Annotated in this window: 45 protein-coding genes, 1 pseudogene and 2 riboswitches (1 of these 48 running past the window's edge); of the genes and pseudogenes, 34 read left to right on the top strand and 12 right to left on the bottom strand. The window is 37.6% G+C overall.

Features of this window, described 5'->3' with window-relative positions:
- Both N784_RS11475 and N784_RS16025 read right to left on the bottom strand, forming a co-directional pair.
- Positions 1-662 carry the 5' portion of a YcjF family protein gene (locus N784_RS11475; RefSeq protein ID WP_036835040.1) on the bottom strand. The gene continues 460 nt to the left of window position 1, outside the view, so only the first 662 of its 1,122 coding nucleotides appear in the window; its start codon is at positions 660-662; its stop codon lies off the left edge, out of view.
- Between the two features lie 204 nt (positions 663-866).
- Entirely contained in the window at positions 867-1,955 is a 1,089-nt protein-coding gene (locus N784_RS16025; RefSeq protein WP_052127284.1) for a helix-turn-helix domain-containing protein, read from the bottom strand.
- 221 nt (positions 1,956-2,176) lie between these two features.
- Here N784_RS16025 and N784_RS11465 point away from each other — a divergent pair, with 221 nt between their 5' ends.
- From N784_RS11465 to N784_RS11445, 5 genes are all read left to right on the top strand, one after another.
- A complete protein-coding gene (locus N784_RS11465) occupies positions 2,177-2,839 on the top strand; it encodes a hypothetical protein (RefSeq protein ID WP_232306016.1) in 663 nt (220 codons plus the stop codon).
- Between the two features lie 79 nt (positions 2,840-2,918).
- Positions 2,919-3,572 carry a hypothetical protein gene (locus N784_RS11460; RefSeq protein WP_036835036.1) on the top strand — a complete coding sequence of 218 codons (654 nt, stop codon included), beginning with the start codon at positions 2,919-2,921 and terminating at the stop codon, positions 3,570-3,572.
- Between the two features lie 38 nt (positions 3,573-3,610).
- Positions 3,611-4,786: a hypothetical protein gene (locus tag N784_RS11455; RefSeq protein WP_036835035.1), complete on the top strand. Its 1,176-nt coding sequence runs from the start codon at positions 3,611-3,613 to the stop codon at positions 4,784-4,786.
- A gap of 24 nt (positions 4,787-4,810) precedes the next feature.
- On the top strand, positions 4,811-5,890 hold the full coding sequence (locus tag N784_RS11450; RefSeq protein ID WP_232306015.1) for a YecA family protein: 1,080 nt from the start codon (positions 4,811-4,813) through the stop codon (positions 5,888-5,890).
- A 66-nt stretch (positions 5,891-5,956) separates the two neighbouring features.
- Entirely contained in the window at positions 5,957-7,243 is a 1,287-nt protein-coding gene (locus N784_RS11445) for a hypothetical protein (protein ID WP_036835033.1), read from the top strand.
- 68 nt (positions 7,244-7,311) lie between these two features.
- On the opposite strand, the gene N784_RS11440 is transcribed toward N784_RS11445, so the two are convergent.
- Complete coding sequence (locus N784_RS11440) at positions 7,312-7,803, bottom strand: hypothetical protein (protein ID WP_036835032.1); 492 nt, start codon at positions 7,801-7,803, stop codon at positions 7,312-7,314.
- 4 nt (positions 7,804-7,807) lie between these two features.
- Positions 7,808-8,194, bottom strand: coding sequence for a hypothetical protein (locus tag N784_RS11435; protein WP_036835031.1), 387 nt, complete (start codon positions 8,192-8,194; stop codon positions 7,808-7,810).
- Between the two features lie 787 nt (positions 8,195-8,981).
- Between N784_RS11435 and N784_RS11430 the strand changes: the two genes are divergently transcribed.
- The 3 genes from N784_RS11430 to N784_RS11420 all read left to right on the top strand — a co-directional run bounded on the left by N784_RS11430 (position 8,982) and on the right by N784_RS11420 (position 11,725).
- Complete coding sequence (locus tag N784_RS11430; protein WP_036835030.1) at positions 8,982-10,187, top strand: MFS transporter; 1,206 nt, start codon at positions 8,982-8,984, stop codon at positions 10,185-10,187.
- A gap of 259 nt (positions 10,188-10,446) precedes the next feature.
- Entirely contained in the window at positions 10,447-10,830 is a 384-nt protein-coding gene (locus N784_RS11425) for a MerR family transcriptional regulator (protein ID WP_036835029.1), read from the top strand.
- 1 nt (position 10,831) lies between these two features.
- On the top strand, positions 10,832-11,725 hold the full coding sequence (locus N784_RS11420; protein ID WP_052127283.1) for a class I adenylate-forming enzyme family protein: 894 nt from the start codon (positions 10,832-10,834) through the stop codon (positions 11,723-11,725).
- A 423-nt stretch (positions 11,726-12,148) separates the two neighbouring features.
- Here N784_RS11420 and N784_RS11415 read toward each other — a convergent pair whose 3' ends face one another.
- Positions 12,149-12,940: a helix-turn-helix domain-containing protein gene (locus tag N784_RS11415; protein WP_036835027.1), complete on the bottom strand. Its 792-nt coding sequence runs from the start codon at positions 12,938-12,940 to the stop codon at positions 12,149-12,151.
- A 175-nt stretch (positions 12,941-13,115) separates the two neighbouring features.
- Between N784_RS11415 and N784_RS11410 the strand changes: the two genes are divergently transcribed.
- The 14 genes from N784_RS11410 (at position 13,116) to N784_RS11345 (ending at position 30,563) form a co-directional block, all read left to right on the top strand.
- Entirely contained in the window at positions 13,116-14,465 is a 1,350-nt protein-coding gene (locus N784_RS11410) for an acetaldehyde dehydrogenase (acetylating) (protein ID WP_052127282.1), read from the top strand.
- Between the two features lie 126 nt (positions 14,466-14,591).
- Complete coding sequence (locus N784_RS11405; protein ID WP_036835026.1) at positions 14,592-16,010, top strand: aldehyde dehydrogenase family protein; 1,419 nt, start codon at positions 14,592-14,594, stop codon at positions 16,008-16,010.
- 198 nt (positions 16,011-16,208) lie between these two features.
- Positions 16,209-16,553, top strand: coding sequence for a hypothetical protein (locus tag N784_RS11400; RefSeq protein WP_036835025.1), 345 nt, complete (start codon positions 16,209-16,211; stop codon positions 16,551-16,553).
- Between the two features lie 370 nt (positions 16,554-16,923).
- Entirely contained in the window at positions 16,924-18,066 is a 1,143-nt protein-coding gene (locus N784_RS11395) for an ABC transporter ATP-binding protein (RefSeq protein WP_036835024.1), read from the top strand.
- Entirely contained in the window at positions 18,044-19,519 is a 1,476-nt protein-coding gene (locus tag N784_RS16020) for a CehA/McbA family metallohydrolase (protein WP_052127281.1), read from the top strand. The genes N784_RS11395 and N784_RS16020 overlap by 23 nt, the downstream gene beginning before the upstream one ends.
- Positions 19,520-19,538: 19 nt before the next feature.
- Positions 19,539-20,513, top strand: coding sequence for an ABC transporter permease (locus tag N784_RS11385; protein WP_408633520.1), 975 nt, complete (start codon positions 19,539-19,541; stop codon positions 20,511-20,513).
- A gap of 22 nt (positions 20,514-20,535) precedes the next feature.
- Positions 20,536-22,227 carry an extracellular solute-binding protein gene (locus N784_RS11380; RefSeq protein ID WP_036835022.1) on the top strand — a complete coding sequence of 564 codons (1,692 nt, stop codon included), beginning with the start codon at positions 20,536-20,538 and terminating at the stop codon, positions 22,225-22,227.
- A 109-nt stretch (positions 22,228-22,336) separates the two neighbouring features.
- On the top strand, positions 22,337-23,233 hold the full coding sequence (locus N784_RS11375) for a carbohydrate ABC transporter permease (protein ID WP_036835019.1): 897 nt from the start codon (positions 22,337-22,339) through the stop codon (positions 23,231-23,233).
- A 12-nt stretch (positions 23,234-23,245) separates the two neighbouring features.
- Positions 23,246-24,121 (top strand): metallophosphoesterase family protein, encoded by an 876-nt coding sequence (locus N784_RS11370; protein ID WP_036835017.1) that lies wholly within the window; start codon positions 23,246-23,248, stop codon positions 24,119-24,121.
- A gap of 8 nt (positions 24,122-24,129) precedes the next feature.
- Complete coding sequence (locus tag N784_RS11365) at positions 24,130-25,476, top strand: MATE family efflux transporter (protein ID WP_052127280.1); 1,347 nt, start codon at positions 24,130-24,132, stop codon at positions 25,474-25,476.
- Between the two features lie 29 nt (positions 25,477-25,505).
- Positions 25,506-26,291: a DeoR/GlpR family DNA-binding transcription regulator gene (locus N784_RS11360; RefSeq protein WP_036835016.1), complete on the top strand. Its 786-nt coding sequence runs from the start codon at positions 25,506-25,508 to the stop codon at positions 26,289-26,291.
- Between the two features lie 5 nt (positions 26,292-26,296).
- A complete protein-coding gene (locus tag N784_RS11355; RefSeq protein ID WP_036835014.1) occupies positions 26,297-27,310 on the top strand; it encodes a histidinol phosphate phosphatase domain-containing protein in 1,014 nt (337 codons plus the stop codon).
- A 235-nt stretch (positions 27,311-27,545) separates the two neighbouring features.
- Positions 27,546-27,631, top strand: a riboswitch (cyclic di-GMP riboswitch).
- Positions 27,632-27,686: 55 nt separating this feature from the next.
- Positions 27,687-28,859: an ATP-grasp domain-containing protein gene (locus N784_RS11350; protein ID WP_036835012.1), complete on the top strand. Its 1,173-nt coding sequence runs from the start codon at positions 27,687-27,689 to the stop codon at positions 28,857-28,859.
- Between the two features lie 21 nt (positions 28,860-28,880).
- Positions 28,881-30,563: a methyl-accepting chemotaxis protein gene (locus N784_RS11345; protein WP_036835010.1), complete on the top strand. Its 1,683-nt coding sequence runs from the start codon at positions 28,881-28,883 to the stop codon at positions 30,561-30,563.
- Between the two features lie 350 nt (positions 30,564-30,913).
- Here the strand turns inward: N784_RS11345 and cydC are convergent, their stop codons facing one another.
- From cydC to N784_RS11320, 5 genes are all read right to left on the bottom strand, one after another.
- The gene (gene cydC / locus N784_RS11340; RefSeq protein ID WP_036835009.1) at positions 30,914-32,650 is read right to left on the bottom strand and encodes a thiol reductant ABC exporter subunit CydC; all 1,737 of its coding nucleotides are present in this window, start codon (positions 32,648-32,650) and stop codon (positions 30,914-30,916) included.
- Positions 32,647-34,368, bottom strand: coding sequence for a thiol reductant ABC exporter subunit CydD (gene cydD / locus N784_RS11335; protein WP_036835008.1), 1,722 nt, complete (start codon positions 34,366-34,368; stop codon positions 32,647-32,649). Before cydD ends, cydC begins: the two co-directional genes overlap by 4 nt.
- A complete protein-coding gene (gene cydB, locus N784_RS11330) occupies positions 34,368-35,381 on the bottom strand; it encodes a cytochrome d ubiquinol oxidase subunit II (protein ID WP_036835007.1) in 1,014 nt (337 codons plus the stop codon). Before cydB ends, cydD begins: the two co-directional genes overlap by 1 nt.
- Positions 35,378-36,778: a cytochrome ubiquinol oxidase subunit I gene (locus N784_RS11325; RefSeq protein ID WP_036835006.1), complete on the bottom strand. Its 1,401-nt coding sequence runs from the start codon at positions 36,776-36,778 to the stop codon at positions 35,378-35,380. Before N784_RS11325 ends, cydB begins: the two co-directional genes overlap by 4 nt.
- 227 nt (positions 36,779-37,005) lie before the next feature.
- Positions 37,006-37,671 carry a hypothetical protein gene (locus N784_RS11320; RefSeq protein WP_036835004.1) on the bottom strand — a complete coding sequence of 222 codons (666 nt, stop codon included), beginning with the start codon at positions 37,669-37,671 and terminating at the stop codon, positions 37,006-37,008.
- 228 nt (positions 37,672-37,899) lie between these two features.
- On the opposite strand from N784_RS11320, the gene N784_RS11315 reads away from it, so the two are divergent.
- Genes N784_RS11315 through odhB form a run of 3 tightly spaced genes read left to right on the top strand, consistent with a single transcriptional unit; the run spans position 37,900 to position 43,522 of the window.
- Positions 37,900-39,354, top strand: coding sequence for a DASS family sodium-coupled anion symporter (locus N784_RS11315; RefSeq protein WP_036835003.1), 1,455 nt, complete (start codon positions 37,900-37,902; stop codon positions 39,352-39,354).
- Between the two features lie 26 nt (positions 39,355-39,380).
- Positions 39,381-42,212, top strand: a complete 2,832-nt coding sequence (locus tag N784_RS11310; protein ID WP_036835002.1) for a 2-oxoglutarate dehydrogenase E1 component — start codon at positions 39,381-39,383, stop codon at positions 42,210-42,212.
- A 44-nt stretch (positions 42,213-42,256) separates the two neighbouring features.
- The gene (gene odhB / locus N784_RS11305; protein WP_036835049.1) at positions 42,257-43,522 is read left to right on the top strand and encodes a 2-oxoglutarate dehydrogenase complex dihydrolipoyllysine-residue succinyltransferase; all 1,266 of its coding nucleotides are present in this window, start codon (positions 42,257-42,259) and stop codon (positions 43,520-43,522) included.
- Between the two features lie 82 nt (positions 43,523-43,604).
- On the opposite strand, the gene N784_RS11300 is transcribed toward odhB, so the two are convergent.
- Positions 43,605-44,309 carry a response regulator gene (locus tag N784_RS11300; RefSeq protein WP_036835001.1) on the bottom strand — a complete coding sequence of 235 codons (705 nt, stop codon included), beginning with the start codon at positions 44,307-44,309 and terminating at the stop codon, positions 43,605-43,607.
- Complete coding sequence (dcuS, locus tag N784_RS11295) at positions 44,306-45,928, bottom strand: DcuS/MalK family sensor histidine kinase (RefSeq protein ID WP_036834999.1); 1,623 nt, start codon at positions 45,926-45,928, stop codon at positions 44,306-44,308. Before dcuS ends, N784_RS11300 begins: the two co-directional genes overlap by 4 nt.
- A 412-nt stretch (positions 45,929-46,340) precedes the next feature.
- Here dcuS and N784_RS11290 point away from each other — a divergent pair, with 412 nt between their 5' ends.
- The 9 genes and pseudogenes from N784_RS11290 to N784_RS11250 all read left to right on the top strand — a co-directional run.
- The gene (locus N784_RS11290) at positions 46,341-46,823 is read left to right on the top strand and encodes a hypothetical protein (RefSeq protein WP_052127279.1); all 483 of its coding nucleotides are present in this window, start codon (positions 46,341-46,343) and stop codon (positions 46,821-46,823) included.
- 220 nt (positions 46,824-47,043) lie between these two features.
- Positions 47,044-48,501 carry a sodium:solute symporter family protein gene (locus N784_RS11285; RefSeq protein WP_052127278.1) on the top strand — a complete coding sequence of 486 codons (1,458 nt, stop codon included), beginning with the start codon at positions 47,044-47,046 and terminating at the stop codon, positions 48,499-48,501.
- 24 nt (positions 48,502-48,525) lie between these two features.
- On the top strand, positions 48,526-50,178 hold the full coding sequence (locus N784_RS11280; protein WP_036834998.1) for an amidohydrolase: 1,653 nt from the start codon (positions 48,526-48,528) through the stop codon (positions 50,176-50,178).
- 135 nt (positions 50,179-50,313) lie between these two features.
- On the top strand, positions 50,314-50,712 hold the full coding sequence (locus N784_RS11275) for a VOC family protein (protein ID WP_036834997.1): 399 nt from the start codon (positions 50,314-50,316) through the stop codon (positions 50,710-50,712).
- 268 nt (positions 50,713-50,980) lie between these two features.
- The gene (locus N784_RS11270; protein ID WP_036834996.1) at positions 50,981-51,937 is read left to right on the top strand and encodes an AAA family ATPase; all 957 of its coding nucleotides are present in this window, start codon (positions 50,981-50,983) and stop codon (positions 51,935-51,937) included.
- The gene (locus tag N784_RS11265) at positions 51,934-53,193 is read left to right on the top strand and encodes a DUF58 domain-containing protein (RefSeq protein ID WP_036834995.1); all 1,260 of its coding nucleotides are present in this window, start codon (positions 51,934-51,936) and stop codon (positions 53,191-53,193) included. The genes N784_RS11270 and N784_RS11265 overlap by 4 nt, the downstream gene beginning before the upstream one ends.
- On the top strand, positions 53,193-55,403 hold the full coding sequence (locus tag N784_RS11260; RefSeq protein WP_052127277.1) for a transglutaminase-like domain-containing protein: 2,211 nt from the start codon (positions 53,193-53,195) through the stop codon (positions 55,401-55,403). The genes N784_RS11265 and N784_RS11260 overlap by 1 nt, the downstream gene beginning before the upstream one ends.
- 31 nt (positions 55,404-55,434) lie before the next feature.
- Positions 55,435-55,536, top strand: a riboswitch (purine riboswitch).
- A gap of 182 nt (positions 55,537-55,718) precedes the next feature.
- On the top strand, positions 55,719-57,257 hold the full coding sequence (gene guaA, locus N784_RS11255; RefSeq protein WP_036834994.1) for a glutamine-hydrolyzing GMP synthase: 1,539 nt from the start codon (positions 55,719-55,721) through the stop codon (positions 57,255-57,257).
- Between the two features lie 167 nt (positions 57,258-57,424).
- Positions 57,425-57,671, top strand: a pseudogene (locus N784_RS11250) (IS66 family transposase); the annotation flags it as partial.

Genomic DNA, 57,671 nt, shown 5'->3' with positions numbered 1-57,671 from the left:
GTTTTCTGGGCATTTACAAAGGCCTTTTTTGTTGCTTCTGGAAGTACTTGAAAAGTCAACTGGACTAGGGTACTTAAACCATAAGGAGGAACTTCAAAGTTACCCATTATTTTTTTAGGTGAAGCTAATAGTTTTACTGTGTTTACAACAGGGAGATTTAAGTTATCAATATCCTTTGAAAATGTTTCATCATCGCTTATGCATTGTGTTAACACAAGGATGACAGGCATTTTTTTTGAAAAAAGCTCAATCCATTCAATTTCTTCCTTTTCAATTCGACCGGATTCGTACGATATGCAGTACCACATCAAATGGATATGTTCGCTAACATCATTACTTTTTTCTCTGCTTTCAATTTCTCCCAATAATTCATTTCGTACTTCTTCTCTTGCTATATCCTCAAGTTCAAGGCCTTTGGTATCGAAAAGGTTTACTGGAACGGAATCTTTAGAGATCCTTTTTAAATGTTGTGTAACTGGCTTGCCAGTACCTGTTTCAACCATATTCTCTCTAAAAATTGAGTTTATTAGTGTACTCTTACCTACACCTGTTTTTCCAGCAATCATAATATTGGGTTTTACCATCTTTTTAAAATCAGATTCTAATTCTTCTAATATATCCTCGAACGAAAAATCCTTCTTATTGTTAGTTGTATTTTCCATAGATATTCTCCTAAGTATCAAAATAGTAGTTAAAAAAATTATATACTTATTTAAGCACTTATTGAAGCGGTTTAAGTTATTTGAGAAATTTTGTTTATTGGTACTAAATGTCTTCCTGTTAATTTGTTGTATTTTGTATCTTCTTCACAAAATAGAACTAAAACTACATCATCTATAGGTTGGATGCCTTCTCTGTAAAACTATTTAGAACTTTGATAACAATGTTAAAACAGCGTTGTATTCAGGATTATATATAGAACTTTCATACAATAATTGACCACCTTCAAAGTTATCTAGCCATGTACTTGCACTTACATGTCCTTCTTTTAATTCCTCTATATTACTAGGTTGGTCTAAAAGTTCATATGCTTTACTATCTTTGTGAAGAGGTTTTCCTTCTTTAATCATCATCTTCACTGTAAATACCTGTTTAGTCATAAGGTCGCTTGATTGTATAACCGCAAACCGGTCATTATCGTATTCCACTAGACGGTAACAAAGTGAAGTTAATGATACTTTATATTTTTCAACGGCAAGTTTTTTTAAATTGGTTAGACTGACTTTTCCTTTTGTGAAATTAGCTAAATCAGCTTCTAATATCTCAGATGGAGTTATTAAATTAGTAGCAAATGAAGCAGCTTCAATTTCCTCTATGTCTTCTGCTTTGGTAGTTGAATTCCCCTTTTTCCTATAATAGTAAGTACTTTTAATATGCCAAGGCATTACATAGTGACCAATTAACGTAGCCAGTGTTCTTTTTACTCTAGCTTCATTTGAGGTGTTTTTATTTAAGATTACTGTATTATTTCTTTTTAATAATATGGCTTCGGCCTGATTTTCAATTTCTCCTTGCACAACTTTCAAATTGAGTTCTGTAAGAACTTTATATATATCTACAGGAAAATTAGCTTCCAAAACTTGTTCATATATATAATTGGCGTACTGCTTAGGATCATTGGCGTAGTAATCTAAAATATTGTAGGTACCAGCAGACAAAAATACATAGTCTAAAATATTCTTTTGCTGATCTGCCTCTAAACCTTTAAAAATTTTCAAGAGAACTAGAACACTAGGATCTGAAATTTGTGTTTCTTGATCAGAACCTGATACAAGGTAGTCAATAGACACTTTAAGGGCTCTTGAGAGTTTTACTAGAGCATCGTAAGATGGATTACGACTTCCTGACTCATATTGACTAATTGCAGGTGCTTGAAGTCCGGCTTTCTTAGCTAGTTCTGTTTGATTAAGGTTTAGCTCTTTTCTTTTTTTTATAATTCTCTCCTTTATGGACATAATTGTTTCTCCTTTTATTCACTCGTTATAAATAAAATAACATATGTTCTTTTTAGTTGACAACAAATATAACGAATGTTATATTTTTTATAACAAACGTTATGGGTGTTTGTAATAAAAAAATGCGGTTGCAGCCGCATTTTCAAAAAGTATTGCTGGTTTTACTATTGGTGAAATAAATATAACATAAAAAGCCAGCAAATCACAAATTTTATAGTGAGGTGCTTATATTGAATATTAGATTACAAGATGTAAATGTTGTTATCAATGGTACTTCTCGTTATAACGGAAATGCTTTTGATACTGTTCACGTTGAAACACTATTATGTATGGACGAGCCACTTCCGGCTGAGGAAACATGGTATGTTCCTAATGGTAGTTCTGTACCACCTGAAGTATTGAGTTTCTTTAAAATTGCAGGAGTAGATATGAACCCTAAGAAAGCATCTACAATTTTGCAAGGAACTGAGGATATTAAGAAACAATCTGAGGAGTCAAATTTGGAGGGTGTTATCGAAGATTCTGCTCGTTTTCTTCTAAGAGCAGTAATGGAAAAGACAACCTTAACTCCTATTTCAAATTCACCAAACACTTATCTACTGTCATATGATTATAAGATTTACCCAGTTGGTGATTCTTCCGATTACGAATTGAAAATACTGGTACCATTTGATGGATTGGCTGTAGCACCAAATGGCGGTAGGGTACAAATCACAGTTATGACACCGATTGCGGCAAAAGTTGACCCCAAATTAACAAAGGGTATTGATGAGAATAATAGAGAAATAAGTGAAAGTATTTCTGCTATACCGAATGTGAATCGCCAGATTGTATCTTTCGCTTATCAAAAGGATCCATTGTTTACTGTTCATTATCGTTATTAGATAAATAAAACCCATAACGTTTGGACTTCCTATTCTAAGGAAGTCTTTTTTTAAATATCTACAGTTGGGAGAATAGGAAATGATAGATAGATTTATTAGAGACTTTTTTTCGTTTGAAGATAAGAAATCCAAAAAGGGATATCAAGTAATAGGTGTATGGACGACATTTCAGTTTTTTGGACTTATATTTGCTTTAGGATTTACTTTATACTTTTTGTCAGTTCACATCATAATGTGGAATTTTTTACTGGCATTTATTCTAATATTTTTGTTAATCAAGACAAATAGAAAAGTAGATAAGATACTTATAAAAAATATAGAGATTAAGAGGAAAGAACACAAAGGGTATATAAAAAGATATTTAACGAGTAAACTGGGTCTAAATAACTCAATACAATATAAGGAAATTTCATTATTACTAAAGAGTAAAGGAGATAAAGAAACAGTTAAATATAATCTAACTCCTTATCTAGCTATGATTTTAACAGCTATTGTTACTAATGTTGGTTTAATGGCCAAAGGAGATCCTGGTAGTGTTATATTTCTTGTAGAGCTTCTAATCATTATTACAGTAGTTCTTGTCTCAGTTAATCCAGTTGTTAACGGGTTTGCAAATTTATTTTTAAATACGAGACCAAAAAAGATTATGCAGATATCAGAAATTGTTCAGGAGCTGTTCATTGAGGAGTCGATTAAAGAAAATACAATGAATTATGGTAGGAAAATTCATTAATTGTTATACAAATGGAATTTATGGTTGGAGGTTTATTAATGGAGCCAAGAATCTATGAGCGTGAGAAGTTATATAAAGAGGTATGGGAAATCCCGATGACAACTCTATCCAAACGTTATGGCGTGTCAGATGTTGCACTACGCAAACAATGTTTAAAAATGAATATTCCTCTACCAAAAGCTGGCCATTGGGTAAAAGTCAAATCAGGTCATAAAGTTAATATTCCTCCATTACCTAAATATGATGGTCCGAGCAAGATCGTGGTTCACGCTGACTCTAGTGATTCGATCAGTCGGAAAATGGATGATAACCTTTTATTTCTATCAGAAAATGAGCGTCAAAGAGTTAAAAAATACTGTTTCTCATTAACTGTCCCAGATAAACTAACCAAGCCCCATGATTTAATAAAAGAATCAAAACAATATTACCGGTATAAAGATGAAGATACAAGGCCTCGCACGGGTAAAATTATTGACATAAATGTTTCCAGTGAACAAAAAGAACGTGCATACCGCATCTACAATACCCTCTTCAGAGCATTGGAGTTTTTAGGATATACTATTGAAATAGGTCCTCCTGAGTATCATGGTTACTATAAGCATAACGAATTACATGTGCGGCTAAATTCGGATAGTGTCCCCATATTTATTAGAGAAAAACAAAGAGGATTTGATCATAAACCAACTAAGGAAGAGTTAAATAAGAGCATCTATTCTATTCCGACTTATGACTATAAAAGAACTGGGAAACTTCATCTTGGGATTGATTTTCACCATGCAAAACGAAAAAACTGGAATGATACTGAAACAAAAAAGATCGAGGAGCAGATAGGAGAAATTGTAATATGGATTATGGAAGCAATTCATGTAAAAAAAAGTATAAGAGAAGAGCATGAGATAGAAAGAAAGCGGCGGTTAGAAGAGAAAATTATTCAAGAAGAGATACAGATGAAAAAGGAAGAAGAATTAAAGAAGGTTGAGTTATTGAATCAATATGCTATTGATTGGGAAAAGGCCGACCGCATAAGAAGGTTTGCGTATGCTGTAGAGTTTGATATAGCAAAGGGTGATCAAAATGAAAACTTAATTGAATGGTTAAAATGGGCAAAGGCTAAAGCGGACTGGATTGATCCTTTAGTAGATAAAAGTGACGAAATACTTGGAGAAAAAGATAGTTTATTCAAAAATAATTTTTGCGAGGATGAAAAAAATTAATGTACAAAAAAAGGGGTGAGAGTGGTGAAGAGGATTGGCAGAAATGATCCTTGTCCATGCGGAAGTGGAAAGAAATTCAAAGGATGCTGCATTGAGAGAACAAATGGTAGCGTCCAGGAAGAGTTCTCAAATCCTATAAACTATCGTGAGACGTATAAAAAAATAAAGAAAGAATCAAGAATTAAACAGTGTTTGCACCCAGACAAGAATGCTTGTTCAGAGAAAATAATTAATGCTCATTCCATACAAAATAACAAGATGTTGAAGAATATCGCAAGTAATGGTGTTGTATATATGCCTTGTCCTAAAGCAGACAACCCATTTGCAGTAATGACAAAGTATGGTAGAAAGGAAGCATCAGTCTTTACAGGTTTTTGTGGTTATCATGATAACAAGCTATTTCAGCCAATAGAAGATAATGGATTTAATAAAAGTGCTGAACACATATTTCTTTATACGTATCGATGTTTTGCTATAGAATTTCATAAAAAACAGGAAGTCTCTAAAATGGGCCAACTCATATATGCCAAAAGGCCATCATTGCTAAAAGTTCCTAGTGAAGATAATCCTTTTGGTGGAATTAATATGGCTTTAAATGATTTTGAACCTGTTAAGAGGCAATTTGATCAAGCGTTATTAAGTGAAGACTATGACATTATAACAAGTGTTATTTGGGAGTTTGATCAACCACTAAATTTTGCAGCAACAGGTTTTGAAGCTATGAGTCATGACTTAGAAGGTAATGAAATTCAAGACCTTTCAAGATTAGATATCTTAATGAAACATGTATTTGTTGTAGTTTTTTCTGAAAGAGAAAAATCATATTGTATTATATCATGGCTAAAAGAAAACGATGAATTATTTTCTGATTTTTATAAACAAATGAACGTAACAACTGAACAACAGAAGAAAAACTACATTAATAATCTACTTCCCATGATTAGTGAAAATATTGCTATTAACCCTGATGCTTGGGATAAATGGGATGAATCTAAGAAAAGTGAATTTGGTTCATTGATTTGGGGAATGGAGAGTATAGCTGAGTTGTCTGGTGTTGTTTGGGATAGATTAGGACCACCTGTATACGATTTGTTTGATATTTAAGCGGATAAGACGAATACAATTAATATACTAATTACTTAGTGTAAGTTGATTTATTGGAGTGGTTAAATGGATTCTATAAAAGCAATTAGTTCACCATATTTTGTGAGCAAAGGAACAAAATTTCCAATCTACAAAGGCATCTTTAAACTAAAGGTGAAAAATAGTGAATTTGAATTGGATGGGACAGTTGAATTAACTCTTGTTCCAAAGCCTAGTATTAAATTTGAAGGAACATGTGAAGGATTCGATTTATCATTATTGGATAGTAAGGGGATGTTATTGTGCGTTAAAGGTATGTATGCTACTAGAGCATCTCTTGATCTAGTGCAAAATGATTATTATATTAGAGGTCAAGTTATTGGCGAATTGAAAAGCGATGGTAATCAGATGATAGATACCTATTATCTAAATATAATGAATTATGTAAAGTACTTAGGTGATCCAATATATAACGAAAAATTCCACTTTCGTGGTGGGCTAGGATTTAACCTAGGAAACTGGAAAATTAAGTTACATATGAGACATGATTATAAGGATGAAAGTATATTTCAAAAGTTAGAGGATACCAATGGCTTTAATTTCACTCACATTCTTGAAATAAAAAGGATAGATGATTCTCTATTTTATGAGGGAGATATAAATGAGATTAAGGAGTTAATATTATGGGTTTTAAATTTCACCTCAGGTAGGCATATAGGTGCCCCAATACAAATAGGTGAAAGGGAAAATGAATTAGTTCTTAAAAATTTTTCAACTCCTTTACTGAGCCCATATAAAAGAATACCAAATTGGTTCCCCAAACAAAGAGGGGGTTCAATCAAAGAGCTATTACTACTATTAAACAAAAGATTTGAAGATGAATTCTTAAAACAATCTATAAAAGAAATAATTCACTGGTATATAGAGGCTTTGAATACTTTGTTTATAGAAAATAAAACTGTAAATTCACAAATAGCACTAGAGAAGCTCTCATATATTTTGCTTACACAACAATCCCCACCAATTATTAGCAATAAACAATATAAAGAAAATAGCTTTCGAATAAATTTAGAGAAAACCTTAGAATTAACAAAAGTAGTAACTGAATTGACTGGTGATTACATTATTTTTAAAGATAATTTTGTAAACGGTCCTGACCTGTTAATTAAGTATAGAAATCATATTGCCCATCCAAAAAGAAATCAAAAGATAGACCACTTCTCCTCTAAGTCTAAGTATCTAATAATGAATTTGGGGATGTACTATACAGAAATGCTACTACTATATTTAATAGGCTATTCAGGCGTACATGCAAATAGATTAAAATTCTCTAGTTGGGAAGGGAATTATGAAGTAGTACCTTGGGAAACGTAATACTTAGAGCTAACAATCAGATCAGTTTAACACAAATTTGTATAATAAAAGGCCTCTTAGAGAGGCTTTTATAATGTAGCATTACTTTGTAAATCATCTAACTCTTTTCTTAAATTTTGAGTTTCTCCCTTTACATCTTCAATACATAAACCCAAAGAATTCTTAAAAGTAAACAACTCCTGTGAATCCATTATTTCTTCCTTTTGAATCTTAGAATCAAATGTTTCTTTTAAAGTACGTAGCCTGGATAGAATAATAGTAAAACCTGTAGGCATAATATTTATTAAGTATATAATTTTTTGCATAATTTCTTCATAGTTTCTAATTTCCTTTTCTTGATTAAACCCACGCTTATTATTACTATTTAATTTATAAGTTAGTTCTTGTATTCCTTGTAACCTAACAAAAACTGCTTGAAGGCTCTCTTTGGTATCAGTGGTGTAATAAATGTCACTATATAATTTAGCTTTATTAGCTTTCTTCCATGAAACTACTGCACCAATTATACTAATAATACTTGCTATACTACCAATAATCCCTAAAACTTCTCCAAAATGCAAAAGCCTAACCTCTTTCCTTTAAATTTTTGAATTTTGGCATATCACTGTACAATGTTAGGAACACTTCTTCCCAACGATTTTCTTCTTTAAAAGCTGCTGCTAAAAATTCGACAAAGTGATAATTACCTGACTGTTGTGGAATAAGATCATATATTTTTTGTTCAAAAACACCATGAGAAACTTTTTCATTATTCTCGATCTTCTCTCTATATTGATCCATAAGATCCATCACTTTGTCATATTGTTGTTTGGTTACTTTATATTCGTAAATGATTCTATTGACTGGTGAATCATGGAATATTAAATCTTGTCTGAACTCTAACTCCTCTAATGTAGTTTTTAATTCTCTGACCTCATTCTCTAATCTTGTGATCTGTTCTCTACTATCCATTTTAAATCCCTCCATTAATTTGAATATTTTATGCAATTTTACCATAGTTTGATAACATTTTATTAAAATAAATATTCGGTATAGTAAACACTGGCGTAAATCTACTATGTCTAATTAAAATAAACATCTCTCAATCAAAATAAACATTTCCGATTCAGACCCCGATTTCGTGAAAATAAACATTTCCGATTTCAGGGTCTTTTTCATGCTCATCCCTTGTCTTTTCTCGGTTATCTCGTGTTTCCATTACGCAACATTCTCGGAAAACTTTATTTTAAAACAGAAAAAAAGGTGAAAAAACAGGCGAAAAAGAGGGGATAAATGGAGTGTTTTTGAATCAAAAATCCTTCAAAATGGGGGTTCGGTCGGAAATCTTTATTTTAACTCGAACGGTGGAGTGGGGGTTTGAGTGAGGTGATTTGAGGGATGTTTATTTTAATGTCACAGAAATTTGACTAACTAAAATAAATATTTCCGATTAAGACCCCGATTTCGTAAAATAAACATTTCCGATTTCGGGGCCTTTTTATGTCCAATCCCTAGTCTTGTCACGGTTTATTAATGTTTCCCTTAATGAATCTTTCACATTAAAACACAACCAAATTTCGTCAAAATAATTTGAATTATTAGAAATAACATGTTAATGTATTTTTAAGGATTTAATGGAGGTTATTAACATTTCTATACGTAACGGAGATCGCTAATTATAAGTAAAAGGCTCAAAGGAATATAAATGTTTGACACAAGGCTGTTCAGATAAATATTTTAGATTGGAAAGTTTATAAATATGATCTTGAAAAGAAATAAAAATTTTTTATGCTTCATGATAGGTAGAATAACAATAAATATTGGTGATAGTTTATACTACATTGTATTATCTTTGGCGATTGTTTCGATTTATAATTTGGGAGTAGGATATCTGGCTTTTTTTGGGATGTTAAGTTTTATACCTTCAGTTTTTGTTTTTTTATTTTCCCCATACATAGATAAAATAAAAAGTAAAAAAAACGCACTGATATACTTGCAAATGGTACAGATTATTTCTGTTACTTGCGTTCTTCTTGTACTGACTTATGAATTACCTGTTGAATGGTTATTTGCCTTACACTTTTTATTTTTCTTTGTCAATACTTTAATATATCCTATACAAACTAGCTTTGTTCCCGAAATACTAGATTATAACAAAGATGATATTAATAGCTCGGTGAACTACATGTACTTGAGTAAGAATTTTGTAGATGTACTTTCAAACTTAATGTCGTCTATATTGTTAGTGTATGTTTCAATATATTTACTAATGAGAATGGACATTTTACTACTAATAATAGGCGTTTTATTTTTTATCCCTATCAAATCTAAAAAGCATACAATGGATAAATCAAGGGATACTGAAAGAGACGAAACAGGCTATTTAAAATCATTAAAGCTTGCTTTTGACGTATTCTCTAAAGAAAAAGTAGCGTCTAGCATTATTTATATGGAAGGTATATTAAATGGTCTTACCACAATGATTATGAGAATAGCCCCAGCATATTTAATTGTAATTGATGTAAGTGTTGAGTATTTGGGATTGGTTTTAGCTTTTCAAAAAGGATCAGAGTTTTTAGGAGTATTGGTTTCACCTAAATTTAAAGCGGCTCCTTTGAATTTTTTTATGGTTGATTACTTAATATCTGGATTGTCTATTGTAGGAATTGTCTTTATAGATAACATGTACATCAAGTTAATATTATTTTCTGTGGCATTTTTTGTCATAGGGATATCAGGTAATGTTTATGATAAGATGATTTATAACTCTTATGATTACAATGAGATCGGTAAAGTTGCAACATATATTTACTCATTAACATCTGTTTTGATTTTAATAAGCTTGGCACTTCCTATGATGTACGATAATGTGGAGGTTTTAATATTATTTACAGGAGCCATCACTACGTTGTTCGGAGTATTATTACTCATTTATAAAATGAAACAGGGCTTTGGAAGGAACTAAAGAATAAAAATTGCGAATATTTTTTTTAGGAAAGGACTCGTCATTATATAGGTCCTTTCTTTATTTGTGCTGGCTAATTAGTATGTAGAGATTAGCGATATTAGATAGTTTATTAAGGAATGCTTGCTAGAGTTATATATATAATCATCGAAAGTACAAGTTAATATTAAGTTTCCAATTAAAAAGGAATTGAACTTGACGTTAGCGTAAATGGTAAACTATAAATAATTAGAAAATTAAGACAAAAGAGGGTGGGGATGTGGAAACATACACCATTTCTGTGTTGACGAAAAAGTTTGATGTTAGCCCGCGAACCATTCGTTACTACGAACAGTTAGGAATGATTACACCACATCGAACAGAGACAGGTCAGCGGATTTATGGGAAGAAAGAGATGACGCGGCTGGTGCTTATTTTCCGTGGGAAGAAGTTTGGCTTCAAACTAGACGAGATTAAAGAGATGGTCCAACTCTTTGATCAAGATCCATCTGGGACCAAGCAGTTAGAGAGAACCATTCGTTATGGGGAAGAGAAAGTGAAGGAGGTGACTGAGAAGATTGAGGAATTAATAGAGATGCGTAGGGAGATGGAAGAGATGTTACAGCAGTTTCGGGAGAAGTTAAGGAATCAAAAGGAGGAATAAAATGAATGGATCTGAAGTGTTAGCAATGCAAGTGAGGAGACATCCTCAGCATGAAGCGATTGTATCAGGCAGTAACCGCATCACTTACGAAGAATGGGACAAGACCGTCAATCAGTTAGCTAATGGACTAGCTTCTTTAGGGGTTGATAAAGGAGACAAAGTTATTCTTCATATGCCAAATACAGAAGAATTTCTGAATGTTTATTATGCTGTTCAGCGCCTTGATGCTATTATCGTACCAATCAACGCGAAACTAGTATATGATGAAATTCAATATATTGTTGAGCATAGTGATGCCAAAGCGTTTCTAACGCATGATTTGCTTTTCTCGCAAGTGATGTCGTTAGCTGAATTTGATCTTATTTGCTTGAAAACAGGGGAAGCAGCAGCTGGGTGGCGTTCCATGGAGCACGTGATCCAGAATGCGGATTTAACACCGCGAGTCTCAACGTCAAAGGAAGACGATGAAGTCGCACTGCTTTACACTTCAGGCACTACTGGCAAGCAGAAAGGTGTCTTATTTACAAATCGTAACATTCAGACGGTCGCCACAATGATGGCAATCGAAATGAAGATGGACCTTCAAAGTCGCGTGCTCCACATGATGCCGCTAAGTCACTCTGCGCCTCTTCACTTATTTATGCTATCTGCGACCTACGTTGGTGCTACCCACGTTCTTGCACCAACTTTCACCCCAGACTTACTCCTTGACCTTGTCGCTAGAGAACACGTGACTCATTTCTTCGGCGCTCCTGTGGCTTACTTGTTGACTGCCAAACATCCGAATATACAAGATTACGACTTGAGCTCTATGACCTACTGGGTGTATGGAGGTGCTCCACTTGATTACAAATACCTGCACTATATCCACCATATAAAATATCTTTGTCGTTAGTAAAATATCCTTTTACTATCTCATCAAAACCACTCAGCCTCATCGCCCGTCTAAGGACAAAGGAATTGCCACCCCTTACCCAAATCACAACATAATAATTGGGTTTTTCTCCCGGTTCATCTGGGTTATGAAAATACTGTTTCAGATCTAATATATCAACTGCAAAACCCAATCTTTCAAGATCAGAAATGTCCGTTGTGTCGCTTTTGTTTCTCCGTTCTAAATCCGTCGCAAAATCTAAAGCGTTATTAATAAAAGCAACCTTCTTATTTCCGTTTTTTTGTGATTTCCTTGAGTTTTTGTCCTTCACTTCCAATTTTAAAAGATGATAAGTAAAATTTTTTATTATTCTCCCCCGTCCATAGTGCCCTTTTTTACAGTTATGCTCGTGTATATTTAAGTGGTTGTACGTAATTTATCTCTCTAATGATCTCCCGCAATTCTCTCTGCATGATCAATGTCTGCAGGTGTGTGCTCCCCTTGATAGGTGTTCTTGTATTGATTAGGTGTATAGGTCGTTTCCTTTTTGAAGATTCGACTAAAGTATGTGAGATCGGGATAGCCAACCTGCTCGGAAATTTCAGTTACGGTTAATTCGGACGTGCGCAATAATTTCTTTGCTTGTTCGATGCGATAATGGCGTAAGTACGTTACGAAAGTCATGCCTACTGTTTCTTTGAAGAAGCGACTTACATAGTTTTTGTTTAAGTGCATGAAGCGTGCTAGTGTTTCTAAATTGATTTCTTCATGGTAGTGTTCATGAACGTATTGCATCATTTGGCTTGCGCTTTCTTTCGTAGTATCTGTAACGGACTTTCTTTCATAATGAAGAAGGGATACTTGGTTTAATGCTAAAATAGCGCGATGGATAGCGGATTTACATTCTTCTTCATCTAAAGGTTTCACGAGATAATCGATGACACCACAACGTATGGCGGTTTGGGCGCGTTTAAAGTTTTCTTCATTGTCCATTAAGATAACTTTAACGTTTGGATGATTTTTGACAATGTTCGTTTTATATTGAAATACCTCATCATTTGAAGCGCTTACATCAAGTAGAAGCATATCGGGCTGTTGTGTTTCGGACCGTTCATAAGCCTCTTCGGCTGTAGTTGCATCTTGTATGAAAGTAACATTGAAAAAATAGTTACGATAGATTTCTTTTAAGTAGTTTCGATCAGATTCATACGGGCTAGCAATTAATACGCGACACATCTATGTACCACTTTCCTTTTCTCTAATTTTTACTCGTTCTATAAGTAAGTATAGCATGAAAATAGAAATGGGGAAGTATGTAAATAAAGTGCAAATATAAGGTTAAATAATCCTAACAGTTTTGTGTGAAAGCGTTTTATTATTAAGGTATAGAACAGAAAAGGGGTTGTGACATATGACGACAACGGTAGTAGAAGAACGCCATGAGGTAGTAGAAACTTTAATAACTGAAGCGAAGCAAGCTCAAGAAATATATGCGCAATTTACACAAGAGCAGGTAGACCATATTGTACAAGCAGTATCGGATCGTATGACAGAAGTGGCAGAAGATTTAGCGATGAAAGCTCATACGGAAACTGGTTTTGGGAATGTGAAAGATAAGACGACAAAGAACTTATTTGCTAGTCAGAAAGTATATGAAAGCATTAAAGAAGAGAAAACGGTTGGCATTATTCACCGTGATGAAGAGAAGAAAGTCATGGAAATTGGTACGCCAATGGGCATTATAGCGGCACTTATCCCGGTTACCAACCCAACATCTACTGTTATTTTCAAAACGTTGATTTCTTTAAAAACGAGAAACGCTATTGTGTTATCACCGCATCCAAAAGCGCTTCAAGCTATTTTAGAAACAGCTCGTCTAGTTGAGGAAGCTGCAGTGAAAGCTGGTGCACCTAAAGGGATTATTCAAGTGATCGAGTCTCCAAGTTTAGAAGGTACACAAGCATTAATGAAGCATGAAGATACAGCGCTTATTCTAGCTACTGGCGGAGCGGCTATGGTGAAAGCAGCTTATTCTTCAGGTAATCCAGCTATCGGCGTAGGACCTGGTAATGGCCCAGCCTTTATTGAGAAGTCTGCTAACATTGAAGCGACAATAGATAAGATTATTCAGAGTAAAACATTTGATTGCGGTACAATTTGTGCTTCTGAACAATCGATTGTAGTAGAGGAAGCTGTAAAAGGCGAAGTAGTTGAGGCACTGAAAGCACGCAACGCTTACTTCATGAGTAAAGAAGAATCAGAGCAAGTGGCGAAGTTTATTATGCGAGAAAATGGTACAATGAATCCGCAAATCGTTGGGAAACCAGTTACAGACATCGCTCAGTTATGTGGCATTTCTATTCCTGCTGAAACGACAGTACTGATTGCAGAAGTAACAACTGTTGGTGCAGACAATCCGTATTCACGCGAGAAGTTAACGCCAATTCTAGCAATGTATACAGTTAATGATTGGGAAGCTGGCGTGCAAACGTGTAATACCATTTTGGAAAATGAAGGACAAGGGCATACAGCTATGCTGCATACGACAGATGAAGCATTAGTGGAGGATTTCGGTACGCGAATTAAAGCATCTCGTATTTTAATTAATACGCTTGGTACATTAGGTGGAATCGGTGCATCTACTAATCTAGCTCCTTCTTTAACTTTAGGATGTGGCTCTTTAGGTGGAAGTAGTATTACAGATAACGTGAGTATTCGTCAGTTAATGAATATTCATCGTGTAGCATATGGAGTAGAATAAGAGAATATGTTCTCAGACCTTCTTTTTTTAAGGTCTGAGAATTTTTTATGTTTTGACATAATTACAAGCGGGTATATTGCCACTAGGTTCGTAATCTAAACTTTGCAAAAAAAGGGGAATGTATCCATGAGAAGTGGTTTGAAGCATTACATTAATGGTGAATGGGTCGAGTCCATAGGAACGGAAACGGAAGATGTGATTAATCCAGCAACGGAAGAAGTAATCGGTCAAATTGCTTTAGGGACGAAAGAAGATGTTGATAAAGCGGTACGAGCGGCACGAGCGGCGTTTCCTTCTTTTTCTCAAACAACGAAAGAAGAGCGTATAGAACTGTTGGAAAGAATCTCCGAGGAATATGAGAATCGGAAAGAAGACATAGTCGAGACGATTACAGATGAACTTGGTTCTCCTGTTAAGATTTCCGAGAAAGTTCACTACATGATGGGGTACATGCATTTTAAACAAGCGGCGGAATCATTGAGAGAGATCTCCTTTGTCGAAGAACGGGATGGACATACGCGTGTGAAGGAATCGATAGGCGTTAGTGGTCTTATTACGCCGTGGAATTTCCCGACGAATCAAACATCAACGAAAATAGCAAGTGCTTTTGCAGCCGGAAGTCCAGTTATATTAAAGCCTGCAGAATTGACGCCGTTTGCGGCCATTATCTTAACAGAAATCTTTGATAAAGTTGGCGTTCCAAAAGGAGTTTTCAACTTAGTAAATGGGAAGGGATCTGTCGTGGGTGAGGCGATTAGTTCTCATCCTGACATTGATTTTGTTTCCTTTACTGGTTCAGGTGCAACCGGAGAGAGAATCATGAAAAATGCTGCCGAAACGATTAAGAATGTAGCACTTGAATTAGGTGGAAAATCCCCACTTGTTGTGTTAGAAGATGCCGATGTGGAAGCAGCAGCAAAGGCGGCAGTTGGTCACATTGCGGTTAACTCAGGACAAGTGTGTGCAGCGGCAACGCGAGTGTTAATCCCAGCTTCCATGAAACAGTCTTTTGAAGCAGCGGTGAAGCAAGTACTCCCTAAATTCTCTGTAGGACACCCACGGGAAGGGAATCGCGTAGGTCCTCTTATATCGGAACAACAATGGAAGCGTGTTCAATCTTATATTGAAAAAGGAATGGAAGAAGGGGCGACATTATTAGCTGGTGGAACAGGTAAACCAGAAGGAATCGATTGTGGATATTATGCAAAACCGACTATTTTTACAGATGTAAACAACGACATGGTCATTGCACAAGAAGAAATCTTCGGGCCGGTAATGTCCATTATTACGTATGATGATATAGATGAAGCGATAGAAATTGCGAATGATACCGTTTATGGATTAGCAGGGTATGTCATTGGGCATGATGCTGAAACGTTACGTAAAGTAGCAAGGAGTATTCGTGCTGGGCGCATTCAAGTAAATGGCGCATCCGCAAATTTCGCTGCTCCATTTGGAGGGTTTAAGCAGTCTGGAATCGGTCGTGAATGGGGAGATTATGGCATTGAAGAATATTTAGAAGTGAAAACAATCTTTGGTTACTAAGCACTTCTATTAAACATGTCCCTCTTGCTTTTTGAGAGAAAGTTCTTGAAAAGCAAGGGGGATTTATTCGTTGAATCAGTTCTAGCTCATCCGTTTATTAGTAGCAACATTTCGAGTGACATAGCATAAAATGGAATGTAGTATAATAGATAATGAGGAGTCTTCTTAATTTGCACTTGAAGAAGGAGGGATTTAGCATTGGGTTCTACCATTCTATTTTTCTCGTTGCTAGTGTTCACGTTTGTACTTATACAACGTATGAAAGTTAGTTGTGTAATCGAAGATGGTCAGTTAATAATCACACAAGGGTTTAGCAAGAATGCAATTTATATTCAGATTAACGAAATTAAGTCGATCTCTGAAGCTAGTTGGGGAAGAACGCCAAGTGATGCGCAACAAATTGGTTCCCCGAGCTTTCGGAATAATGCATTGGTATTAGAATTAAAAGATGGAAATGTTTTGGTTGTTCATTTAGAGCATAACGCTAAATTACTTCATGACTTAGAGATGAAGAATAGCACGATGGAAGTAAATGAGTGTTAAAGCTGTGTAACGCAACCACAAGAGGGCAACTCATCTTTTGGTAACTTCTATGAAGAAATGCTTCCTTATAAACGATCCCTTTTTACTCAACAGTTAAATGTTGGCTTCAAGATTACTATATCCCTTCTTATCCGAATCCCCCTAATCACCTTGCACACTCATCATCTACGTTATATTTAATGTAAAAATGTCTCGAATAAGTGAGCCTTTTAGCTCGCTTATTCGAGGCATTTTGCTTTTTAATATCAAATTAACAAATGATTAATATTTCCGTTATATTTGTTTAACATTTGTTTTGTATATTTTAGATGCAAATAAAAATAATTCAAAAATAAAACGGGCAATTTTATGTTTGTTTAGGAGGTGTAACATGGCTAAATTATCTATTCATAATTTATCCAAAGAGTATAGTGCTGGCGTGAAAGCAGTTACTGATTTTAACCTCTCTATCGAAGATGAGGAGTTTATCGTATTTGTAGGTCCTTCAGGATGCGGGAAATCGACTACGTTACGAATGATTGCAGGGTTAGAAAGTATTAGTGAAGGTGACATTCACATTGATGGAAAGATGATCAATCAATTACACCCAAAAGACCGAGATATTGCGATGGTGTTTCAAAATTATGCATTATATCCGCATATGACAGTGTTTGGGAATATGGCTTTTTCTTTAAAATTAAGAAAAACTTCTAAACAAGAAATAAAAGAACGTGTACATAAAGCGGCTAAAATTCTTGATATTGAATCCTTATTGGACAGGAAGCCGAAAGCTTTGTCTGGTGGGCAAAGGCAAAGGGTGGCACTTGGACGGGCAATTGTTCGTGAAGCCAAAGTTTTCTTAATGGATGAGCCACTTTCGAACTTAGATGCGAAATTAAGAACGCAAATGCGTGCGGAAATTACGAAGCTTCATAAAGAGTTAAAGACGACGACGATTTATGTAACCCATGACCAAACAGAAGCAATGACGATGGCTAGTCGTATCGTTGTTTTGAAAGATGGAGTAATTCAACAAGTAGGCACACCGAGAGAAATTTATTCAAAGCCTAGCAATATTTTTGTTGGTAGTTTCATTGGAGCACCAGCTATGAATTTCTTCAAAGGTGTTGTAAAAGACGAAGGAATGGAAATCGAAGGTAAGCTATTATCTTTACCATCCGAATCCTTACAAATGCTTAAAAATCAAGGATATTTACACAAGCAAATGATGATAGGTGTAAGACCAGAACATCTGAAGTTATCTTCTGAAAATCAGTTTATAGAGCATGCTTACTATTTTACTACTGTTGTTGAACTAGCAGAATTAACAGGTTCTGAAACAATTTTGCATGTGAAATTGAATGAAGAGAGCATGATTGCGAAAGTAGATGCGAAAGAGCAAGTCGCATCTGGTCAACCAGTCGAGTTAGGTTTTGATGTAGAGCATGTTCATCTATTTGATATAGAAACGACTAATCGAGTAGAAATTAATGAAATAGGAATGATACAAGATGCCAACGCCGTCGCTAATTAAAACGTGTCTAGGAAGTTATCAGGTTGTTGTTTCAGAACAAGGGCATCAATCTCACCTCGTGTTTCGAGTGGAGGTGCCACAATCAACAAAAGAATTGTGGGTTGAATATACGTATGCTCCAACTGAGGAAATAGCAGATGAAAGACTAGATCAATTATTTAGTCGTTATCAAGAAGAGAACAATATGTTACATAGCGACCGCGAGAATATTAGCTCCATCCGAAATCTTGTTACCATGTCGTTGTCTTCTCATCAAGAATATAAAGGGAGCTGTCATCGCTTTGAATCATCTTCTGTTATTAAAGTAAATGAAACGAAGTCATCTCCAGGCATTATTTCAAAAGAAATCGAACCAGGATTTTGGGATGTGTCCTTTAATTTTCACGCTTTAGTAACGGAAAAAATAGAAGTCCATTGTCGTATTTATGCTTTCCATAAAGAAGCAGTTAAAGTACAGCAACCAATTCAAATAGAGCAAGTTGAAAAACAAAAATTAACTAGAGAGCAAATAGATTCGAAATGGATGAAGTTTCATAAAGTAGAGCTTCATTCACATACAATCCACAGTGATGCGGTTCATACAACAGAAGAACTGCTTCAAAGTGCGAAGGATAAAGAGTTAGACTGGCTTGCCATAACAGATCATAACACGATTAGTGCTTTTGAAGATATTGACGGAAAGGCAACCGTTAATTTGATTAAAGGGGTAGAGATGACGACGTTATTCGGTCACTTTTTGACATTAGGCTATCAATCAAACCAACAGCCGATGGATTGGACGTTAATAGATCGCTCTAACATTCACGCAGTTTTTCAACAAATGAAAAAGCAAGGTTTACTTATCGGGATTGCGCATCCGTTTGATATTGGAAGTCCTTATTGTACGGGGTGTAGATGGCAATACGTACTGCAGTCATTACAGTATGTGGATTTTATTGAGGTGTGGAATTCAGAAGACCCGCATCATACACTAGCGAGCGAGGATTCAATTGCGAAATGGACACAACTGCTGAATAGTGGCATTGAGATGGCGGCTACATGTGGGAGGGATTGGCACCACTCGAATACAACGAAAGCTCCTGCATTTTTACATGTTAGGGCAAATGAGGCGGCAACGGAACAAGATATATTAACGAGTGTGCAATTGGGAAGAAGTTATATGACGATTGCTCCATTAATTGATATGCATGTGAATGATGGTTGGACAATTGGTGATCGAGTAAATAAGAAAGAAGTACAAACCCTCGAGGTGCAAGTCCAATTACAAAATGCTAACCATGTGCACAAGGTGAGAATAGAGTCCAATTTAGGGGATATTCTTGAAACTGGTGAAATCGATTTCAAATCCATAGTAAGTCAAGATCAAAAGCAGCAATTAACATGGTTAAGGGTGTCTGCATTTGATCAAGAAATGAATCGTATTTTACTAACGAACCCTATTTACTTTGAATAAGAAAGGAGGCATTTCTTCGGTGGAATTAGCAGCTAGCAAAAAGGTAGCCAATCCAAGTCCAAAACAAAAAAAGAACGTAAAGCCAAAGAAGATTACTGTTGAAAATGTGTGGCAGCATCGCGTGCAATACATGATGTTACTGCCGTGTATTCTATTTTTTATTCTATTTTCCTATTTACCGATGGCTGGAATGATTTTGGCTTTTAAAGAGTTTCGCTTTGATACAGGAATATTTGGAGGGGCTTGGGTTGGCCTGGAATATTTCGAGCGGTTTTTTCAAGATCCGCAGAGCTGGACCTTTATTAAGAATACATTGATCATCAGCTCTATGAAGCTAATATTGGCACTACCATTTCCGATTATTTTAGCGCTGATGTTTAATGAAGTGCAAAGTAATAAATTAAGAGGTTTTTTTCAAAGCATCATGTATATGCCTCATTTTCTGTCTTGGGTTGTTGTTGTTGGGATCATTCAGAGTATTCTAGCGCCCAATACAGGATTACTTAATCAATTTATATCCTTTTTGGGAGGTGATGGAAGCACATACTTTTTAATGGAAGAGGAATATTTTCACTCGGTTATGTTCTGGAGTTACATTTGGAAGGATATTGGTTGGAATTCTATTATTTATTTTGCAGCCATAATGAGTATTAGTCCTGCTTTATATGAAGCGGCAGCTATTGATGGGGCAAATAAGCTAAGACAAATTTGGCATATTACGCTGCCAGGTATTAGGCCGACCATTTTAATTCTATTTATTCTTTCATTAGGAAATATTTTATCTGCTGGATTCGATCAGATCTATTTATTACAAATGCCAGGGAATACAGAGGTATCTGAGATTATAGATACATATGTGATTAAAACTGGGCTAGAAAGTGGCCAGTTTGGTTATGCCACTGCTGTAGGAATGATGCAAGGTGTTGTCGGTTTAATTGTTGTCGTCATTGTCAATCGTTTTTCTAATAAAATGTTTAACACATCACTTTGGTAAAATACGGGAGGTAAATTTCAAAATGAAGAAAGCAAGTTACAAAATATTAACGATGTTATTGCTAGCCGTTTTATTACTTACAGCATGCACAAATGAGAAAGAAGAAAGTAGTTCACAGGAAAAACCTGAAGATGCACCAGATACTTGGATTGCAGACCGAACTGTGAAAGGGTTAATTTTCATGAGTGATGGGGATGCTTCCACGGAAATAAACCCAGAAATTCAAGCTGAACTGAAAGAAAGAACAGGGATCACACTAGAATTAGAAGGTGTTACAGGAAGTTCTCTTGATGCTCTAACTGCGGGGTTAGCTGCAGGAGATTTACCGGACTTTATCGCATATTATTTAAATCATAGTGGGCGTCCTGAGATGCAAGTATTATTAAAAGGTGCTCGTGAAGGGATGTTTCATGATTTAACTCCTTTAATGCAAGATACAGAAATTTATAGTAAGTACCTACAAGAAGATTATTTGCCAGCAGACACTAGAGATAACGTGATGTTTAGAGAGGAGTTTGACGGAGCTTCTTATTTTATGCATATGTCGATTCCACGTCATGGAGGTACAGTGAATCGTAAATATGTAAGTGGTCCTTATATTCGCAAAGATATTGTAGATGAGTTAGGCATTGACCCTGCTGAAATCAATACATCAGAAGAAGTACGTGAATTAGCAGAAACGATTCAAGCAGCTGGATTTAAAGATGCAAATGGCAAACCTATCTCACCAATTGGTCCAACTGCTTGGGGTGGATATGATCGTCCTTACTTATTTAATGACTTATATTGGACAGGTCCAACAGATGAGAAGTTCTTAGAAGATGCAAATGGTGACATTAAACACGAGGCGCAAACAGATTATATGATGAAACGTGTAAACTATATTCGCGACTTATTTGAAGATGAATTAATTCACCCTGAGTACTTCACAATGGAAGAGAATAAGGCGAAAGAAGGTTTAATCAATCAGTCGTTTGGTATCGTCAACGATATGCACAACTTTATTGTTGAGAATAACGATATGAAATATATTCCTTTAGGGCCGATGAATTCGGTTCAAGGGGAATATAAAAAGCAACTTTCCTATAAATCAGGATATTCAGGTTGGTCGATTCCAGCAACTACAGAGAATCCTGAAGAAATTATGCAATTTGCTGATTTTCTTGCAAGTCGGGAAGGGAAGCTTCTAAGTACGTATGGTATTGAAGGAAGAGACTATACGTTAGATGAAGACGGCAACCCAATTGTGAAAGAAGAAGTATTAGAATTAAAGAAAAATGATCCAGCAGCAGCAAAGAAATTAGGCTTTACAGGTGTTGGTTCTTACTGGTCTGATCACTTAGGCTATACGGATATTGATAAAATGGAAGACTTCGGTGAAATGGAATACGGGGCAAGAGTTGCAGGAGAAGAATCACAAACACCGCAAAAAATCGCTGAAATGTGGAAGTATGATGAGAAAATTGAAAATGCAGAAGTCATTGATGGTTCTACGCCGAAAACCTTTATGTATGAATATGACAATGGGGATAACTTGAATATTGCATTAGAGAAGTATCAAGAAGATTTACTGCGCGCTTACTATGCAGACACAGATGAAGAAGCAAAGCAAATTATGCAACAATCGAAAGAGAATTTAGAGCGTTCTGGACTGGAAGATTATATTAAGTTAATTAAACAAAAAGAAGAAGAAGGCACAACTATTAAATATTAATGGTAGAAAAAGGGCTTTAACTAGTATTTCTTATGAAAGCGACGTTTGTTGTACGTTCCCAAACGTCGCTTTTCTCACATTAGTATTCAAACTTAGGAGGAAATCATTCATGTATGATCAACATGATAAAACGCTACGATTCTTTAGAGTCTTTAATATGATCATTATTGTTTTACTTTGCTTAACGATTATTTTGCCATTTTTAAATATATTAGCATTATCGTTTAATGATGGGGCAGATGCACAGCGTGGCGGCATTTACTTCTTACCAAGGGAATTTAGTTTGGAGAATTACATAGAAGTATTTCAACAATCAACAATTATCAATGCATTTGGAATCACTTTGTTTCGAACAGTATTAGGGACAATTTTTAGTGTATTTCTAACAGCGATGGCAGCATACGCGTTAAAAACCAAAACGCTTCCTGGACGCAAAGTGATTACGTTCTTTATTTTCTTCACGATGTTATTTAGTGGCGGTGTTGTACCTTACTATTTAGTGTTAAATGAGCTTCAATTAACGAATACGATTTGGGTTTATATTATTCCTAGTTTATATAGCGTTTGGAACATTTTAATTATGCGAACATTCTTCCAGCAAATACCTGAAAGTTTAGAAGAAGCAGCAAGAATCGATGGATGTAGTGAATTTCAAATCTTTATTAGAATTATCCTACCAATGAGTAAACCGGTCATTGCGACAATTGGCTTATTCAATGCAGTAGCTCATTGGAATGATTGGTTTTCAGGGTCCTTCTACGTGCGAAATTCCGAATTAAAGCCACTTGCAACATTGCTTCAAGAAATGCTGACGAGCCAACAGGCGCTATCTGAAGCACTATTACAAAACTCAGGAGCTTATGCTGCATTGGATAAAATTACGGTCACAGGTGATTCTTTGAAAATGGCAACGATTATTCTCGTTGTAGCACCCATACTTATGGTGTATCCATTTATTCAGAAGTACTTCGTTAAAGGTGTCAATATCGGTTCGGTAAAAGAGTAGGAGGAATAAAAGGTGGAGCTTAGATTAAAAGAAAATAATCCATTCAAGATTTTACAACTAACAGACTTGCACATTGGTTCAGTACCATTTGATCAATATGATTCTCGTACGTTTCAGCATATAAAAGAAATGACGGAAATGACGAATCCAGATTTGGTTGTCATTACAGGAGATTTAATCTGGTCAGAAGGTGTAGAGCATCCAGAGAAAAGCTTTCAAGCCTTGTTGGATGAATTAAATGCATTACATACGCCAGTAGCTATTACTTACGGTAACCATGATACAGAGGAAGGAGTTACTCGTTCAGCTTTAAGAGAAATGGAAGCAGGACTTCATCTATTAGCGCCAAAAAAGCATGAGCATATTGTAGAAGATCGTGCTTCCTATTGCTTAGAAGTGCTCGATCAACAAGGTGAGGTAGCACATATATTATACATGGTAGATAGTGGCGCTCGTGATCCATTGGAAATCGGAACGTATGAGTTTGTGCATCCTGATCAAGTAACGTGGTTCAATGAAGTATCTACGTATTACGCTAGTAGAGAGAATGAGTGGAAGCAAGATGCGCTCTTTTTGCATATTCCGTTGCCAGAGTATAAAGAAGCTTGGGCGGAAGGGAAAGTTTCTGGACAAAAAAGGGAGCCCATCTCTTCTCCAATGGTCAACACAGGCTTGTTCACTTCTTTGTTGTTAAATGGAAACATAGCGGGAGTATTTTGTGGGCATGATCATGACAATGACTTTGTTGCAGAATATCACGGTATTCAATTGTGTTTCGGCAAAGTTAGTGGTTTTCAATGTTATGGAGAATTAAATCGTGGAGCAAGAATGATTGAATTCCATCCTCAAGAACCAATGCAAACGTATATTGTAGAAAAGAAAGCTTAACGTGATGTATGAAAAACTATCAACAAATCCCTAAGTTCAGTTATTTATTTATACCTTTTTTAGTAGAGCAAGTTTTTCAATTGTTGTTAGGTAATATGGATGTTCTAATGTTAAGTCAATATTCCGATGCCAGTGTAGCGGCGGTTGGATTAGCCAATCAAATTATTATTGTAACAACGATGATTTATGGATTTATTAATATTGGGACTACGATTCAATTAACGCAACTCTCTAGTACAGATCAACAAGAAAAAAGTGCAAAAGTAGTGACCCATGCGTTGTATTTAAATATTGGTTTTACACTTGTCATTTCAACGGTATTAATCTTATTTAAGGACACTTTGTTACATATTATTCAAACGCCTGTAAGTTTAAAGGAAGAAGCCTCTACTTATTTGACAATCATCACATATGGGCTACTCTTTCATGCCATATTTAATGTCATTGGAAGTATGTTAAAGAGCTATTCGATGGTTCGTTACGTAATGTTTGCTACAATATTTATGAATATACTAAATATTGTATTGAACTATATCGTTCTGTTAACGCCTGTTACGATAATTGGAGAGGGCGTTCAAGGAGTGGCCAACGCAACGAATATGAGTAGAATCGTAGGTATGCTTATTGTTGGGGGCTATTTCTTAAAGCGTAAGCACTATTTGTTTGGCCCATTAAATTGGACGGATGTTACGAAACATCATTTTAAGCGAATCCTTGTATTAGGAATTCCTTCTGCTGGGGAGCATGTTTCTTATAACATGTCTCAAGTTATTATTACAGGTTTTATCGCAAGTTTAGGTGCTATCACTATTACTGCCAAGATTTACGCACAAACGATTACTTCGGTTGTGTTCGCCCTCTCTTTGGCTATTTCGCAAGCTGCGCAAATCATTACAGGTAAATTGATTGGCATTCAAAGAAAAGAAGAAGCGTACCAATTTTCCGTTCGGACGTTATGGAGAAGTATAATTATAACGACTTTATTTACAGCTGTTATTGCCTTACTGTCAAGTTATGTTCTATCCTTTTTTACTTCTAATGAACAAATAAAGTTACTTACGCTTCAACTTGTTTGTTTAAGTATTGCGTTAGAACCTGCTCGTGCATCGAATGTCCTTCTAGTGTCAGCGTTAAATGTGGCAGGAGATGTGAAATACCCTGTACTTGTAAGCATTATTGTGATGTGGGGATTTGTGATTCCGATGAGCTATGTTGTAGGCGTATGGTTAGGATACGGCTTAATAGGCATATGGATTGTATTCATTATAGATGAATGGGTACGGGCTTTCTTCCTGTTCTTACGCTGGAGGAAAGGACAGTGGAAATCGCTTAACGTAGTAGGGGATTCAACATAATAAAAATAGGAAACAAAGGTGGATGAAAGTTGAATAAAGAAGAGAGACATCAGTATATAGTAGACCAATTAGTAACTCATGAAAAAATTATGGTTGCTGATTTAGCGCAAGAGTTAAACGTCACGCCTGAAACAATCAGAAGAGACCTCGGCGAGCTAGAAATGAATGATCAGCTTACTCGAGTTCACGGCGGCGCTATACGATATATTCCAACAAATAAAGAGCTAGCTTATGAACGAAAAATGTCGATTCAATATGAAGAGAAAGTAAATATTGCCAAAAAGGCCGCAACGTATATTGGGCATGGCGATACGATTGTCGTTGATGTAGGAACCACGACAGTCCATATTGCAGATATGTTAGAGGATATTCATTCTTTAACAGTAGTTACAAACTCACTAAGCGCAGCGCAACGTTTTAACCTAGCTATTGAAGAGAAACGAATTTCTGGGCAAGTAATTATGTTACCAGGCTTTACACATCCAGACCAAGCTTCCGTTAAAGGAGCTTATACAGTTGAAATGTTAAGAAGATTCCACTTCAATCGAGCGTTTATTTCATGTGGTGGTATAACAGAGGATGGCATGTATGATTTTGATATGGATGAATCCCTCATTTCAGAAGTGATGATGCAAAATAGTCAAGAGGCTATATTATTAATAGATTCATCTAAAATAAATAAAGACGCGTTGTTCAAAATTGGTCCATGTTCTTCTTTAACTAAAGTTATATCAGATGTGGAGAGGCCAGTAGATTGGAAACAAAGCAATTATGAATGGGTTTCTACAGACGACACTTTAAGAGAGGAACGATAAAGGCAATGAAAGTAGATTATCATATTCACCTTGAGGAAGGCCCTTATTCTTTCCGTTTTGTTGATCAAACGATACAGGCAATGGAAAAGTATTATGTTATTCAAGCACCAAGACATACAGAGGAATGGTTAAAGCAAGCTATGGATAAGATGCAACAACGATTGGAGAAAGGGGACTATTCGAAATGGTGGCTTGACTTATACTTAGAAGAAGCTTTGCGTAAAGGGCTTAAAGAAGTAGGCATTGTTGATCATTTATACCGTTTTCAAGAAATGCGGGATTACTTCATAACTTTTTTAGATGTAGATTCACAAGAAATTGGGAACGAGCAAAAAGAATGGTTAGACAAAGTGATGGTTCGTTCGATTGATGATTTCATTCGCCTTATCCAAAGGGAGAAAGAAGAATGGGCTAAGAAAGGTGTGACGTTAAAGCTAGGAATAGAAGCTGATTATTTTGAAGGTGGGGAGCAGCAGTTAGAAGCCTTTTTAAGTAAATATCCTTTTGATTACGTGATTGGTTCTGTTCATTTTTATCAAGGCTGGGGCTTTGATAACCCACAATTACAACACTTGTTTGAGCAGTATGATTTAAAAGGATTATATGCAGGACACTTTGAAACAGTAAAAAAAGCAGTAAAGAGCGGATTATTCGACTTTATTGGGCATTTAGATAATATGAAAGTCTTTAATTACCGTCCAGCTGAACAAGAGTTAATCCCAATTTATCGAGACGTAGCGCAAACCTTGGTAAAGCATGATGTAGCGACAGAGGTCAATCCAGGCCTATTTTATCGTTATCCGGTACAAGAAATGTGTCCAAGCCTTACTTTTATGAAGGTTTTAATAGAGGAAGGTGTTAAGTTCACCACATCTTCTGACTCCCATTATCCAAATGATATTGGAATTTACAATGACGCAATTAGAACTATGTTAGTAGAGAATGGGATAGATGAAGTAGCGACCTTTAATCAACGAATAAGGAGCATGAAAGCTATAAACGTAAAGAATCAAGTTTGATGGAAAGAGGTCTCTATAAATCAGAGATCTCTTTTTTTATGTGTGTGAAGGCTTCCAATTGTAGCATCACGTGGAAGGAATGATTAATCATTTCAATATTCCTAAGTATTAGAATATATAAACTTATTAAAAACATGACTTTTAGACTATCTCAAATGGTGGCTCATATGAAGCGGAAGACGTATAATAATGTAAGCATGCTCAAAATAGGGAGGTATATATAACTAATTATATTCCCTCATAAGGGCAAACCTATTGAAAGATAGGGACGCAAAGCTACGGGTCTAAAGTGATGATTGCGATGACGGCCGGGCTGCCGATTGGTATTCTGTGTACTATTTACATTGATAAACATAATTGAGGAGGGCAATACCGCGTGATTATATTAGACAAACCTTACGTATCACACCTATTATCAAATACTTTACAAAAGCTGCAAACCCCTGTCATTAAAATGAATGACGTCAACATTCCTAACGAAAGAGAGCTCGCATTAATGGAAAAGGATTTATTTGTACAACAGTTTAGCAAAGGTACATCTCCTATTCTGTTTAATTCAGAGAATGGTTTGAATGTATTGCATGAATATTTGCCAAATCATTCGATTACAAAGGTAGCAACAACGTTAAAAAATAAAGCCGAATTTAGAAGAATATTGGCATCCCATTTTCCAGATTTCTTCTTCCGTGAAATCTCTTTTGCTGAAATGGATGCTTTGGATATAAATTCCCTTCCTTTTCCAATTATTATTAAGCCTGTAGTAGGTTATTCGAGCATTGGTGTATACCGCATAGATTACAAAGAAGACTTTATACCTACGATTAAGAAATTAAAGCAGGACATGTTAATGGCGGGTAGCGCATATCCGAAGGAAGTTATTGATAGTCAGACACTTCTTATTGAAGAGCTGATTGAAGGAGAAGAATATGCAATCGATGCTTATTACACAGCTGATGGCGAGCCTGTTGTACTGAACTTGTTTAAGCGTATGTTTAATAATGAGAAAGATATGAGTGATCGAATTTATTATACGAGTAAACAAGTATTACAAGAATCATTTGGACGAGTGGATACGTTCTTGCAAGACATAGCGCCTGTATTTGATCTGAAGTCCGTGCCAATTCATGTAGAAGTGCGCATGAATAAAGAAGGTAAAGTCGTTCCGATTGAAGCGAATCCACTTCGTTTTGCTGGTGTTGGTACGACCGAACTTGGTGTTTATGCATATGGCGTTAATGTGTATGAATATTATTTTAATCAATTAAAGCCTGATTGGAAAGCCATTATACATAAAATGGACGATGCTATTTATAGTTTTTGTTGTGCTGATTTTGATGCATCAATAGATTGTAAAGGGATTGCATCAGTTGATCATGATGCTTTTAAGAGTCATTTTCAAGAAATATTAGAATATCGCCCAATGGCATTCAATGAATATCCAACTATCGCCATAGTATTTCACAGAGCTCCAGATTTTCAAGAGAACGAACGTATTCTTAAGCTTGATTTACAGCAATTTCTCACGATGAAAGATGCTCAACTTGTGTAAGGAAAGAAGGGAGGAATGAAAATGAAGTTTAGAAAATCTATACAAACGAAAGTTATGTCATCTGTACTAATTCCAGTCGTATTATTAAGTGTTCTTTTTAGTGTTGTTTTGTTTATGACGACTAGCTTTGTTATCCAGAAGCACCTCGTACCAGAATTTAATGAGAGCTTAACGATGAAAATGGAAGCATTTAATGAACTATTTGATGCAGAAACAGTGAATCAGGCTAAAACAGATCAAGAAGTGTATGAGCAATTATTAGCAAAGGCGAATGATTTTCAGAACAAGTTTGATCTAGAGAATGTGTATATTATGAGTAAGGTTGATGGAGAAGAAGTTATTCTATTGCTAGGAAATGCGGATGAATATTTAACTCCACTTACTTTTACGGATGAACAAGCAGACGCTCTTACGACAAAAGAGGTTGTCACAAGTGATTTTTATGAAGATGAATACGGGTATCACCAGTCAACGTTCTTGCAAATTGAAGGAACTGATTCTGTGCTTGGGTTAGATGAGGATGCAGACTACATTAAGAATTTAGAGAAGTACTTAGTATATATCTGTATTGGTTTATCAGCTTTGTTTATTATTATTAGTTATGTTGGTTCACGTTTCATTTCAAGAAAGATTTCGAAACCATTAAATGATTTAGTAGAATACACAGAGCTAGTTGCGAATGGGGATTTAACACAAGAGATATCGATTGATACAGAAGATGAAACAGGACAATTAGCTACAAGCTTTAATCAGATGCAGCAGCAATTAAAGCAGACGCTGAAGCACGTTAACTCAACTTCTGACCACGTTGTATCTTCATCAAGTGATTTGTCTGAAAGCATTGAGCAAGTGACAGATGTTATCAACCAAATTTCTACTACGATTCAAGAAGTAGCAGCTAATAGCGAAACGGTTACAAGTGGAGCAACGCAAAATCAGACAGCCATTCAAGAAATATCTGAAGGTATTCTGGATATTTCGAAATCGACTTCAAGTGTTTCCGATGAAACGTTAGAAGCATCAACAGCAGCAGGACAAGGAAATGATGTAGTGCAGGAAGCGGTACGTGGCATTGAAGAGATTAACACTTCGGCTAAATCATCAATGGAAATTACAAAGCAAATGAATGAACGTTCGAATAAAGTTGGTAACATTACACAAATGATTACGAACATCTCTGATCAAATTAATCTGCTCGCATTAAATGCGGCAATTGAAGCAGCTAGAGCAGGGGACTACGGCAAAGGTTTCGCAGTTGTAGCTGAAGAAATTAGAAATTTAGCGGAGCAATCAGCGAAATCTGCTAGTGAAATATCTAGTATAATTGAAGAGATGCAAAACGACTCCAATCAGTCTGTACACGCAATTTCTAAAGTGGTTGACGAAATTGATAAGGAAACAACATCCATCCGCCAAGCGGGAGATGCGTTCCAAAACATTTCGTCGTTAATTAATAACATAACTGGAAAAATGCAATCTGTAGCAGCGACTGTACAAGAGATTTCAGCTGGATCAGAGCAAGTACTAACAACAACGAAGATGACAGTTGAGTCTTTAGCAGAAACATCTGACTATACACAAAATGTAGCAGCTTCTGTAGAAGAACAGTCTGCATCAATGGAAGAAATGCTTGGAACAGCTAATCAACTACTAGAGATGGCTGAACACTTAAAAGGGCAAATTTCGCACTTTAAGACGGAATAACCTAACATACAAGCTAGTATTTCATTGCATAAAGCGATGGAATGCTAGCTTTATTTTTGTTATATCGTTTTTTTTACAGAAATCAGATGGGGTATGGACGTATTTAAAAGAAACCCATTAAAATAAAATTGATTGAAAATACTGATTAATAAGAAGGTATGTAAAGGTTAATAGATTTGGAGTATACAGATATGTAAAAAGAACAATTTGTTGAAGAAGTATAAAAATTCACTGTAGAATCGTTAAATGATCAAATTATTTAACATTACTTACGAAGAAAAATTCTATAACTATTAGCTTATTATTAATAAGAGCGCCTAGTAAACGAATTTAACTAGACGCTCGTGTCTTTAGGTAAATGGTCGATCGAGTTTGTACAAGCGTGCATACCGTTCATTTGTTTGCAATAAATGCTCGTGTTTGCCTTCCATATGAATCGTACCTTTATCGAGAAATAACACGTAATCGGTTAGGCTGACAAATGCCAGGTGATGGGTAATCCATAGCACCGATTTTTCTTGTAATACATCGAAAATGGTTGTCAGTAGTTCTTTCTCTGTTATTGGGTCAAGTCCTATAGTTGGCTCGTCTAATATGACGATTGGTGCGTCTTGAAGTAGGATACGTGCAAGAGCAATGCGGTGACGCTGTCCACCGGAAAGGCGCATGCCTGTTTCGTGCATGTGCGTGTTGTATCCTTCAGGAAGGGAAGTAATATAGTCGTGTAGCTTAACTTGTTTAGCTGCCCATTCCACTTCTTGATCTGTTGCACTTGGCTTTCCTAAGCGAATATTGTTCTGAATCGTCGTGTCAAATAAATATGGTTGCTGGTTTAAGACGGCAACCCAGTTGGATATATGGTTTCCAAAGTTAGTTGTATCTACACCATTTATTTGGACCGATCCTTTCTCAGGAGAGATGGCACCTTCAATTAATTTTAGAATGGTTGATTTTCCAGAGCCACTTGGACCGAGTAAGGCGATTTTTTCTCCTTGTTGCATGGTGAAGGTTACGTCTTTCAACGTTTGGTCATCTGTCCCGTATTGGAAGGCGACGTGATTGATGGTTAAAGTTGCGTCGTCTGTTTGTTGAAGCTTCTGTAACATGGCTTCATTTAACTGTTGCTCTTCCTTCGGTTCATCGGATAAACGAGTGAGCCGGTCAATAGAATCTTGATAAGACGGTACTTCACTTACAGCATCTGATATTGGTAAAAAGGCTTCTGTAAGTGGAAATAGTACTAAAACAAAGGCAGCGATAAGTGTGTAAGCCATGTCGCCTTGACTTGTTTCCCATGCTGTCCAGAACAGCATAACGATCACCATTATGGCAATGATCACTTGCGCTGAGGAATCTCTCCATCTTACAAACCGGTTGCGTGACCGATCTAATTCATATAATTGTTGCTCTTGCTTTTCATAGGATTCGATAAAGTCCCGTTGACGACCGCTTATTTGCCAGTCGTTAATGCCCATTACAGCATCGGTTAATTGCTCATATAAATGATGTCGTGTTGCCTTCATCCTTTGCACCTTTGCCTTCGTAACGAGTAGCGAAACAAATGGGTATAGAAATAACAACACACCAGCGTGAATAGCCATTAAACAAGCGAATGGAATTGAGAAGAATCCAAGAGCGATAATGGATAAAGTATAGAGAGACAAGGCAACAATGCTTGGAAAAATCGTTTTAATATAAATGTCCTGCAATCGTTCGATATCGTCCGCTAGAATGCCTAGCAAGTCTCCTGTTTTAAAGGTAGCCCCTTTCGAAAACACGCGAGGTTCTACTAACTGATAAATTCGTGATCGCATCGTAGATAGAATCTTTAGTACAACGTTATGTCCGACTAATCGTTCAACATATCGGGATACAGCACGAGTTATTCCGAACGCTCGGACCCCAACAATTGGGATATAGACTAAGAGAATGTTCTCTGGTCTAGTTGCTGACTTCGAAATCAAGTAGCCGGAAGTAAACATAAGAAAGGCCGCTGAGAATGCGGTTAGCAATCCGAAAAACGTGACAAATAAGAGCATTTTACGATTTTGTTTTAAATAAGGAAGAAACCATCCTGTTGCGTTCATTGATTGTCCCCCATTTGTGTTTTCACCATGTTGTAGTAGTATCCTCGTTGCTCCATGAGCTGTTGATGCGTTCCTTCTTCTACGATGTCACCATGATGAATAAAGTAAATGTAATCCATTTGCATCATCCAATGCAATCGGTGTGTAGCAAGGAAGACAAGTTTATCTTCAAATAGATGAAACATTTTCTCTTTAACATCGTATTCTGTTTCAATGTCTAGATGAGCAGTTGGTTCATCTAGTAACAGAATAGGACGGTTTTCTAATAAAGCTCTGGCAATGGCTACTCGTTGAGCTTGTCCACCACTTAGTGTTCTTCCTCCTTCCCCAATTTTCTCATCGAGTCCATTTGGTAGTTCGTTAATCAAGTCGGTTAACCCTGCTTGAGCAACGGCTCGGTGCACGTCCTCTAGAGATGCGTTAGGGGAGTAGAACGTAATATTGTTCCGAATCGTATCTTGGAATAAGTATGGATGCTGAGGAATGTAGAGTAGTTGTTTCTTCCAGTCTTCTCTTTGTAGATGCGTGTATGCTTGTCCGTCAATCGTAATTGTGCCTCGTTGGGTTGGGATAAATCCACCTATCAAATCAATGAAAGTAGACTTACCAGCGCCACTTTCGCCGACGATACCAATTTTCTTCTTTCCTTTTATCGTTAAAGATGCTTTGTGTATCGAAGGGGAGGTCGCTTCATCATGATAAACGTCCACATCATGAAAAGATAGTTCTGAATCGTTATTCCATAATGGTATTGCATGATTGTCTTCTATTTTTAGTCGTTTTGTAGATACAATTTCTTGTAGTTTATTTCCAGCTTCTTGTCCGTTTAATGTCGCATGATAATCAGAGCCGATTTCACGGATTGGTAAGAAATACTCTGGTGCAAGAATGAGTATCGTTAGAGCGGGTTGTAGTACCATTTCTCCTTCAATTAATCGTAAGCCTAGAAATACGGCTACGATTGCAACGGATAACATAGTAAAGAAGTCCATTGCAAACGATGACAGGAATGCCATACGTAATGTGCTCATCGTTGAAGTGCGATATTGTTCACTTACTTGGTCGATGCTTTTGGCGTGTGCTTTACTTCTTCCGAGAAACTTCAACGTCTCTAGTCCTCGCAACGAGTCAACAAAATGATTCGAAAGTATGCGATAGGATGCCCATTGTTTATCGGCTTTTTTCTGAGCCGCCCATCCTAATAAAATCATAAATGCAACTAATATGGGAACAGCAACAAATAATACGATGGCAGAAGTGATGTCTTTCGTTAATACATAGATGCCAATCATGACAGGTACAACGGCCATGTTTGCCATTTTGGGTAGGAAGAGCTGAATGTATTGTTTAAATTGCATAATCCCATCTTGTAATAAGGTAACGACATTTCCAGTACCTAGCTTCCTTGATATACGAGGGCCTTGAGAGAATAAAGCCTCTAGAACATCTTTACGGAGCTTTGTTCCTAGATGCTCAGCATAATGATATGTGATTTTTTGTTTAATATGTTGAATGATATAACGTAGAAGAAAAGCTGCTCCGAATAGTAAGATGGTTGGATAACTGTCTTGAATGGGTCCACCATTAAAAAGATGGGTCACCCCTTCTGCAAGCCATACAGCTTGCAGAATAATGGATAACCCTTGTACAACAGTTAAACAGGTAAGAATCGCTATTATTTTCTTCATCCCGTCATATTGTAGTAATGCTTTGTTCATTAATAAATCATGTCCTTCCCGTCAACACGTTTGCGGAACACATAATAACTCCAAATTTGGTATCCGAGTACGAAAGGTAGTAATGTTAATGCTACATAGGACATTACTTTCAATGAATAATCCCCTGAAGCCGCGCTATATACCGTTAAGTCGTAAGCGCTAGAGATAGAACTAATCATAACTCTTGGGAACAAGGCAACGAATATAGTTGCAATCGTTAAGGCAATGCCAGCCCCACTCATTGCGAATGCCCATCCATCGCGTTGTTTCTTTAACAAAACAATAACGAGAAGATACGCTACAACGATTAGACCAATTAGTGGGATCGTTATTTCTCCACGATACGTAAATAAGTCCGTTTCAAAGTAAGACAAGCCAACAAATGCAACTAGTGATACAAGAACAGGGTAGACCATAATGGATGCTAGGCGATGTGCGCGTTGTTGTAAATCTCCTACCGTACGAATCGTTAAATAGACTAGCCCGTGTAAGAAGCATAGTAAAGTAACAGTGACACCACCCGTTACAGAATACACATTTACGTAATCAGTGAAGCCTGCTTGTAATGTCATCGTTTCATCAATTGGCATACCTCTTAATAAGCTTGTAAATAGTACACCAAATAAGAATGGTGGTAAGATACTACCGATAAAAATAACCCAGTCCCATGTTTTTATCCAGGTTGGTGAATCAACTTTTCCTCTGAATTCAAAGGAAACACCACGCCCGATTAAGGCGAGTAGCAGAATAACAAATGGAATGTAATAACCACTGAACATCGTTGCATACCAGTGTGGGAAAGCGGCGAAAATCGCACCTCCGGCAGTTAGTAACCAAACTTCATTGGCGTCCCAGAAAGGCCCAATCGTATTAATAAGCATCCGGCGTTCTAAATCATTTTTTCCAATGAATTTTCCAGCCATACCAACACCAAAGTCAAATCCTTCCAGAAAGAAGAAACCGACGAATAAGATAGCTACGAGAATAAACCACAGTTCACTAAGTTCTATCATGGTTGCATAACCTCCTTATCGAATGGATCAATGGAGATGTTCGAATCTGATTGAACATCGTGATAACCTGCCCCTTTCTTAATCTCACGAACGAATAAATAAACGAGAACAATCGCAAGAATAAGGTAAATGGTCGTAAATGCAATCAGCGAGAACAGTAAAGATTCAGCCGTAACGTTAGGGGATACAGATGCTGATGTCGTCATGTATCCGAATACTGTCCAAGGCTGACGGCCAATCTCTGTCATAATCCAACCAGCTGTATTAGCGATGAATGGGAAGGAAATTAACCCTACCATTGTTTTTAATAGGAATTTCTTCTCCATAATTGTATTGCGATAACTTGCCCATAATCCGAGTAAGGAGACAAGAATCATAACCATGCCTGCGATAACCATAATACGGAAGCTCCAAAAAGTTGTTTTGACAGGTGGAATGTAGTTACCAGGTCCATATTTTTCTTCGTATTCTGCTTGAAGAGATAGCATGCCTGGAACAGATCCAGAGAATTTCTCATAAGTTAAGTAGCTCAATGCGTATGGAATCTGTATTTCTAATGCATTTTCTTGATTTTCTACATCAATATCCGCGAATAACGTCCAAGGTGCAGGATCAGCACTATCTTCCCATAAAGCTTCACTTGCTGCCATTTTCATTGGCTGGGAGTGCATTAGATGCTGTGCTTGCGCGTGACCACTAAAAGCAATACCTAATCCAGAGACTAATGCAATAACCATGGAGATATTAAATGATTTTCTAAAGAATGTAACTTCAGATTTCTTCAATAATTTATAAGCACTAACGCCACCGATAAAGAAAGCACCTGTTGCTAATGCGCCAAAGACGACGTGTGGAAATTCAACCCATAGCTGCGGGTTGGTTATAAGCGCGCCAAAATCATTCATTTCTGCACGGCCATTGTTAATTTCCATTCCTACTGGCTCTTGCATAAAGGAGTTAGCTGCTAGAATCCAGAATGCAGATAACATCGTACCGATCGATACGAGCCAGATACATAATAAGTGTACTTTCTTCGATAAACGGTCCCACCCAAAGATCCATAGACCGATAAAGGTAGATTCCATGAAGAATGCTAACAATGCCTCAATGGCTAGTGGTGCTCCGAATACGTCACCGACAAAGCGGGAGTACTCTGACCAGTTCATGCCGAATTGGAATTCCTGAATAATACCTGTTACGACACCAACGGCAAAGTTAATCAGAAATAAATGCCCCCAAAACTTAGCCATTTTCTTGTAGATTTCTTGTTTTTTCACAACGTAAAGCGTTTCCATTAGTGCAACCATAAATACAAGCCCAATGGATAATGGGACGAATAAAAAGTGGAAAATGGTTGTAGCACCAAATTGGAGTCTTGCTAAAAATAGTTCTGACACAGTTTCCCCTCCTAATGTGACTTTGGTTCTGTTTTTTAAAAGACTATTTTGTTCATAAGTTCACAAATACTATTGTAGCTGATAATAATGGGATTTTTGTTAAGAAAGGGTGTCTTATTTGTGACAGAAATATAGCTATTTTGTGACGGTTATTGATGGAATGTTCACGCATTTATTTCGAAGGAAAAAAGGAGCCTTCATAATGGTTCTATGTAGGCTCCCTTTCATTAAGAAGTTGCTTCTGTTAGTTGATATTTCCCTTTAGATAAATTAATAATTTCGTTAGATTGTGTGTTGTTCCCTTTATATTGAACGGCAGTCACTGTATACGTACCTGGTGCTAAATTGTTCCCTTGTAAAGGAATCGTAATGGTTTTATTGCCGTCTACTTTTTCTGATGTAATGAATTGATCGTTTACATAGAGATGTACTTTGTTGTTGCTATCGAAATCAAGTAAATCAACGGTAATTTGTACGAGCATGCTATCTTTAGCCACTTCAATAGAAGGAATATTACCACCATGTGATGAGCCAGTAGGGGTAGAAATGATGACAGAAGCGTTCCCTGTTTCTTGTGCATCACTAGGATAAGGCACGTTATCGTTGGAAACTGTCTCTTCTTCGGCGCCTTCTTCAGATTCATCAGATCCTAAGTCTTCTTTTGCGTTATCTGAATGAGAATCTTGTTCTTCTGTTTCATCTGATGATTCCTTATCTTGACTGTCATCTGCTTGTTCGTTTTCTTCTTGTTGGTCTTGTTCATTCGGCGCTTGTTCTGTTGTTTCTTCATCTGTTGTGTTATTCTTCTCATCATTTGTTGCCGTATCATCATTTGTACAAGCTGCCATTAATAAAACTACCATTAGAAATAATAGTGTTAGCCGTTTCTTCATCCTATGACACACTCCTTTTTCTGAATTGCTCTTCCTAGTGATTATCGGACTCTCTCTTATTTTCCTTAAGTATAAGCGAATTAATTTTTGATAGAGTAGGTACGATTTTCTCATTTTATGTTTTTGAACAGATTGTGAATTATGTAACTAATGAAAGTGTTATGCAATTAATGTTACCGCTTACAATAAGGGCGCTGGATTTATAATAGGAACTAAGGAGGGATAACAATGAAGAAGAAAGATTTAGTTGCACTAGTATTAGCATTTGTCGTTTTAGTAGTACTATTATTGTTGCCAACTCCAGAGTCGCTTCCTATTGTTGGACATAGAGTATTGGCGATTCTCGCTTTTGCCGTCATATTGTGGGTGACAGAAGCTGTGAAGTATCCCGTAAGTTCTGTTATGATTATCGGTTTACTAGCAGTATTCGTAGGATTATCTCCTACCATTGAAGATCCATCTACTATATATGGTACGAAAGAAGCGCTAGGTATGGCGGTTAGTGGATTTAGCTCTACAGCGGTTGTTCTTGTTGGTGGTGCATTGTTTTTAGCAGCAGCCATGGAGCATACCGGATTGCATCAACGTTTAGCCTTATTCATTATGTCGAAAGTAGGTATCAAAGCAAATCGTCTAGTAATTGGAACGATACTAGTTAGTTTCGTTTTAGCATTGTTTGTTCCAAGTGCTACCGCACGCGCTGGTACAATTATTCCTATTTTATTAGGGATGGTAGCGGCATTCGGTCTAGGGAAGACGAGTCGCTTAGCTGCATTGCTCGTCATAACAGCAGTTCAATCTATTTCCATTTGGAATGTCGGTATTAAGACAGCTGCTGCGCAAAATATGGTGGCACTAGGTTTTATGCAAAGTGAATTCGGTGTCGATGTAGCTTGGGGAGAATGGTTCTTATATGCCGCTCCATGGTCCATACTTATGTCGATATTACTATACATTATTATGACAAGATTAATAAAACCAGAAGAAACCAAGCTTACAGGCGGCAATTCCATTCAAGCGCAGTTAAACGAATTAGGGAACATCAAAGCGGAGGAAATACGATTAATTATAATTTCTTTGAGCTTACTTATTTTATGGTCCACAGAAGGTGTGATTCATCCATTTGATTCAACGACTTTAATGGTTATAGCAGTTGCGATTATGCTTACGCCGAAAGTTGGTATATTTAATTGGGGAGAAGTGCAAAATAAAATTCCTTGGGGAACATTAATTGTATTTGCTACCGGTATTTCCCTTGGGAAAGTGTTGTTAGATACTGAAGCCGCAACTTGGTTATCCTCTAACACGTTTGAGGCCTTAGGGGTAACGTCCTTGTCTTTACTAGGTATGATTGCGGTGTTAGCGGCATTTAATATTTTTATTCATCTAGGATTTGCCAGTGCAACAAGTCTAGCTTCTACGCTTATTCCGATTGTGATCGCATTGGTCATAGGGATGGAACCTACATCCTTTAATGGACCAGGATTAGTACTCATTATGCAATTTGTAATCTGTTTTGGCTTCTTACTTCCTGTGAACGCACCACAGAACATGCTTGCATACGGTACAGGTACATTTACTACGAAAGATTTTCTTAAATCGGGTGTTCCGATTACCATTGTTGGTTATATATTGATATTAGTATTTAGCGCAACCTATTGGCAGTGGGTTGGTTTATTATAAAAAAATAAATGAAGAGGTGTAACGTAATGAGTTTAAAGAACCCTTGGAACGAATTAAGTAGCATTAACCTCGGATACGTTTTAGAACAGTATGATTTGTATAAAGAAGATGTCACAATCGTAGAACCAAGCTATCGAGAAATGTTCGATCAATGGGGAGCGCCAACCATTCCGGCTCATTCAGTTGTATCTATTGAAGAACAAGGTGATTCTACTCACCTTGTTCTTCACAAAATGAAAAACTTAGCCGCAACTGTGGAGTTAGCGAACAATATACGGAAGTATGGACACTTAGAAGCTAATATTTATCCTTTAGAAGAGCAGACGCCTTTGTCCATGCTTCAAATGTCAACGTATGGGCTTACAGAGGAAGATATAAAGGAGATTCCAGCGTCTTTCGTTTGTTCCCAACATGCTAACCAATTTGCAAACGCATTAGAAGCCATTCATCATTTAAAGAAAACCTATTGTGCTTCAATTAGTTTTGAGTTAGATCATGTACAACCAGAAATGCGCCAATGGTTATTAGACAAAATAGAAAGCAAACAGTCATTGGCTCGTTTAACGAATGAAGATAAGCAGCGTTTATTTACGTTGTTATGCAAAGCAGAAGGGTTTGAACAGTTCCTTCAGAAAATGTTTACTGGTCAAAAGCGTTTCTCCGTTGAAGGCTTAGAATCCTTAGTGCCTGTTATGAATGAGTTAATCGAGTTAGCGGCTGCGGAACAAGTGGATGATGTAATGATTTCAATGGCTCACCGAGGACGTTTGAACGTTTTAACTCACGTGCTAGATAAGCCGTATGAAGCGATGTTTGCTCAATTCAAGCATGCAGCATGGGTGAACGAAGACCCATCACTTGAACTTACGGAAGGTAGTACGGGTGATGTGAAGTATCATTTAGGGGCAACGAAAACGAAAGAAGTGAACGGGCATACCATTCGCGTGTCACTAGGGAACAATCCGAGTCATCTTGAATTTGCAGGGGCAGTGATGGAAGGATGTACACGTGCTGCGCAGGATGATCGAACGAATGTAGGTTATCCTGAACAACATGAGGATAAGGCTTTACCGATATTAGTCCATGGCGATGCTGCTTTTACAGGGCAAGGAGTCGTGACCGAGATATTAAACTTCGCTAACACGAATGCATATAGTACAGGGGGAACGGTGCATATTATTGCGAACAATTGCATTGGTTTTACGACAGAAAGCGAAGATGACCGTTCTACTCATTATCCAAGTGATGTTGTGAAAGGATATGAAATGCCGATTATACACGTAAATGCAGATGATCCAGAAGCGTGTATTCAGGCGGCAACATTGGCGTTCCAATATCGCACACAGTTTCAAAGAGATATTCTTATTAATTTGATTGGTTATCGACGTATGGGACACAATGAAATGGACGAACCGAGAGCAACGAGTCCATTAATGTATAACAAAGTGGACCAACATCCGACGATTACACGTGTTTACAAACAACAATTACTAGAGACTGGAGCGTTATCTGAGCAAATGATGGACCATTTGGAAGCGATGGTAAACGATTTGTTCCAGCAAGCATTTGATTCTCTATCTGATGACAAAGAAGAAGTCCAGACTATAGAAGAGCGAGTTTATCAAGGGAAAGATAGCATGCCTGATGTGGAAACAGCCATTTCTAAAGAAGCTTTACTTGCCTTAAATAAGGATTTAGTAAAATGGCCAGAAGGTTTTAACGTGTTCGGTAAGCTGAAGAAGATTTTAACGAGAAGAATAGATGCAATGGACAATCATAAGAAAATCGATTGGGGGCATGCAGAAGCATTAGCTTATGCATCCATTCTAAAGGATGGAACGCCAATTCGACTTACAGGTCAAGATAGTGAGCGAGGGACGTTCTCGCATCGAAATCTTGTACTATCTGATTACATTACCGGAGAAAAATATTCGCCAATGCATCACCTTCAAGGTGGTAAAGCTTCATTTGCCATTCATAATAGTACACTAACCGAAATGGCTGTACTTGGCTTTGAGTATGGATATAGTGTGTGTTCTCCTGAAACATTAGTCATGTGGGAAGCACAATTTGGAGACTTTGCAAATGGAGCTCAAGTGATGTTTGATCAATTTATCTCTGCTGGGAAAGAGAAATGGGGACAGCAATCCGGAATCGTTATGCTATTGCCCCACGGGTACGAAGGGCAAGGACCGGAACATTCTAGCGGAAGACTAGAGCGTTACTTACAGTTATGTGCTGAAAATAATTGGACAGTAGCAAATATATCATCAACTGCTAACTATTTTCATTTGTTGCGGAAACAAGCCGCTTTACTAGGAACAGAGCATATTCGTCCCCTCGTTATTATGACGCCAAAAAGCTTGCTACGTAACCCATCAGCAAGTGCGTACATCGAGCAGTTTACAAATGGGAAGTTCGAACCGGTTATAGAACAGCCAGGTCTTGGTCATCAACGTGATAAAGTGAAACGAGTTGTCTTTACATCAGGTCGATTAGCAGTAGAGTTAGGGGATCAAATAGCACATGATGATACGAATGATTGGTTAGATATTATTCGTATCGAGCAGTTATACCCATTCCCGGAAAAACGAGTAAAAGATATATTAGGGAAATACACCAATTTACAAGAAATAATGTGGGTGCAAGAAGAGCCGCAAAATATGGGGGCTTGGACGTACATTGCACCATTACTACACCATGCATCGCCAAAAGAAATAAAAGTTCAATATGTTGGTCGCCCACCGATGGCAAGTCCATCAGAAGGGAATCCGATCGTTCACAAACGGGAGCAAGAGAGAATTATCCATCAAGCATTAACGCAATTAGATGTTACGCAATATGCCGCTTATAAATAATAAATCATATACACCACTTAAAAGGGAGAAAGAGGATGATGAAGATGGCGAATATTGTTATACCTGAACTTGCAGAATCGATAACAGAAGGTACGATTGCTCAATGGCTTGTAAAGGAAGGAGACTATGTGGAGAAAGGTCATCCCTTAATCGAGCTTGAGACGGATAAAGTGAATGTAGAAGTAACAGCGGATTATACAGGAGTTATAACGGATATTGTTCGAGGAGAAGGAGAAGACGTCGAAGTAGGAGATATAGTTGCAAACATGCGTCAAGAGGAGCAATCTTCTTCTGTAGACGTTCAAGAAGCGCTGAAGTCAACATGTACGAAAGAGGCTTCAAATCAAAAGGATTATGGTGCGACGACATCACCACAAGTTATGACAACAAAACAAGCAGAAGGTAACGATGAACCGATTATGGCAACCCCTTCTGCTCGTAAATGGGCAAGGGAGTGGGGAGTTGACTTACGAGAAGTCGCACCTAGTGATCCATTTGGTCGCATTCGTAAAGAGGATGTAGCAAGGAAATATGAGCAAGTACAGAAGCCAGTAGAGCGACATACAGATGAACCAATCAAGCAAGAACAAAGTAAGCAACAAAATGCCAAGCCAGTACAACGAGAAAAAATGTCACGTCGTCGTATGACTATAGCGAATCGTTTAGTAGAGGCACAGCAACAAACAGCTATGCTTACAACATTTAATGAAGTTGATTTAACGAACGTGATGCAGCTTCGTCAAGAACGTCAAGAAGCTTTTATTCATAAACACGATGTGAAACTCGGCTTTATGTCGTTCTTTACAAAAGCGGTGGTAGGAGCATTGAAGGAATTCCCGTTACTAAATGCAGAAATTCAAGGCAATGAGTTAGTGACGAAAAAATTCTATGATATTGGTGTCGCCGTCTCCACGGAGGAAGGGCTTGTTGTACCAGTTGTCCGAGATGCGGATCGACTTGATTTTGCAGGAATTGAGAGGGACATTAGTCGTTTAAGTGTAAAGGCGAGAGAGAAGCAATTAACGCTTAATGAGCTACAAGGTGGTACGTTTACGATTACCAATGGTGGGACATTTGGGTCGATGATGTCAACACCGATTTTGAATGCTCCGCAAGTTGGTATATTGGGTATGCACAACATTCAGAAACGAGCGATGGTTATGCCAGATGACTCCATTCAAGTTCGTCCAATGATGTACATCGCTTTATCTTATGATCATCGTATTGTGGATGGTAAGGATGCTGTTCAATTTCTAGTTCGTGTGAAACAAATGTTAGAAGACCCATTTGATTTATTACTAGAAGGATAATCTATGAATATAAGAAGCTGTCTAATGCGTATTCGACAGCTTCTTTTTACATGATTCGAAAATAGCGAAGAATCTCAATAATCTATAAATAGGGATCGATGTTCGTTTGATTTGACTCAACATATTGGTAAAGGGTTAATGGTCTACCAACATGACCATATGTCGTGTAGGAAGTTAACACATCAATTTGTTCAAGGAATTGGACGTATTTCCGTATGGATGTTCTCGAAATGTGAATCGCATCAACAAGGTCCTCAATAGAGAAACTATTTTCTTCAAGAGAAGTGATATGGTTCCAAATTTGTGTTAATGTATTCGTTGTTAACCCTTTTGGAAGTCTTTGATTGGAATGCGATTGGCTCATGTCTAATAAATATTTATCAAGTTCCTCTTGACGTAGCTTCTGCTGTTGGAGTATATGATTTTTCTGTTGATATTTGATTAAGGCATCTTTAAAGCGGATAAATTGAAAAGGTTTAATAATATAATCATAAGCCCCGTGCTGAAGAGCAATTTGAATCGATCGAGTATCAGAAGCGGCAGAAATAATAATGACGTCGATGTTAATGTCTTGTTGACGGATGCGTTTCAGGAGCTCAAGCCCGTTTTGTTGAGGCATATATATATCTAATAAAATTAAATCAAACTCATGTGTATTGATAAGCTGAATGGCTTCAAGAGCAGAGGACGCTTTTCCTTTTAAATGAAATCCATCTACTTCATTCAGATACATTTCGTTTACTTGTAATACCATCGGATCATCTTCTACAATGAGTACTTCAATCATTCTTCATCCCCCTTATTTGGAATGGTGATCGTAACTTGAATGGTTGTTCCTTTTCCTATTGCTGTATCAATATCCCATTCCCCGTTTAGATTTTCGACAGCTCTATTTGTTAAGTATAAACCGTAGCCTCTATTTTCTCCCTTAGTAGAATAATGTTTGTGAAAAATGGTTTGTAATTTGTCCGGTGAAATGCCTATTCCATTATCATGAACCGTTACTATTATCGTCTGGTTTTCGTAATCCAGTGCAATGTATAAGGATACTTTCTTTTCTTCTCGATTCTCTACTGCATCAAAGGCGTTTTCCACTAAACTACCGATAATAGTAATTAAGTCGTGCATGATGTCAATCTCAATTTCACCAGAAAAATCACTAGTTTCATCAATGTGAAATTGAATGCCTTTTTCTTTAGCTTTACTGTTTTTACCTAATAGAAATCCTGCTAGTATGGGATTTTTAATATACTGAATGATAAATCCTTTTTCTGCTTGGTAATCGGATAAAATGGTAGGAATAAACTGTTCGAGCTCCTCATATTTCTTGAGGTGAAGCATGCCGAGAATAACGTGCAATTTATTCTTGAATTCATGAGAACGTGCTCGTAATGCATCGGAGTAATTTTTGACTCCTGTAATTTCTTTCATTAGCTGTTGGATCTCTGTTTTATCTCGAAAGGTAGCAATTGCTCCAACCATATGACTGTCTACATAAATCGGCGTGCAGTTCACAAGTACCGTTTTGCCGAAAAAATGTACTTCCCAATTATCAACAGATTTACCATCTTGAATAACGTTTAAAATGATTGGCATATAGTGTTCAACAGATTGCCCGATAAGGCTTGTTGAGTCTGGTAATTTCATTAATTGAGTAGCTTGTTTGTTCGCTAATGAGATGTTCCCGTGTTGATCGACAGCAAGTATTCCTTCTTTGACTGATTCGAGCATGGTGTTGCGTTCTTCTAATAGGTGGGCGATTTCTTCTGGTTCTAAGTTGAATAGTATTTTCTTAATGTATTTGCTAATCCAAATTGCTCCAACTAAACCGAACAGTAACTGAATGATAGCGGCCATTAGAACGATTATCATTCCGTTACGAACTTGCTCATGGACGTTATCAAGTGAGACACCAACGACGACAATCCCAATTTGTTCCTTGTTGTCATTATACACAGGTGTGAATACGCGCATGCCAACTCCGAGTGGACCTTCTTCGACAGAGAGATATTCTTCTCCTTCTAGTGCAGCAGCAGCATCTTGCCGATTATAAAAGGATTTTCCTACTTCTTCTTCTATTGGGTGCGATAAGCGGATCAGATTCCTATCTAATACGACAACGAACCCTACGTTGGTTAGCTCTTTTCTTTCATTAGCAAATGTTTGCACCACTTCTCTCTCTGCCTCATCTTCTAATCCATCTATGACGATCGAGGATTGGGCAGTCATACGGGCAATATTGAGAATTTCATTAGCTAGGTTGTCTTTCGTTCGTTCTTTCAAATGATTTGCTAGAAAAAGGTTTGTTATCAAGACAGAAACAAGAACGATTGCAAATACTAATAGTAAGATAATGGATTGTAACGTTAGCTTTCGTCGGTGTATGAGTGTCATTTTGCCGTTCATGTAAACAACCCTTCCGATGTGTGGGGATAAAATGCAACTAACATTTTCCATTATAGAAGAGGATGTAGGGAGTAGCAAAGTGTATTTTAACATTTACAATAAATTGTCGAAATGTTTAGAGCGATAAGACATGAAAAGAATGAATGAAGCACGTATTATGACGTTTGCTACAACAGTTTTTCCATGTAATTACTCTAATTATATATCTAGACAAAGGCCTCAGCGTAAGTTAATTAATTGCAATGCCTGTTAAAAAATGAAAGTAATTCAATTAGAACTACAAAAAAACCATAATAAGTATTTTTGTTCCCGTTATATAGTCCTTTAGATGGTATAAATGGTGAAATTTATATTGCGAAAATAGCCTGTATATAGCATAATATTTTTATTCTGTTGTATGGAGGAGAAGAATTTGAAAAAAGTATTCTTGTTGTTTGTTATTAGTATTTTTAGTATTGTATTGGTTGCTTGTTCTGGAGAAGTAGAAAATGAGGCCAATGCCGATAAGGGAAATGAGAGTGGGGAGAAGAAGCAGGAAGAACAGCCTGAGGAAAAAAGTGAACAAAACGGCTTCAATGTCGATAAAGCGAAAGAAATATTAGAGGATCATGTATTAAAAGAAAATGATGAAATAAAAGATCTAACTATTAGCAATGGAGAAATAAAAGCAGTTATCGAAATAGGTGATAACGATATGATAAATGATAAAACTTTGTTAGCTCAGGTTGCCTATAGCAGTGCGGGCGATGAGTTTTTGAAGCATGAAGGATGGGAAGTATTAACAATAGACTTTGTTGGACTTGCGGAAGTATCCATGAATCGAAATGAAAAAGAAACGGATGACAATGATTTGGATTATTTCCCGATGGGTAAAATAATTGATCAGTTTGAGTAAAAATTGATCATAACCACATTTTAACAGAAAAAGACATCTCAATGAGGTGTCTTTTTCTGTTAAAAAAACTTAATGTCAAGATGTGGAGATTATCCAGTTAGTTGTTAGAACTGGTCCGAATATTAGGACAATATTGCAACTCTTTCATTACTATTTGTAAAATTCAAATAAAAGGAACGCTTATTCTAGTTGAAATGAATAGTTGAAAGAGGTGGACGTAATGGCTTGGTACGTTTTCTGGCTTGTTTTCTTTCTTGTTAGCATTTTGGGTGTTGGTGCGTATTACTCGCGTAAGATTTCTACTGCGGATGATTACACGATGGCCAATTTCAGTTTGGGCTTTTTCCCGATTTGCGGAAGTATTGTGGCTACTTCCCTTGGTTCGGCAGCGGTCATTGGGGCAGCGGGGAAGGGATTTAACATTGGGTTGTCCTGGTTTATTGTAGGGCTTCCGACGATGGTATTCTCCGTATTCCTTGCGCTGGTTCTTGGCTCAACGATACGGAAATTGAAGCTTTATACAATACCTGATTTATTCGTTCGTCGTTTTGGCAAAGCAGCAGGGCTTATTCCTGCTTTAGTGATAAGTGTGCTGTATATGACGCCTACTTTTGGCATGCAGGTTGTTGGGATGGGGTCGATTCTAACAACGATTGTTGATATTCCATTCATAACGGCCATGTTAATTGGTTTTGTTATTTGCGTGTCGTTTACATTAATGGGTGGGTTGCCTAGTGTTGCTTGGACAGATGCTGTTCAATCGGTGTTAATCCTAGCAGGGCTCATTTTTATGTTTATTGTCGGGTTGAATTATGTCGGTGGTTCAAATGTGGTATTAGAGAATACGCCAGAAGAAATAATGAGCTTCACTGGTATTGGCTGGGAATACTTATTGAATTACATGATTGTGTTTGGACCGTTTTATTTAGTTTGGCAAACGTCGTGGCAACGTCTTGCAGCGGCAAAAACAGAGAAAGTAGCGAAAAGAGCTGTCGTGACTGGCTTTGTTCTAGCACAACTTGTTGGATTATTTGCTATTGGGATTGGTGTAATAGCCAGACAGTCCATTCCTTTAAGTACAAATCCAGATCTTGTTTATACGACGTTTTTAACTTCTGTCTTTCCTCCTGCTATTGGCGGGTTATTCATGGTTTCCTTGTTTGCAGCCGTCTTAACAGGAGCTACTTCTTTTCTGTTAAGTGGTGCAATGAATATTTCTAAAGATATTTATCAAGGCTGGATTGCCCCAGAAGCAACGAGTAAGCAAGTATTGAACGTATCTCGGCTATCTGTTGCGGGTATGGCTTTAGGTGGTTTAGTTGTCGCACTCATGATCACAGATATTATTGCCATTTACACGTACGCATTGTCTTTATCGGCGATTACGATGGTCATGCCGATGCTAGCTGCAATGTTTTGGAAACGAGCTACCAAAAACGGGATGGTAACGAGTGTGGTTGGGTCTCTAGTAACAGCAATAATCTGGACAATGGCAGGGCGTCCTTTTGGCATTCATGAGGTTATTCCGGGCTTACTTATATCATTCGTGCTCATTGTCTCCGTTAGTTTAGGGACAAAGCACTCGGCAGATGAGGATGTTCAGGCTTATTATTTTTCCATGAAGGATACTAAAGAGCAAGAAGCATTACAAGAAAAAGTGCAACCTGTAGCGAAATAATGAATAGGAAAGGTTGGGGACAAAATGGTAGAGGTATTGTTTATTAACGGAAATGTATGGACGATGGATGAACGAAATAGTCAAGCGGGCTGTGTAGCTGTAGAAAATGGGGTAATTACGGGAGTTTGGCAGGGCGCTATTCCACCTGAAGAAGACGTTGTGATTACAGACGAAATGACAGTAGTTGACTTAAAAGGCGATACGTTATTGCCTGGATTCATTGACACACACAATCACATATTGATGTATGGATTGTTGAAAAAGCACGTGAATTGTAGTACACCACTGAATGAATCGATAGATGACGTTCTTCAATTACTTGCAAATAAGGCGTCAGAAACGAAAAATGGAGAATGGATTCAAGGATATGGTTTCGATGATACATTGATTGCGGAAGGGAAACATTTAACTAGAAAGGATTTAGATCAAGCTTGCCCTTCGAATCCTGTCATCGTAAGGCACATTTCTGGACATTTAGCTTCTGTTAATACGCTTGCCCTCGAGTATGCAGGATTAGATGACTTTGCTACAGAGCCGGATGCTGGTCATTTTGGCAGAGATGAACGCGGACGATTAAATGGGGTGTTATACGAGCCAGGAGCCATGAATCCTATCGTTGAAAAAATTCCAGCTCCAACGGTAGAAGAAATGGTAGATGCCTTGCAAGATGCAGCGAATGACTATGTTGCACAAGGTATTACAACGAACTCAGATGCAGCAGTTTCTGGATTAGATGAATTAAAAGCGCATGTGCAAGCGGCAAAACGACGGGTGAATCCGATGCGAAGTCGTTTAATGATGATGCACTACCTACTTGGAGAAGGTGCACATTTCGGTCTGTACACGCCTGAACAATTAAATGAAGAATTAATGTTACGGTCTGATGGGTTAGTGCAACTTGACAGTGTGAAAATGTTTCAAGATGGGTCCATTCAAGGGTTAACAGGCGCGTTGCGAAAACCGTATCATAAGTATCCCGATGTGCTTGGTGACTTCATTCATGAGCAAGGTCCTTTTCAGGAAGAAGTGCTTGATCTTCATAAACGTGGTTTCCGAATTACGATACACGGCAATGGGGACAGAGCGATTGGTTCGATTTTGGATGCCTATTATTATGCCATTGATAAGTATCCCCGCACAGATCATCGCCATCGAATTGAACATGTCCAATCAGCAACAACAGAAGATATTGAGAAAATGAGACAACTTGGTGTAGCTGGGTCCTTTTTCATTAATCATGTGTATTATTGGGGAGATCGTCATGAGCGAATTTTTCTTGGGCCTGAGCGGGCGCAACGTATTAGTCCATTGGCGGAAGCCGTAAACAATCAACTTTTATTTACGTTACACTCAGATTGTCCTGTAACTCCAATCTCACCGTTGTTCTCTGTCTGGGCTGCTGTGAATCGAACGACGAGAGAAGGGAGAACGTTGGGGCCAGAGCAGCGCATTGATGTAATAACAGCTCTTAAGGCTATGACGATTTATGGCGCGGTGCTTAACTTTGAAGAAGATCATTCCGGTAGCATTGAAATTGGAAAGAAAGCGGATTTCGTCGTGTTAGCAGAAGATCCGGTAGCAGTACAACCTGAAACGATTAAAGATATTACAGTTAAAGCAACCTTTATAAATGGAGAAATGGTTTATGAGAACATTAACACTGATACGGAACGATAGCCGAAACTAAGCGTGTTGAAAAAAGTTTTTATTATTTGAAATACTTGTTATTGAACTAACGTAGCGGATTTGTTGAAGAATGGATAGGGTAGAATAATAATTTAGAGAGTAGATACTAAAAGGAGTAGATGTATAATGGAAAAGGTCACACCATTTTTAATGTTTCAAGAGGGCAAAGCAGAAGAGGCAATGAATTTTTACACATCACTGATTGAGGATTCAACAATTACAAATATTGTTCGATATGGTTCAAATGAAAGTGGGGATGAAGGAACTGTGATGCAGGCAACTTTCACTTTGAAAGGTCAAGAATTTATGTGCATAGACAGTAATATAAATCATCAGTTTTCTTTCACTCCTTCATTTTCAATATTTGTTACTTGTCATACTGAGGAAGAGATTGACAATCTTTATCAGAAACTGAACGAAGGTGGGCAAGTAATTATGCCAATAGGTGATTATGGCTTTAGTAATAAATTTGGCTGGTTAAATGACCGTTATGGAGTTTCGTGGCAATTAAATTTACCTAAATAATAGGAGGAACTTAATACAGCTTTCAACAAATCCTGATTAGTATGTGGGTTTTAGCGCATTCTGAAATAATACGAAACTACTTTTTTGATGGTTTATGAGAAGAAACCAATTGTTACGTTATAATATAGAAATGAATCCCGCTTGTAACGAGAGTGGGATTTTTTTGTGGGTAAAAATGGTGTGCATTGTATTACGTTGATCCCACCTGTGTATAGTATAGTAAATGTAGATGAATTTATTTAATGAGATTACTAGGAGGAATATATAGATGTCCCAGCAAACGTTTCTCTATCATTCAAAAGTGCAGGATTTATTAAATAATGTACAAAAGGTTATTATCGGCAAGAGTGAAGTGACTACGTTAAGCGTTGTAGCTTTGTTAGCACAAGGACATGTTCTGCTTGAAGATGTGCCAGGGGTAGGAAAGACGATGCTCGTGCGCACGCTGGCCAAATCGTTAGACTGTGAATTTAAGCGGATTCAATTTACACCGGATTTGTTGCCATCTGATGTAACGGGGGTTTCCATTTATAACCCGAAGGACATGCAGTTTGAATTTCGGCCTGGACCATTGCTTGGAAATATCGTATTAGCAGATGAGATTAATCGAACTTCACCGAAAACCCAGTCTGCTTTATTAGAAGGAATGGAAGAGCATCACGTAACAGTAGATGGAGATACGATGGAGTTGAAACGCCCATTCTTTGTGATGGCGACACAAAATCCGATTGAATATGAAGGGACATACCCATTGCCCGAGGCGCAGCTTGATCGTTTTCTGTTGAAGCTACAAATGGGATATCCAACAGAGCAAGAGGAAATGGAGATGCTCCAGCTTGTGTCCAGTAACCACCCGATTGATGACGTAGAAGCGATGATGACGAAGGAAGAATTAATTCAAATGCAAGAAGAAGTGAAGGGTGTGCATGTAAATCAATCTATTCAGCACTATATCGTGCAGCTCACTTCTGCGACGAGACAGCTTGATTCTGTTTATTTAGGCGTTAGTCCCCGGGGTTCCATCGCCTTGATGAAAGCGGCAAAAGCCTACGCATATATTCAAGGAAGGGGTTATGTTATTCCCGATGATGTGAAATACTTAGCTCCATTTGTTTTAAGTCATCGCATTATTCTAACTAATGAAGCTAAATATGAACGTACAACAGCGACGTCCCTTATTCATTCGTTATTAGAGCGCATTTCCATTCCAATAGGTAAAATATGAAGCAGTTTATCTCGATTGTTAGTAAGATGCTGCTCGTCGTTGTTTTATTAGTTGTTTTGTTTGCGTATGCTATGTTTCAAGGTGGATTCGTTAGCTGGTTTTTGTTCTATGCCTTTCTTCCTTTTCTTCTTTATTTAATCGTACTCGTATTCTACCCATTGTCTCATTGGAAATTAGAGAGAAAGCTGTCACAAACGACTCTTCATTCAGGTGAATCACTTACGGTGTCCGTAACTATTCGCCGTGAGTTTCCATTTCCTGTTTATTACTGCATCGTAGAGGACTATGTTCCAGGCACCATGATGAAACTAAATGGACATCCAAATAACTATGACTATCTTAGTAACCCTAGCGCTCTATTCCAACAACGCAAAGTGAAACGAATTCTTTTCCCGTGGTTTCGAAAGCAGTTTACCTTTTCCTATACGTTAGACCAATTACCGAGGGGAGAGCATACCTTTCACACAGTTCGATTGAAGGTAGGAGATTTGCTCGGGTTTGTAAAGAAAACCCATTATGTAACCCTCGGAGAAAAAGTGCTTGTCTATCCATCCAAGCGAGACGTATTCATACATCAGGCGCTTCATCGCAATGAAGGAGGGAGTGCGCCCGTCCATTTACAAAGGAGCAAGCAAACTACGATTGTATCTGGTATACGCGACTATGTGCCAGGGGATCGTTTTTCATGGATAGATTGGAAAAATACTGCTAGAAAAAATAAGATGATGACGAAAGAATTTGACGTGCAAAGAGATGCTTCCTTCTTTCTTATTCTAGATGCCTATGAAATTAATTCGGATAAAGCGTTAGCGTTTGAGGGGAGTGTGGAAATGTGCGCTTCACTCGTGCAACAATTTGGTCGAAATCATATTCACATGACATTTCTAATACTTGGTGAAAGTCGGTTTGTATCGCCTGTTTCTAAAGAGAAGGAAAAACAAGTCTCTTATCAGTTAGCTCGGTTGGAACCAGCTAAGAGTGGGACGTTTGCTGAGGGGTTGCAACAAGAGAAGTGTAACGTTGCAAGTGGTGGGAAGTACATGCTTGTGACGACTTCATTAACGCTTTCATTACAGGAAAGCATTTTGCAACTCATCCAATCGAACAATCAAATTGTCTTAGTATATATAGATGCACAAGAGAGGATAGAGGCTACTGAACGGCAATTGATTGAGACACTACGTGCAAGTGGTGTAGTGGTCAACGTGCTAACAGAGAAAGAAATGACGAAACATGTATTTGAGGTGAACACGTAATGGATCCTTTATGGCATACGAAGCGACAGTGGATATATGAATCATTTATATACTTGTGTGGATTTCTCCTTTTTATGGAATGGCTATATCCGCTACGGCAAATTACAGACACCGAGTATGTTTCCGCATTCATTATCTATTCGGCCTTTTGCTTTATTATTTCTTTCCTACGAGTGCCGTGGTATATTGGATCGCCGCTTAAAATGATAGGTCTCGCTTTTGTCGTGGATCAGTTGTTTATGACAGAACCTTTCTTGTCTAGTTCATGGCTTTTTGCTATCAAGGATCAGCTTCGGTATAACTGGGATATGATAATGGGACTTCGCTTCGATCAAATTACCCCCTTTTTTAGAAGTATCTTATTTTTAGTGCTGTTATGGTTGATGAGCTATTTGTTGTACTATTGGTTTGTTGTCGTGAAGCGTATCCATTTCTTTGTTATTTTAACGTTTGTATACGTAACCGTGTTAGATACCTTTACTGTTTTTGACGGGAAAGCGTCTGTTATACGAGTGTTTCTGATTTCCTTAATCGTAATGGGCGTTTCATCGATTATGAAAGAATTAAAAGATGAGGAAATCACAGTAGCGCATAAGCGGCTTTTTAAAGGGTGGATGTATCCTTTAGTGATGTTTATCCTCGGAGCTACTATTCTTGGTTACGCTTCACCGAAATTAACGTCACAATGGCCGGATCCTGTACCGTTTATCCAGAGTGCTACCGAAGGGTTGGATGGTTCTAATGAGAAAGTACAAAAGGTTGGATATGGTACTAACGACGAACAATTAGGTGGTTCATTCATACAGGACAATACACTCGTCTTTCAAGTGGCGGCAGAAGAAGAGCATTATTGGCGCATTGAAACGAAGGATTTCTATACAGGGAAAGGGTGGATCAATGCAGAAGAGGGTAGATTTCAATCTTTTGATCCTGATGAAGTATTACCAATTCAAACATTTAATCAAGAAAATGTAGAAACTGAGAAGCGAACAGCTACGGTTTTGATGATTGATAAAGCAAGCTTTACGAAATTAGTATATCCATATGGCATTGAACGAGTAAACCAGAGTGGCGCGATGTCCTATAATGTTAATGCTACAACTAATGTCATTCAGCCGATGCGAAATGGAAGGACAGTGCGGGTAGGGAGCTATGAGATTGACTATAATCAGCCTTCTTATTCCTATCAGCAGTTGCAACAAGCTTCAGAAGAGGACCCGCTTGATATTGAAGAGCAGTACACACAGCTCCCAGAGTCATTGCCAAATCGGGTGGAGAATTTAGCACGTAATTTAGTAGAAGAGGAAGACAATCGCTATGACAAAGCGAAGGCAATTGAAGAGCATTTTGCAACATCGGCGTTTCGCTATGATACAGAGGACGTACCTGTACCAGAAGAAGAGGAAGATTATGTTGACCAATTTTTATTTGATTCACAAGTAGGCTATTGTGATAATTATTCATCTTCTATGGTAGTTATGCTAAGAAGTGTTGGTATTCCAGCTAGATGGGCGAAAGGTTTTACAGGAGGCGAACGAATCGATTCGGCTACAGGGGATGATGGCAAAGCGTACACCATTTATGAGGTGAAGAGTGAAAATGCCCACTCATGGGTGGAAGTCTATTTTCCTCAAATTGGTTGGGTGCCGTTTGAACCAACGAAAGGGTTTGGGAACCATACGGAATTCTACACGGATGAAATAGATGAAGAGGAGCGGGAAGAGGTAACAGAAGAGTTGAAAGAGAAGTTGAACGAAGAAGAGCAAGAGAAACCAGAATTGCAACAATTAGAAGAAGAACTATCTGACGAAAAGGAAGAGGAGACAAGCGGCACGTTGTTACGTAACCGAGTGTTGGTCTTTATCTTGATTATTGCTGTAGTAACAAGTATAGCGTTGTATGTATATCGTTTTCCGTTGATGCGTATGTACTATCGACGTCGATTCTTACGTAACCCCAATGCATCTACATTCACCGATAGTTATTTCTTTTTGATGAAAGTAGCAGCAGCAAAGCTTAAAATAAAGCGCAATAAAGGACAGACGTTACGGGAATATGCTATGGAGATTGACCGCTATTTTCAATCGAATCAAATGAGCCGGCTTACACATCAGTATGAGCGTTTATTGTACAATAGAAATGAGCAAAACTTGCCGTGGGATGAAGTCACAGAATTATGGGAAGATTTAATAAACAAAACACTATCTTGACCGGTTATGTAACGGTTGATAGAATGAGTTCAACCTAATAAAAATACCCCTTCATATATCCTCGGCAATACGGGCTGAGAGTCTCTACCGGAACACCACAAATGTTCTGACTATGAAGGCAGAACGTCATTTGTGTATTTTGAAATGATGAGATTTCTGCCTTCCTATATCTATTTGGAGGTAGAAGTCTCTTTTTTTTGGTGCGTAGTCTAGTGAAGCGCCGAGATATGAAGTAAAATAGTTGGGGAAGCGTAAGAACGGAAGAGCCTCTCAATAAGAGACCTCTTTAAAGATATATAAAAGGAGTGGGATAAGATGGCACAAGTGAATGAAATGGTGCTTGTATTAGACTTTGGAAGCCAATACAATCAGTTAATTACGAGAAGAATCCGTGAATTTGGGGTGTATAGTGAACTCCACTCTCACCGTTTAACAGCAGAAGAAATTAAACGCATGAATCCAATCGGAATTATTTTATCAGGAGGACCAAACAGCGTTTATGAAGAGAACAGCTTCCGATGTGACCCGGAATTGTTTGATTTAGATATTCCCGTTCTTGGCATTTGTTATGGCATGCAGCTAATGTCTCATCATTTTGGTGGCAAGGTAGACAGTGCAAATGAAAGTGAGTACGGAAAAGCAGACATTACTGTGCAAGGCCGTTCTAAATTATTTGCAAATATGCCAGAACAACAAACGGTATGGATGAGTCATCGAGATAAAGTGATTGCACCGCCTGAAGGCTTCCAAATCGATGCCGTGAACCCATCTTGTCCAATAGCTGCTATGAGTAATGAGGAAAACAAGTTATATGGTGTTCAATTCCACCCAGAAGTGCGTCACACAGAGTACGGAAATCAATTGTTGAAGCAGTTCGTGTTTGACGTGTGTGGAGCAGAAGCAAACTGGTCAATGGAAAGCTTTATTGAGATAGAAGTGGAGAAGATTCAGCAACAAGTTGGTGATCGTAAAGTGTTGTGTGCGTTAAGTGGTGGGGTTGATTCTTCCGTCGTTGCTGCATTAATTCACCGCGCTATTGGGGATCAGCTGACATGTATTTTCGTTGATCATGGCTTACTACGTAAAGGGGAAGCAGATCAAGTAATGGAAACATTCAGTGAAGGCTTCCATATGAATGTCATTAAAGTAGATGCACAAGAACGCTTCCTATCCAAACTAAAAGGGGTAGCAGATCCTGAAAAGAAACGAAAAATTATCGGTAACGAGTTCATCTATGTATTTGACGATGAAGCCGACAAGCTAAAGGATATGGACTTCTTAGCACAAGGAACGCTTTATACAGATATTATCGAAAGTGGTACAGAAACAGCTCAAACAATCAAGTCCCACCACAATGTTGGCGGACTGCCAGAGGACATGCAATTCGAGCTAATCGAGCCACTAGACACACTGTTTAAGGATGAAGTACGCGCCCTTGGAACAGAGCTAGGATTACCAGACGATATTGTATGGCGTCAACCATTCCCAGGACCAGGCTTAGCCATCCGTGTATTAGGGGAAGTTACAGAAGAGAAATTAGCTATTGTTCGTGAATCAGATGCTGTATTACGAGATGAAGTCAAGAAATCTGGTTTAGAGCGTGACATTTGGCAGTATTTCACGGTGTTGCCTGACTTCCGTAGTGTAGGCGTCATGGGAGATGCCAGAACGTATGATTATACAATTGGTATCCGTGCCGTTACATCCATCGATGGCATGACATCTGATTGGGCACGCATTCCATACGACGTACTAGAACGAATCTCTACTCGCATTGTAAATGAAGTCGATCACGTAAACCGCATCGTGTATGACGTAACGAGCAAGCCACCTGCTACAATTGAGTGGGAATAGTAGAAAAGAAAGCCTAGACGTTGATTTAAAGACGTTCTAGGCTTCTGCTTTCTGTTTTGGTAACCGTTTCGGTAACCATCACTAGAGTAACTTGGTTTCTCTTGATTTCACTATACTTAAAACTTGCTCTATGCTAATTGGATGAAAATTATTTAAATCTACACCATGAGATTATCCCCGCGCAAGCCAAAGTGAAAAAACACGTGCGTTATATCTATGGGTGCCGTCATTGTGAACGCCATGAAATGAACACACCTATTCAAATCGCTAAATCACCATTTCCTGTGTATCCAGGCAGTTTAGCATCACCTTCAGCAATGGCGTATTTAATGTCACAAAAGTACGTAGATGGTATGCCGCTTTATCGACAAGAAAAAGCTTTGGAACGCCTTGGATTATCTTTATCAAGACAGA

It is taken from the genome of Pontibacillus litoralis JSM 072002 (assembly GCF_000775615.1).
Classification (GTDB): Bacteria; Bacillota; Bacilli; order Bacillales; family BH030062; genus Pontibacillus; species Pontibacillus litoralis.
This window is presented reverse-complemented; position numbering and strand designations above follow the sequence as displayed.

Bases quoted from the DNA above. Each gene is read 5' to 3' on its own strand.
- cydD (WP_036835008.1), bottom strand. From the start codon at position 34,368: ATGAACAAAGCATTACTACAATATGACGGGATGAAGAAAATAATAGCG.
- N784_RS11410 (WP_052127282.1), top strand. From the start codon at position 13,116: ATGACGACAACGGTAGTAGAAGAACGCCATGAGGTAGTAGAAACTTTA.
- N784_RS11310 (WP_036835002.1), top strand. From the start codon at position 39,381: ATGAGTTTAAAGAACCCTTGGAACGAATTAAGTAGCATTAACCTCGGA.
- guaA (WP_036834994.1), top strand. From the start codon at position 55,719: ATGGCACAAGTGAATGAAATGGTGCTTGTATTAGACTTTGGAAGCCAA.
- N784_RS11430 (WP_036835030.1), top strand. From the start codon at position 8,982: ATGATCTTGAAAAGAAATAAAAATTTTTTATGCTTCATGATAGGTAGA.
- N784_RS11270 (WP_036834996.1), top strand. From the start codon at position 50,981: ATGTCCCAGCAAACGTTTCTCTATCATTCAAAAGTGCAGGATTTATTA.
- N784_RS11260 (WP_052127277.1), top strand. From the start codon at position 53,193: ATGGATCCTTTATGGCATACGAAGCGACAGTGGATATATGAATCATTT.
- N784_RS16020 (WP_052127281.1), top strand. From the start codon at position 18,044: ATGCCAACGCCGTCGCTAATTAAAACGTGTCTAGGAAGTTATCAGGTT.
- N784_RS11380 (WP_036835022.1), top strand. From the start codon at position 20,536: ATGAAGAAAGCAAGTTACAAAATATTAACGATGTTATTGCTAGCCGTT.
- cydB (WP_036835007.1), bottom strand. From the start codon at position 35,381: ATGATAGAACTTAGTGAACTGTGGTTTATTCTCGTAGCTATCTTATTC.
- N784_RS16025 (WP_052127284.1), bottom strand. From the start codon at position 1,955: ATGTCCATAAAGGAGAGAATTATAAAAAAAAGAAAAGAGCTAAACCTT.
- N784_RS11265 (WP_036834995.1), top strand. From the start codon at position 51,934: ATGAAGCAGTTTATCTCGATTGTTAGTAAGATGCTGCTCGTCGTTGTT.
- N784_RS11460 (WP_036835036.1), top strand. From the start codon at position 2,919: ATGATAGATAGATTTATTAGAGACTTTTTTTCGTTTGAAGATAAGAAA.
- N784_RS11435 (WP_036835031.1), bottom strand. From the start codon at position 8,194: ATGGATAGTAGAGAACAGATCACAAGATTAGAGAATGAGGTCAGAGAA.
- N784_RS11420 (WP_052127283.1), top strand. From the start codon at position 10,832: ATGAATGGATCTGAAGTGTTAGCAATGCAAGTGAGGAGACATCCTCAG.
- N784_RS11355 (WP_036835014.1), top strand. From the start codon at position 26,297: ATGAAAGTAGATTATCATATTCACCTTGAGGAAGGCCCTTATTCTTTC.
- N784_RS11415 (WP_036835027.1), bottom strand. From the start codon at position 12,940: ATGTGTCGCGTATTAATTGCTAGCCCGTATGAATCTGATCGAAACTAC.
- dcuS (WP_036834999.1), bottom strand. From the start codon at position 45,928: ATGAACGGCAAAATGACACTCATACACCGACGAAAGCTAACGTTACAA.
- N784_RS11395 (WP_036835024.1), top strand. From the start codon at position 16,924: ATGGCTAAATTATCTATTCATAATTTATCCAAAGAGTATAGTGCTGGC.
- N784_RS11275 (WP_036834997.1), top strand. From the start codon at position 50,314: ATGGAAAAGGTCACACCATTTTTAATGTTTCAAGAGGGCAAAGCAGAA.
- N784_RS11375 (WP_036835019.1), top strand. From the start codon at position 22,337: ATGTATGATCAACATGATAAAACGCTACGATTCTTTAGAGTCTTTAAT.
- N784_RS11300 (WP_036835001.1), bottom strand. From the start codon at position 44,309: ATGATTGAAGTACTCATTGTAGAAGATGATCCGATGGTATTACAAGTA.
- cydC (WP_036835009.1), bottom strand. From the start codon at position 32,650: ATGAACGCAACAGGATGGTTTCTTCCTTATTTAAAACAAAATCGTAAA.
- N784_RS11405 (WP_036835026.1), top strand. From the start codon at position 14,592: ATGAGAAGTGGTTTGAAGCATTACATTAATGGTGAATGGGTCGAGTCC.
- N784_RS11345 (WP_036835010.1), top strand. From the start codon at position 28,881: ATGAAGTTTAGAAAATCTATACAAACGAAAGTTATGTCATCTGTACTA.
- N784_RS11285 (WP_052127278.1), top strand. From the start codon at position 47,044: ATGGCTTGGTACGTTTTCTGGCTTGTTTTCTTTCTTGTTAGCATTTTG.
- N784_RS11445 (WP_036835033.1), top strand. From the start codon at position 5,957: ATGGATTCTATAAAAGCAATTAGTTCACCATATTTTGTGAGCAAAGGA.
- odhB (WP_036835049.1), top strand. From the start codon at position 42,257: ATGGCGAATATTGTTATACCTGAACTTGCAGAATCGATAACAGAAGGT.
- N784_RS11280 (WP_036834998.1), top strand. From the start codon at position 48,526: ATGGTAGAGGTATTGTTTATTAACGGAAATGTATGGACGATGGATGAA.
- N784_RS11365 (WP_052127280.1), top strand. From the start codon at position 24,130: ATGAAAAACTATCAACAAATCCCTAAGTTCAGTTATTTATTTATACCT.
- N784_RS11320 (WP_036835004.1), bottom strand. From the start codon at position 37,671: ATGAAGAAACGGCTAACACTATTATTTCTAATGGTAGTTTTATTAATG.
- N784_RS11315 (WP_036835003.1), top strand. From the start codon at position 37,900: ATGAAGAAGAAAGATTTAGTTGCACTAGTATTAGCATTTGTCGTTTTA.
- N784_RS11455 (WP_036835035.1), top strand. From the start codon at position 3,611: ATGGAGCCAAGAATCTATGAGCGTGAGAAGTTATATAAAGAGGTATGG.